The organism is Bacillus cereus (assembly GCF_002561295.1).
Lineage (GTDB): Bacteria > Bacillota > Bacilli > Bacillales > Bacillaceae_G > Bacillus_A > Bacillus_A cereus_S.
The window spans coordinates 1-57,671 of sequence record NZ_NTUG01000026.1 but is presented as its reverse complement, the minus strand read 5'-3'; the positions used below and the strand labels follow the sequence as shown (position 1 = coordinate 57,671).

Genomic DNA, 57,671 nt, shown 5'->3' with positions numbered 1-57,671 from the left:
ATACCAGGGACGTAAAATACACTTTTCCAATCATCAGCGAATAAATACATTCCCAATGTAATAAGAGCTGGCATAAGTGCTCCGCCGACGTTATGAGCAGTATTCCAAATAGACATTTTTGTACCACGTTCGCTAATAGAGAACCAGTGAACCATCGTACGACCACATGGAGGCCACCCCATACCTTGTACCCATCCGTTTAAGAATTGCAGAACAAACATGAGTAAAATACTTGTTGTAATAAAAGAAACCGAACCGAAAATAATATTAATGATACCGGATAAAAATAGTCCTGTTGCTAAGAAGTAACGAGGGTTACAACGGTCGGATACAATCCCCATTACAAACTTGCTTAAGCCATATGCAATGGATACGGCAGAAAGGATAATACCAAGTTCTCCTTTACTAAATCCTTGTTCAACAAGATATGGCATTGCCAGTGAAAAGTTTTTGCGAACAAAGTAGTAACCTGCATAACCAATGAAAATGCCTAAAAATACTTGCAAGCGCAATTTGCGGTATTCGCTGTCGACGCGATCAGCAGGTAAGCGCTCTGCATGTGGCGCAGGTTTAAACAATTGAGTTAAAAACATAACCTAAAAATCCTCCCCTATGATTAACAAACTCTTATGACATAGAGAATAAAAAAAAGACCATGAAATATAGAAAGGGTCCCCTTTCTATGCTCCATAGCCGTATACTCTCATTCTCCATGACTGTCAATATTAACTTCGTCAAAAATTATACAATTTTGTGTCAAAAATGTAAACGTTTTTATGAAATAAAATGATTGACGTTATTTATTTAGTCGTTTAATATTTAAATACGTTAAATATTTTGTTGTTTAAGTAAGGGGTGATAATATGCCAAATGATATGACTCATATTGATAAAATTCAAGCTCTAACATTTTCAATAGGAAAGAAAATGCAAACGGAATTGCTAGAACAAATGCAAAAGTCAGGACTTACACCACCGCAATTTTATATTTTAAAAATTTTAGATCATTACGGTGCAGCAAGAGCTACAGAGCTGGCGAAGAAAATGTATGTGAAACCAAGTGCGATTACAGTGATGATCGATCGTTTAATTGATCAAGAATTGGTGTTACGTTATCACGATAAAAATGATCGCCGTGTTGTTATCATTGAGTTAACGAATAAGGGGAAAGATGTATTAGAAGAGGCAATGACTGCTCGAAATGAGCATATTGCGAAATACTTCTCACAATTAGAATTACAAGAAAGAGAAGATTTACTGCGCTTATTTGAAAAATTGGAGACAATTATTTGCGGAGCATCTGAGAAAAAAGAGACAAACTAGAGGAATTGAGGAGATTACATGGAGCAACAAGCAAATCAGAATAGGAAGTTGTTGTTAATCGGGTTAGTAATCGCGATGTTATTTGCTGCATTAGACGGAACAATTGTCGGTACAGCAATGCCGCGTATTGTCGGCGACTTAGGCGGATTAAGTTTAATGACATGGCTAACAACAGCATATATGTTAACATCAACGACAGTTGTACCTATAGCAGGGAAGTTAGCAGATTTATTAGGTCGTCGTAATGTATATATTACAGGGTTAATCATTTTTATGGTTGGTTCAGCCCTTTGTGGTATGGCGAATGGTATGACGGAGTTAATTATTTTCCGTGGTATTCAAGGCCTTGGTGGCGGTATTATGATGCCAATGGCAATGATTATTATCGGAGATATGTTTTCAGGAAAAGAACGTGCGAAATGGCAAGGGATTTTCGGAGCACTTTACGGTCTTGCATCTGTAATTGGACCACAAGTGGGTGGCTGGATTGTTGATGCGGTTAACTGGAGATGGGTTTTCTATATTAACTTACCAGTTGGTATTTTGGCGACAATCTTTATTGCAATGGGATTAAAATCACATAAACAAACAGGACCAATTAAAATTGATCTTGCTGGTATTTTTACAATGATCCTTGGTGTTGTGAGTTTATTACTTGCGTTAACATTCGGCGGGAAAGACTATGCATGGGATTCTTGGCAAATCATTGGATTATTTGCGCTTGCTATTATTGGTATTGTGAGCTTTATCATTGTTGAAATAAAAGCAGAAGAACCAATTTTACCAATGCATTTCTTTAAAAACCGCACATTTACATTACTAAATGCAATTGGCTTCTTTATGAGCATTGGGATGTTTGGTGCAATTATGTTCGTACCATTCTTTATGCAAGGAATTGTCGGCGTAAGTGCTGCTGAATCAGGAACGATTATGACACCGATGATGATTACGATGATTGTGATGAGTATTATTGGCGGACAACTTGTATTAAAGGTTGGAGTAAAGCCACAAATCATTACTGGTATGCTCATTATGGCTGGTGGTTTCTCGTTATTAACAACAATGGATATGCATACGACTAAACTTGTTGCCACATCATATATGATGATTATCGGTTTAGGTATGGGTCTTGTAATGCCAACATTAACATTAGCACTTCAAGAAAGTTTCCCGAAAAAAGATCTTGGTGTTGTAACTTCATCAAGTCAATTCTTCCGTCAAATTGGAGGGACATTCGGGATTACGATTTTAGGTTCTATTATGAATAATACTTCAGGTACAACATTAACAAATAAACTAGAGCCTGTATTAAATACATTCCCAGCAGAAGCGGGGCAAATCGTAACGAAATTTAAAGATATGATTCATACGGATCCACAAGGTTTATACTCAATGCTATTTAGTCCAGAAGCATTAAAACAAATGCCAGAAGCAATTTCAAATACGATTGTACCTATTTTAAAAACATCTTTAGTAGATTCACTTCACAGTGTATTCTTAACAGGGTTGGTATTTATTGTAGTGGGTGCTGTGTTTACGATTTTCTTACAAAAGATTAAACTTTCTGATCGTAAAAAGAGTGCAGAAGAGCCTGCTGTAACAGAAGAAAAAGATAAAAATGTATCATATTCATAATAAAAAGCATCGCCTTATGGTGATGCTTTTTTAGTTAGAAATGATTGACGTATTTTTAGAAATGAGTTATATTATTTTCTGTAAACGGTTACATGGAATGGAGAGGGAAGAAAATGAGTACAATAAAAGACGTTGCAAAATTAGCGGGAGTATCTGTTGCGACCGTTTCCAGAGTATTAAATAAAAATGGATATGTTCATGAAGATACATTAAAAAAGGTAGAGCGAGCAATTGAAATGCTGGATTATAAACCGAGCACAGTAGCGCGTTCTCTATATAATAAAAAGTCTCGTTTAATTGGTTTAGTCGTTCCGAACATTGTGAATCCATTCTTTCCAGAAGTTGCACGTGCCGTAGAGGATGTAGCGCATAAACAAGGATATACAGTTGTACTTTGTAATTCCGATGAAAGTTTAGAAAAAGAGAAACAATATATTGATGTATTGAAACAAAATAACGTAGATGGATTTATCGTAGCGACAAATCCACAAAATAGTATGAATTACATGAATCTATCAGTACCAGTTGTGGCAATTGATCGCGTGTTCAATGAACGGATTCCAACTGTATATGCAGATAACTATGCGGGGATTCAAGAGGCGACCAAATTGCTATTAGAAAAAGGATGTAAACATATTGCACATATCCGTGGTCCCCGTGACGTAAGTACAGCAAATGAGCGTTTTGAAGGATTTGTAGATATTATTACACAATATAGACTTTCTTACATGATTGCAGAAAGTACATTTGATCCAGCAGATAGTGAACGTGTAGCAACGGAACTGTTAGAAGAGTATCCGCATATTGACGGTATTGTAGCTGGAAATGATTTAATTGCAATTGGTGCAGTCAAAGCAGCATTGCAAAAGGGAATTTCCATTCCGGATGATTTGCAAATTATCGGATTTGATGGTATCTCATTAACAGAAATGATGTATCCATCTATTACAACAGTAGCTCAACCTATTTATGAGATGGGCCGGATTGCAACAGAACTATTATTAGAGCAAATGAATGGAAAAACATTAGAAACAGAACATTATCGTTTACCGATTAAAATTATAGAGCGAAAGACGACAAAGTAAGGAGATGATACATATGCCAAATATTGCAGTAGTAGGCAGTATTTCAATGGACTTAGTTGCTGTTTCACAAAAGCGACCAAAAGCGGGAGAAACAGTAATTGGAGAAGCATTTCATACAGTACCTGGGGGAAAGGGAGCAAATCAAGCAGTTGCCGCAGCGAGATTAGGTGCGAATGTAGCAATGGTTGGAGCTGTAGGAAGTGATAATTACGGCAAAGTAGTTAGAACCAATTTAGAGAATGAACACATATTTATCGATTATGTGGTACCGGTTACAGGTGAAACGACAGGAATTGCACATATTGTTTTAGCGGAGGAAGATAACAGTATTGTTGTTGTACAAGGAGCTAACCGCCTTGTGAATGAAAAAATTGTAGATCGTGCAAAAGATTTGCTTGTAAAAGCAGATATGGTTGTTCTTCAACTGGAAATTCCACTTGAAACAGTAGAATACGTTTTGGATATTTGCGAGCAACATAAAATTCCAGTTATGTTAAACCCAGCTCCAGCGCAAGCTTTGTCAGCGGATATTTTAGAAAAGGCAGCATATATTACACCAAATGAGCATGAGTGCCGCGTCGTATTAGATGATTTTACGTCACCAATTGAAGAGTTACTTGAGAAATATCCAAATAAGTTACTGATGACAGAAGGTAGTAAAGGCGTTCGTTTCCATAATGGTACAGAAATTGTTCATGTTCCAGGTATTTCTGTAGAAGTAGTAGATACGACCGGAGCTGGTGATACATTTAACGGTGCATTAGCAGTCGCACTTTCTGAAGGTGAGCTATTGGAAAAAGCAATTCGATTTGCAAATATTGCTGGTGGCCTTTCTGTAACAAAGTTAGGAGCACAAGGTGGTATGCCAACAAGAGAGAGACTTAGAGAAGTGCAGGTGATTGTTAGATGAAGAAGCATGGTGTATTAAATAGTGAAATTGCCGCGATATTGGCATCACTTGGGCATACAGATACGGTTGTGATTGCGGATTGTGGTCTACCGATTCCAGATGGCGTGAAACGAATTGATTTAGCTGTAGAGCTTGGAAAACCATCTTTTCTAGAGGTATTACAAGTTGTGATAGATGACATGGCTGTTGAAAAAGTAACTTTGGCGGAAGAAGTTACGATACATAATGCGGTGGTAAATCAAGAAGTAGAAGAGCGTTTAAATGGAGCTGCTTTTGAATATGTGTCACATGAAGAATTTAAAGAACACACAAAACAGGCGAAGGCGATTATTCGTACCGGAGAAGCAACGCCATATGCGAACATTATTTTACATGCAGGCGTGATTTTTTAACAAAGGGATGTGATGAGAATGCGTATTGAAATGAAGAATATTTCAAAAGCGTTCAATGGGAACCCTGTTTTGAAACATGCACAGTTTAGCATTGAAACAGGAGAAGTCCATGCACTGATGGGGGAAAACGGAGCGGGTAAATCAACGCTCATGAAGATTTTAACTGGGGTATATACAAAAGATGGTGGCCAGATTACGATTGACGGGCAAGAACGAACTTTTAAAAGTGCAAAAGAAGCAGAAGAATATGGAATTGCCTTCATCCATCAAGAGCTGAACATACTGCCAAATTTAACAGTTGCCGAAAATATGTTTCTTGGAAAAGAGCTTATGTACGGAAAAACAGGTATTTTGCGTACCCGTCAAATGAATGATATTGCTCAGAAACAATTAGCAAGTTTAGGGTTACATGTAAAAGGTGCTATGCTTGCTGGAGAATTATCGGTTGGGCAACAGCAAATTATAGAAATTGGTAAGGCGTTAATGACAAATGCGAGTGTTATTATTATGGACGAGCCTACCGCGGCATTAACGGATCGCGAAATTGAAACGCTCTTTACAGTTATTAATAAATTACGCAAAGAAGGCGTTTCATTCGTTTATATTTCACATCGTATGGAAGAAATCTTTTCAATTTGTGATGCTATTACCATTTTACGTGATGGAGAATATGTGGGAACACGGTTAATTCCAGAAACATCATTTGATGAAGTGGTAAGCATGATGGTTGGACGTAGTATTGGCGAGCGTTATCCGGAGCGAGATGCTAAGATTGGCGAAGTTATTTTTGAAATGCGACATGGAACGAAAAAGGGAAAGTTTGAAAATATTTCGTTTCAAGTGAGAAAAGGGGAAATTCTCGGTGTCGCTGGATTAATGGGAGCTGGCCGCACAGATATTATGAAAGCGATTTTTGGCTATGAACCATTAGATGCAGGGCAAATATTAATCAATGGACGAGAAGTGAAAATTGACAGTCCAATTGATGCGATAAGGCAACGGATTGCTTTTATTACTGAAGATAGAAAATCAGAAGGGCTCGTATTAGACTTTTCTATTCGTGAAAATTTAGCATTGCCAAACTTAGAAAGCCTTTCAAAAGGTAGTGTGATGGATAAAGGAATAGAAGGACAATTTACAGAGGACATGATGAAGCTTCTGAATATAAAAGCTGCCAATGGGGAACAAGCTGTCAAATCACTTTCAGGCGGGAATCAGCAAAAAGTTGTAATCGCAAAATGGTTAGGAATTCATCCGCAATTATTAATTTTGGATGAACCAACAAGGGGTGTTGATGTTGGGGCAAAAAAAGAAATTTACTCGATTATGAACAAGCTTACACATCAAGGAGATGCCGTTATTATGGTTTCATCTGAACTGCCGGAAGTATTAGGAATGAGCGATCGTGTCCTCGTTATACATGAAGGGAAAGTCGGCGGTATTTTAGAGAAAAGTGAAGCAACACAAGAGTCCATTATGGCATTAGCTACAGGGGGAGAATAAGTTATGGCTAAAAAGGGGAATGTTCTGCAACAACTCGGTTCTTTAATTGGATTAGCACTTATTATCGTAGTTATTACGGCATTAAATCCAGCGTTTATTGAAATTCCAAACTTATTTAATATTTTAAGGCAAGTATCGATAAATGCACTCATTGCATTTGGAATGACCTTCGTTATTTTAACTGGGGGTATTGACTTATCGGTAGGTTCTATTTTAGCATTATCAAGTGCACTTGTTGCTGGAATGATGGCAAGTGGCATGGATCCGTTCCTGGCAATGGCAGTTGGCTTATTAGCAGGTCTTGTAATGGGGATTGTAAACGGTATCATCATTACGAAAGGAAAAGTGGCACCATTTATTGCGACTTTAGCAACAATGACTATTTTTCGGGGGCTCACACTTGTCTACATGGACGGACGTCCGATCACAGGCCTTGGCGATCATTTAATGTTCCAAATGTTTGGTCGTGGCTATTTCTTTGGTATTCCGGTGCCAGCTGTAACGATGATGATTGCTTTCGCAGTTCTGTACTTTATTTTAAAGAAAACGACATTTGGTCGCCGTACTTTTGCAATTGGTGGGAATGAAGAAGCAGCGGCATTATCAGGTATTAATGTAACGAGAATAAAAGTAATGATTTATGGTCTTTCCGGAGTTTTGGCAGCGCTTGCGGGTATTGTATTAACATCACGTTTAGATTCTGCACAGCCAACTGCTGGTACTTCTTATGAATTAGACGCAATTGCTGCAGTTGTATTAGGCGGAACAAGTCTTTCAGGCGGAAGAGGTTGGATTGTCGGCACATTCATTGGTGTACTGATTATCGGTGTATTAAATAACGGTCTAAATTTATTAGGCGTATCTTCTTTCTTCCAACAAGTTGTCAAAGGACTTGTTATCTTACTTGCTGTATTAATTGATCGTCGAAAAGAAGCGTAATGGAGGGACAATTTATGAAAAAATGGTTACTGATGCTCGTTGCACTTATTATGGTAATCACTGCTGGTTGTTCAATGGAACCACCAGAATGGGCAAAGGATTCTAGCGATAAAAGTCGAAATAAAACTATTAAAGTTGGATTTTCTGTTTCCACTTTAAATAATCCATTTTTCGTTACGTTGAAAAAAGGTGCAGAAAAGAAAGCGAAAGATAGTGGCATTGAGCTCATTGCTGTTGATGCACAAAATGATGCAGCGAAGCAAACGAACGATGTCGAGGATTTAATTCAAAAAGGCGTTGATGTCGTTGTCATTAACCCAACAGACTCAGATGCGGTTGCTTCAGCTGTAAGTGCAGCGAATGCGGCAAACATCCCTGTTATTACAGTGGATCGCGTTGCAAACTCAGGAAAAGTTGTTTCACACATTGCATCAAATAATGTAGAAGGTGGCCAAATGGCAGGTGACTACATTCATGAACTTGTTGGTGAAGGAGCAAATGTCGCTGAGCTAGAAGGAATTCCTGGATCTTCTGCTGCACGTGAGCGTGGGAAAGGATTCCATAACGTAGCTGATAAGGGATTAAAAGTCGTTGCAAAACAAGCTGCGGATTTTGATCGTGCCAAAGGATTATCAGTTATGGAAAATATTTTGCAAGCAAATAGTGATATAAAAGCAGTATTTGCGCATAATGATGAAATGGCACTAGGTGCACTTGAAGCATTAAAGTCTGCGGGTAAAACAGATGTCGTTGTGGTTGGATTTGATGCAACTGACGATGCTGTGAAAGCGGTTAATGATGGACGCATGGCAGCAACTGTTGCGCAAAAACCAGAGTTAATCGGAGAGAAGGCGATGGAAACAGCAAAACAAGTGAGCCAAGGTAAAAAAGTGGAAAAATTCATTCCGATTGAATTAGAGCTTATTAAGAAAAAATAAAATATAAACTTACATTTAGGAAGGAAGAATAACAAATGAAATTTTTTATTGATACAGCAAACATTGATGAAATTAAAGAAGCAAATGATTTAGGAGTATTAGCAGGTGTAACAACAAACCCATCACTTGTAGCAAAAGAAGGCGTAGATTTCCATGAACGTATTCGTGAAATTTGCAGCGTTGTAGAAGGACCTGTAAGCGCAGAAGTAATCAGCTTAGAAGCAGATAAAATGATTGAAGAAGGAAAAGAATTAGCAAAAATCGCTCCAAACGTTGTTGTTAAAGTTCCGATGACAAAAGAAGGATTAAAAGCGGTAAAAGCATTCTCTGATTTAGGAATCCGTACAAACGTTACGTTAGTGTTCTCAGCAGTACAAGCATTGCTTGCAGCGCGCGCTGGTGCAACATACGTATCTCCATTCTTAGGTCGCTTAGATGATATCGGTCATAACGGTATGGATCTAATTCGTCAAATTGCTGAGATCTTCGCAATTCACGGTATTGAAACAGAAATTATTGCAGCATCTGTACGTCATAGCGTTCACGTAACTGAAGCAGCATTAAATGGTGCACATATCGCAACAATCCCAGCGAACGTAATCGGACCATTAGTAAAACACCCATTAACAGATCAAGGAATCGAGAAGTTCTTAGCTGATTGGGAGAAAACACAAGGGAAATAAATAATAAAAAAACACAACTCNNGAGTTGTGTTTTTTTATTATAGAGAAGATTATGGAGAGATAAAGCGATTAAAGATGATTCATCTTTTCTCTCACTTTTTTTCGAAGTTTAAAACTTAAGCGATTACTATGTTCTTCATTTTCTACTAAAAGTTTATATGATTCTAATATTGCAGCGATGCGAATGAAAATGTAGATACCAATAGCAATTAATGCCACACAAATCGGATAATAGGGAACTAAAACTCCTGAAGTTATATTTTTTCGCTCTAACAAAAATGGTATTCCACCTGCTGCTATTAAACAAATTCCAACTACTATTACTGGAGTGTATCTCTTTTTAATATTTGTATATTTTGCTGCTAACTCTTTAAGAAAGTTTTGATCAAACATTAAAGTCTCTTTTTTAAGGGCTTTATATTTAGTATCTTCTATAGATATGGCTGTCACAATCGTTCCGATACCGAGGACAGCAATTATAATGATAAGAAATGTATAAATTGCTGGATCCTGTTTAAAAAGTAAATATGGTACGGTAGATAAAATAAGTAGGCTAAACCCTAAAGCGATATATTTAGAAATTTTTTGTTCATATAATAAATACCCTTCTGCCATTTCTCTACTTACATAATATCCTGGTTCGTTTTCATTGCTTTGCTTGGCAGTATCTTTTAATAAATAATCAACAGATACCTCGAAAATATTTCCAATCATTAAAAGTTTTTCAGTTTCAGGAAATCCTTGACCATTTTCCCACTTACTAATCGCTTGCCTTGAGGTGTTTAATTTTTCAGCTAAAGCCTCTTGAGAAAGGCCTTTTTCTTTTCTTAACTTAAAAAGTTTCTCACCAAAAGCCATATGTATAACCCCCTTTGTTTTGATAACTAAATTGTATATAAACATTGCTGTCTGTTCTATCCTATGAGAAATGCACTTTGTCAACTTATGGTTGCAATTATGTTATTATGATGAATTTTTCATATGATTTAACTGTATAACCAATATTTAGGTTTTTCAAGCATTGAAATTGCCGAATGCTATGTTATAACGATTTCAAAAACAAAAGCTTATCAAATACTGTAGGGAAAAGAAATATTTCCAAGGAAATTGTCGAGAAAAATGCAGGGATTATCCAAACTCTATTGGAAATGTTTAAAGAACGGGTACGTATGTATATAAGGTCAGTTATATAAAAAAGAGAAGAGCGTTTCAAAAAGGAGTGGAGGCAACATGTATGAAAGAGAACCGGCAGGATTTTGGAGGAGGTTTGTAGCGGGGATTGTAGATGGATTACTGTTTAGCCCAATTTATGCTATATTTTTAATTTTAAAAGTATCAGAATCTAATATTGAGACAATAACAAATAGCTTGCAATTTTTATATTTCCTCATTGTACCTGTTATATGGAGTGGATTTACTGTAGGTAAAAAGGTGTTAGGAGCACAAATTATTCGTATAGACGGAAAGAAGGTTACACTTTGGACGACATTTAAACGTCATGTGTTAGCTGGGATTGTTTATGTACTCACATTAGGTATAGGTTTTATAGTAAGTGCATTTATGGTCGGGTTACGTGAGGATAAAAGATCGATTCATGATTTTATTGCTGGAACACAAGTGGTAGAAGTAGAGGAATAGAATATGAAAAGGGAAATGTTATATTAGTTGGGTGGAGGGATGAAACTCTCTACTAATTAAAGTTTCTCTTTATATAATAAAAAGACAATGACGGAATTTAACCCATCATTGTCTTTTTCACTTTTCCTCTTACATAAATCATAGAAGCAAATGTAAGTAAAAATGCTGTTCCAATTACAAAGCTTACGCTCGGTGATGCACCGATTGCTCCAACTGTAAAGGATCCTGCGACAACGCCTAATGAGAAGAATGCGTAAAATAATCCGAACGCCTTCCCGCGTTTGTCTTCAGTTGTATTTTCAACGAGTAAAGCATTAATAGATGGGAAGAGGATAGCGAATCCAATTCCGTAAATCATCATCACAATAAAGAGCATACCTTTTGATGCAAATATGCCAAGTAATGATAGGGCAAGTGCCATAACAGCAATGCCAATTAGCATCATTTTTGAACGGTCAAAGCGATCAAAGATACGATTTGTTGGCAGCAAGAAAAAGAGAATAGCTGTAATTCCAAACACACTTAGCATCATGCCTGTGGTAGATGCTTGAAGTGCTAATGCTTCTACTTTTACGGGTAACATATATGTGACAATCCCTTGTGAGAACATTAATGTAAATGCACCGATATAGGCTTGTAATAAAGGCTCGGATTTTAATAATCCTATCATATCCTCTTTGTGCATCATTTGTGTTCGTGATGTATCTTTTCTACTTACATTATTCGGTAATAAGAAAAGAGATACAAGTGTACCAAGCACCATTAAGATAGAAATTGTAACAAAGACCCACTCAATACCTGCAGTTGCTTTCATAATTCCACTGAAGGCAGGACCGACGATAGCGGCCGTTCCGACAGCAGCGCCAGATAACGCCATTGCTTTTCCTTGTTTTGTAGATTTTGTTTGCTTAGATAGGAAAGTAAAAGCTGCAGGGATTAAGAAACCATCACTAAATCCGTGTAAAAAGCGAACGATAAGTAATTGTTCACTGTTTTGAACAACCGTATACAGTAATACTATGAAACTCGTAATTCCCATACTTATATAGAGCACTTTCTTTGCTCCAAATTTATCAACAGATGCACCTGCGATAATATTGCCAATCATATTGGCAAACGAGTACATCCCGACAACAAGACCGATAATAAGAGGAGTTCCTCCGAGGCTTTGCGCGTAAGTACTCATAATAGGTAATTGTGAAAATGTATCTAAAAACGCTACGATAACAATAAAATAAATGAAATATTTCAAGCGATGTTCACCTCTCCTCTGCTATTATGGCACAATGCGAATTTCACCTGCAATGAAATTGAATTAACAGATGTGGAAAAAAGTACAAAGTGACAAAAAAGTGAACTTTTTCTGTTAAAATTTAGTGAAATCTAGACTATATTTTTGAAATATATGGATAAAAGTACTATACTAGATTGGTAAACTTCACCAGGTTAAGTATATATACATAGAGAGGGATGCATAAAATGAAAGCATTACTTTGGCATAATCAACGTGATGTAAGAGTAGAAGAAGTTCCAGAACCAACTGTACGACCAGGAGCAGTGAAAATCGAAGTTAAATGGTGTGGTATTTGTGGAACAGATTTACATGAATATTTAGCAGGACCTATTTTTATTCCAACAGAAGAACATCCACTAACACATGTGAAAGCACCTGTTATTTTAGGTCATGAATTTAGTGGTGAAGTTGTTGAAATCGGTGAAGGTGTTACAACTCATAAAGTAGGGGACCGTGTTGTTGTAGAACCTATTTATTCTTGTGGTAAATGTGAAGCTTGTAAACATGGTCATTATAACGTTTGCGAACAACTTGTGTTCCACGGTCTTGGTGGCGATGGAGGTGGCTTCTCTGAATATACTGTAGTACCGGCAGATATGGTGCACCATATCCCAGATGAAATGACTTATGAACAAGGTGCACTTGTAGAACCAGCAGCAGTTGCAGTTCATGCAGTGCGTCAAAGTAAATTAAAAGAAGGTGAAGCTGTAGCGGTATTTGGCTGTGGCCCAATTGGACTACTTGTGATTCAAGCTGCTAAAGCAGCAGGTGCAACCCCTGTTATTGCAGTTGAACTTTCTAAAGAACGTCAAGAGTTAGCGAAATTAGCAGGCGCTGATTACGTATTAAATCCAGCAGAGCAAGATGTACTAGCAGAAATTCGTAACTTAACAAACGGTTTAGGCGTAAATGTTAGCTTCGAAGTAACAGGCGTTGAAGTTGTACTTCGTCAAGCGATTGAAAGTACAAGCTTTGAAGGACAAACCGTTATTGTTAGCGTATGGGAAAAAGATGCTAGCATCACTCCAAACAACTTAGTATTAAAAGAAAAAGAATTGATTGGTATTCTTGGATACCGCCACATCTTCCCATCTGTTATTAAATTAATTAGCTCTGGTCAAATTCAAGCAGAGAAATTAATTACGAAAAAAATTACAGTGGATCAAGTTGTTGAAGAAGGATTTGAAGCACTTGTAAAAGATAAAAATCAAGTGAAAATTCTTGTTTCACCTAAATAATATATAATATAGAAGAAAGTAGTCTTTTTCTAGAAATAGAAGAGGGCTACTTTTTTTATGCATAGAAAGGTGATAGACTTTCCTTTAATCATATAAATACAGATTGAAAGACTAACATAAAATCATTCCTTTTAGGTGGTAGAGAGAATCCACCGATGGATAGAAGCGGTCAGTTCTTTTTTAGCCCCATGCCATATGAAAACAGAAGGAGAAAATGAGTGGAAGCAATCAGGTACATATCCTGATTGCTTTATTTTTTACAATATTTTAGTTGTTTCTTTGCAGAAGATTAATATTTGTCCACTACAATGCAAATGAGTCATATCACAATGTACAGGATTAATAATGATATGAACATTTACATCATTTATCCCGCTATTTGCGGGCGGTAAGACCCCCACCTCAAGATTCAGAGAGAAACGAATGTCCAGCTCTAGCGGCTAAAATCTCCAGCCGTTTCGCTCCCTCGGACGAGGCAAAAAGCGCCTCTNNGGGGGATGAAGAAAATCCCCACTGATTAAAGTTTCACTTTATTTTCTCAATAGGAATTAATAGAAAGGTGGGGTATTCTAATCATAGGTTGACCATGTGATGTGAATTACATACTCAAAGTAAATGAATTATAGACGGAGGTTTTATATGAAAAAGAAAGTATTAGCCTTAGCAGCAGCTCTTACGTTAGTAGCGCCATTACAAAGTGTAGCATTTGCTCATGAAAATGAAGGTGGAAATAAGGTAAGAATCATTCAATATTGGTCTGCAGAAGATACACATGCAGAAGGTGTAAACTCGCATTTATGGATTGTGAATCGTGCAATTGATATTATGTCCCGTAATACAACGATTGTAAAACAAGAGCAAGTGGCACTATTAAATGAATGGCGTACAGAGTTAGAGAATGGGATTTATGCTGCTGATTATGAAAACCCTTACTATGATAATAGTACATTTGCTTCTCATTTCTATGACCCTGATACAGGAAAGACGTATATTCCTTTTGCTAAGCAGGCGAAAGAAACGGGGGCTAAATACTTTAAACTTGCTGGTGAATCATATCAAAAGCAAGATATGAAACAAGCATTCTTTTATTTAGGATTATCTCTTCATTACTTAGGGGATGTAAATCAACCAATGCATGCAGCAAACTTTACAAACCTTTCTTATCCACAAGGTTTCCATTCTAAATTTGAAAATTTTGTTGATACAGTAAAGGATAATTATAAAGTGACTGATGGAAACGGGTATTGGAATTGGAAAGGAATAAATCCTGAAGACTGGATTCATGGAGCGGCTGTGGCTGCTAAGCAAGATTATGCTGGTATTGTAAATAGCACTACAAAAGATTGGTTCGTAAGAGCGGCAATTTCACAAGAATATGCAGATAAATGGCGGGCGGAAGTTACACCAGCGACAGGTAAACGTTTAGTAGAAGCACAGCGCGTAACAGCTGGGTATATTCAGCTTTGGTTTGATACATATGGGAATCGCTAGAATTTCTTAGTTACAAACATACACACATGGTAGAGAGTAATTGCTTTAAAGTAGCGAAAAGGTTTCTTCGTAAAGAAGAAACTTTTTTTATTTTGATACAGGAGAATATTAGTTTTCTTCCAATATATATAAGACATATATAGAAGGGGAGAGAAAAGCGTGGAGCGTAACATATTTCAAAAAGTTCCCTTGCCATGTGCATTTCTTGATGAAGAAGCGTTAGAAAGAAACATTCAATCCATTGTTCAACTGTGTGGAAGAAAGAAAGTTCGGATAGCAAGTAAATCGCTACGATCTGTGTCCGTGATGAAAAAAATTTTAGATACAGATCGTTGTTTTCAAGGGATTATGTGCTTTTCACCAAGAGAGGCATTATTTTTAGTTAAACAAGGATTTGATGACTTATTATTAGGGTATCCTGCTTACGATCAACAAGCCCTTCAAGAAATTAGTTTACTTACAAAACAAGGGTTGACCATCACTTGTATGGTAGATTGTGTAGAACATATTGATTATTTAGAGAAAATAGCGATGGAAGTAGATGGATGCTTCCGAATTTGTATTGACATCGATATGAGTAGCCAGTTTTTTCAGTTGCATTTTGGGGTAAGACGTTCTCCGCTACGTACTGCGACTGAAGTTTTAAAGGTTATGGAAAAAGTAATTCAATCTCCTGTTTTAAAAATAGATGGTGTAATGGGCTATGAAGCTCAAATTGCAGGAGTTGGAGATGAGGTACCGAAACAAATTTTTAAAAATAAAATTGTGTCCTATTTAAAAAGAAAATCAGCAATGGAATTCGTGAAAAGAAGACAAGATATTGTAAAAGCGATACAAGGGGAAGGAATTACAATGCGCCTTGTAAACGGAGGGGGTACAGGAAGTATACAAACGACAATGCAAGATGAATCTGTCACAGAGATTACAATAGGCTCAGCTTTCTACTCTCCTAAGCTCTTTGATTATTATAAAGATATTTATTTTGAACCGGCTGTTGGTTTTGCTTTGCCAATTGTTAGACAACCGGAGCCTCATATATATACTTGCCTAGGCGGTGGATATATCGCTTCAGGAGCAGTTGGAAATGATAAAGAACCTATGATTTGGGAACCAAGCGGGGCAAAATTGTTAGCTTTAGAAGGAGCTGGTGAAGTGCAAACACCTGTTTATTATGATGGTTCAGAGCATGTAACAGTTGGAGGAGCTATGTTATTTCGACATAGTAAAGCAGGAGAACTATGCGAACGTTTTTCATCGTTACATCGTATTGCAAGTAACAAGATTATAGGAGAGTATTCCACATACCGGGGGGACGGACAATGCTTTCTATAGAAGGACAGAAATGGAGAAACTGGACGGGAAATGTAGAGGGAAATCCGCAATATATGATGTATCCCAAAAATATACAAGATGTAATTAAGGCTGTACATTTGGCGAAAGAAATGGGGAAGCGAATTCGTGTTGTTGGTTCAGGCCACTCGTTTACACCACTTGTTCAAACGGGAGAAATTCTTCTTTCGTTAGACGAGTTACAAGGAATTTTAGGCATAGATTCACAATCATCAATAGTAGAGGTGTGGGCTGGAACGAAGTTGTCATATCTAGGAAGAATGTTACAAGAAAAAGGGTATGCGCAAGAAAATTTAGGAGATATAGATTCACAATCTATTGCAGGGGCTATTAGTACAGGAACGCACGGAACTGGTATTACATTTGGGAGTTTGGCGACACAGGTTGTAGAAATTACCGCTGTCCTTGCCTCGGGAGAAACTATCATTTGTTCTGAGAAAGAGCATCCTGAATTTTGGAAAGCATTTCAGTTATCGCTCGGTATGCTTGGAGTTATTGTAAAAGTGAAATTAAAAGTTGTATCAGCTTATATGCTTATGTATAAAAGTAAAAAGGAATCATTTTCTACTGTTATGAACAGCTTGGAAGAATATAAAAAACATCGTCATTTTGAATTTTTTGTGTTTCCATATTCAGATGATGTGCAAGTGAAAATTACAGATGAAACGACAGGGAAAGGGATGGATGTAAAGTGGCATAAGTTCAAGACGGAACTACTTGAAAATATAGCTTTTTCACTATTGTCTAAAGGATGCAAGCTGATGCCATCTATAAGTAAAAGGGTTAGTAGGCTTTCTGCAAAGGCGGTACCGAATGGACAAATAATAGGGCCAAGTTATCAAATATTTGCAACATCCCGTAATGTTCGTTTTTATGAAATGGAGTATAGTATACCTGCCGAGCATATGAAAAAAGTAGTACAAGAGATTCATAATCTTATACAAGAAAAGAGGTTTCAAGTACACTTTCCGATTGAATGCCGCTATGTACGAGGAGACGATATATGGATAAGTCCTGCATATGAAAGAGACTCAGCTTATATCGCTGTGCATATGTATAAAGGTATGAAATATGCTGCGTATTTTACAGCGATAGAGCGTATTTTTCAAAAGTATGAAGGACGTCCGCATTGGGGAAAAATGCATGCAATGGGATATGAGCAATTGCAACGCGTTTATCCTAAGCTAAGCTCTTTTTTGGAAGTTAGAAAAGAGGTAGATCCAATAGGAATGTTTTTAAATCCGTATTTGTCAAAAATGTTTTCTATTCATGAAAAAAGCTGACAATTATTTGTCAGCTTTTTTGAGTGTAATTGCATTTCTTGTATGGCTTATATGCTCATAAAATAATAATTTATCTCGACTAAATACATGTAATAATACATGAAGAATGAAGAGACCATTAATTGAGAACATAAACAGTAATATAATGAGCATAATTAATGGGTGAGCTTGATTTAATATGGAACTACTAGAGAGAATATAGTTGATTCCGCCTAAAACAAAATAGAACAGGCCGTAACGAATGCATAATTCTTTAATGGTGATTCGTTCATTTTCTCCTTTTATATGAATACGAAGAAGTGCTTTCCCAATTGTTTTTCCGTTCGTCAAATACGGAATGACGATGAAGTAAATGAAGACGGCACATATGGTGAAAATAAGTTCATATAGATTCGTATAAGACTGGATACTAGAAATGAAAATAGAATTCCCTTTATTTTTTATAACTGGTACAACAACGGATAAGAAAATCCAATCAATTTGCAGTGCGATTAGGCGGCGAATAAATCCAACCGGTTTTGTAGTTAAATCGATATGAGCATCTAATTCATTTGATTTAGGAAGGAAGTACGTGAATATCGGTGCAATGAAATAACCAACTGCTCCTCCTAGTGTATTTAAAAATAGATCGTCAACATCGAATAAACGATACGCACAATTATATATACCGTACAATCCAGTTACTTGTGTTACTTCAAAAAATAGTGAGAGACAAAGTGAAAAGAAGATTGTTTTGAAGAAACCAAGACGGAAATAGTAACGTAAATATATGCCGAATGGAATCGTTAACAGTGCATTAAAAGCAACTTGTAAAAAGGCAGATTCCTTTAATAAGTAGAAATAGGTAGTAGGCTTTGCTAATACCGCTGCTGTATGGTTGCTAATTTCTTGAATGAAATAAAATGGAACAAGCTGAAAGTGCTGTGTGTTAGCTGGCTGCAGGCTACACGTATCATACGTTTGCGGCAGCGGTAAGATAACAAGAAAGTAAGCGTTTAGCAAGTAAAGAAGCAAAGAATATAAAATAAATGAACGCCATTTATTTAAATAGCCATATTTCCTGTAATTAAATATTAAAAATGGAATTAATAGAATCATTGCTAAAATGGGGAATAGAATAAATGCCGTTTTAATTGGAAATAAATAAGCTGTCAAAATGTGACTCCTTTCAAAAAAAATTCGGAATCAATTATATCTTGAATAAAATGTAAAATCAAATTTTATTTTTTAGAGACCGAATTGTTTCGATAAGAAAAGGGATGGAGAAAAGCCTTACTGCAATTTTGCATAAGGCTTTTTAATGCGGATATTTAACATGCGCAGCATTAGATTTTGATGAGAGAATATAGCCTTGGAATTGTTGTTCCCATGGCATAGTTGTAGTTTCTTGTTTTTGAGAAATCCACTCATGATAATCTGATTGTGTTTTCCATAACATACGAATCATATATTCGTTTCCATGCTCAGTACGTTTCATACGAGAGAATTCTAGATTAATAAACCCGTATGTACCAGAGTTTGGATAGTATTCTTGTAAAGAACGAATAATTTTCTCTTCATAACCGAATTTAATATGAATGAGTTTAGTAACAATAAACATGATTGCACCCCTTTTGTATGAGTAATGAGAAATTAGAGTGAATATCCTGTTTCAGTCATAACATGTGCAATCCCTCCTGTTAGTCTTACGAAGCTATGGCATATTTGAATAGCAATTTACCCCGTTCGTAATGAATTTTGTAATGTATGGTACATGTAATATTATACTATTCTGAAAATTCAAAGTAAACGAAAGGAAGACGACAAATTTTTTATCCAGCGTTACCAGACAGTAAGACCCCCACCTCAAAATTATGTAAAATAAAGAAGTTAGGTGGGAGATCAAGGAAACCCGACTGATTACAGTTTCAATTTATAAAAATAGAGCTATCCTCCGATAGGACAGCTCTTTCATTCTCATAGAAAAATGATAGTAAGTACACTCACAACGATAGAAAGAGAAGTATTTTAAATTCCCTTTAGCCATAATATTCATAAACCATTTCAATGAAATATACGTAGTGATAAATGTCGCAATAAAAGCAACGAGGTAAGGTACAAATAATGTATTTAAATTTGAATCTTTTGCAATGCCTGTAATACTTTGTAGCAAGTTGACACAAGCTGTCAAAAGAATGATTTTGAATCAGTAAGGTTCCTGCGGGATTTGACAATGTTTTTAATGTCGTGTAATCTGTTGTTTCTAATATACGAATCTATTTTTTTGTAAGATTTGTATGAAAAACAGTTATTAAAAGTTAAGTGTTTATTACATTTTATGGTTTGTTTCGCTTTTTTTGTCATGAAAAATAAAGTGTATTTAATGATTTTGTAAACAAACTGTAAAGTAAATCATGTATAACTGTATGAGAAGGGAGTCGGATTATGAACTATTTTAAGCGAATCAGTAGTCTAGTATTAGCAGGAATTATTGGTCTTTCTAGTACAGTCGCTGTAAAAGCTGAGTCAAACGACGAGAAACTGGACAACATGCAACAGCAATTGCAGCAGAATAACAATGATATTCAGCAAAAGGAACAAGAGAAGCAAGCTGTTAATAAAGAAATACAAGATATTGAAAGTGAACTACATAATTTAAATAATACAATTGCAAAAAACAAAGAGGAACAGGCTGATATTCAAGGGAAAATCGATGAAACACATAAGCAAATTGAGCAGAAAAAAGGAGAAATTATCGTTTTAGAAGATAAAGTACTTGCTCGTAAAGATATTATGAAAAAACGTATGGTTTCTGTTCAAAATAGCTCAAATACAAGTTTAGTAGTCGAAGTTGTAGTAGAATCAAAGAATTTTGCTGATTTCTTACAACGTATGAATGCAGTATCTACAATTTTAGATGCAGATAAAGAGATTTTACGTCTTCAAGAACAAGATCTTCGTCAAATTGAAGAAGATAAAAAAGTAATTGATGAAAAAGAGGCATCTTTAGAAATAGATAAACAAAAGTTAGCAAAAGCACAAGCAAACTTACAAGAGAACTTGAAAAAACGTCAAGAAAACTTACAAGCTGTGCAAACGAAATATAATCAAATTGCAGGCCAAATTAATTTAGCTGAACAAGAAAAAGCGAAAATTGAATCAGACATGAAGGCAGTCCAAGAAACAATTGCTCGTGAACAAGAAGCTGCAAGATTAGCAGCGGAAGCTCAAGCAAAAGCAGAAGCAGAAGCGAAGGCTGCGAGGGAAGAAGAAGAAAAAGCAAGAGCAGAAGTGGAAGCAGAAAAAGCACAAGCTAAGCAAGCTGAAGCTACACCAGCACCTACGCAAACTGAAACGACAAAACCAGCTCCAGAGCAAGATCCAGCACCGTCTAACGGTGGGCGTGAAATCTATGTAGAGGCTACTGCTTACACAGCTGATCCAGCTGAGAATGGTTATAAACCAGGTGATACTGTAAAAACTGCAATGGGTCATAACTTAACTGCAAACCCAGGAATGAAGTTAATTGCTGTAGATCCAAGTGTTATTCCATTAGGATCCACTGTATATGTTGAAGGTTATGGAAAAGCAATTGCAGGTGATACGGGTGGCGATATTAAAGGTCATAGAATCGATGTATTGATGCCGAATAAAGCTGCTTCTAGCGCATGGGGACGCAAAAAAGTTAAAGTTACAATTTTAAATTAAACTGAAATCCAACTTTACATGTAAAGTTGGATTTTTTTATACATTAAATGTTAAGTTGAGTTTACATTTTGTGAAGTTTAGCATACAATAACGGTAAGAGGTGGTAAAATTGTCCATTTGTAATAGAGTAAAGGAACTAAGAGCCCGCTTTAACTTCACACAAAGCATATTAGCTGAAAAAGTCGGCGTAACAAGGCAAACGATTGCTGCAATTGAAAAAGGGGATTACGTTCCATCGTTGTTATTAGCGCTGACGATTTGTGATGTATTTGATTTAAAGATGGAGGATGTGTTTGTTTTAAATAAGGAGGGAGAAAAAGGTGAATAGAATCATTTTGTCTTATATGGTGAATGTGTTATTTGTCGGGTTGGCTAGTTGGGCATTTGTTGAATTTTATTATGCTGTTATAGAGTTGGAAAATATTATTCAAAGTGAGAAAGTACCATTTGAGGTAACCATAAATATTACACCGTTTTTATTGCTATTGATTGTGGCGATTGTATCAAGTGTTTTTTATAAAGTGCAAAAGAAGAAACATAAAAAATTATCCTTTTGGATGTTTCCCCTTTTATTTCCGCAAGATGATGAGCGTGAGGAAGTCATTACCGCAAAAGCATGTCGTACAACTTTTAAGGCACTTTGGTTTGTGATACCGACTGGAGCTGCACTACTTGTTATGCATCCGATTGTTAGTCCGTATGTTCCAGCATATCCAATATATATTGTATTTCTCATCTCTTTTATACAAATGACCATATTCCATATTTCACTTTATCGAAATAAAATTGCTTAAAGACGTGCTGCGGCATGTCTTTTTTTATTAATCCCGCATTAACGGGCAGTAATACTCCCACCTTAAAATTAGGTGAAAGCAATGTCCAGCTCCAGCGGCTAGAATCTCCGGTCNNAAAAGCCCGATTGGTGAGGGCTTATAATCAGTGGGGGATGAAGAAAACCCCCACTGATTAAAGTTTCACTTTATAAATATCCCATTTTTTACAAAAAATTAATGTGTGTCGAAGTGAAGATTTACAAACGTTTTTTATGATGGAAATGTGACGTATTGAATAAAGGGAGTGGGGAAATGAAAAAAGCGTTGTTATATGGCGGGATGATTGCAAGCGTATTATGGACAGGGAACGTTGTACATGCAGAAACATTGGAAAAGCATACGCAGCAGGTTGTAAGTAAAATAGAGACGTTACCACAAGGAAGCATATCTAACCCTGCATACCGCGGGAAAGTGGAACAAATGGTAACGGATTTTATTGGTAAAAAACATAAGGATACAAAGATTAATCGGGTTGCTTCATTTAAAATGCCAAGTGGAAGGGCTGAAATTACAGCATCAACTCCGGATGGGAATACCCTCGTTGTTACAGAGGCAGATTTAGGACAAATTCAAATACTATCAATTGCAGATGTAGAGAATATAAAAGTATTAGGAAATGTAAGCTTTAAAGAAATGCATACAGAAGCAGAAGTAACGAGTGTAACGGTTACACCAGACGGAAAGTACGCATTAGCTGCTTTTCGGACAGGCGATAATCTTTATCATGCAAATAAAGGAAAAGTGGCAGTTGTAGAATTAGCATCACAGCAAGTTGTCAAAACGTATGAAGTAGGGGTAGGACCAGACTCGGTCGCGTTAACGGCGGACGGAAGAACATTGATTATTTGTAATGAAGATGAGGAAAACGATCCAAATGATGAAAATGAAGTGAATATGAAAAAAACAAAACGGCCAGGAAGTATTTCTATGATTACATTTCCTGATGGTGATGTTATGCACGGAGAACATGTAGAGCTTCCAATCGATATGAATAACGTTGAAAATGGAGCAATCTATAAGCATGATCCGCAGCCAGAGTATGTAGCGATTAGCCCAAAAGGAGATAAAGCCGCTGTTACATTACAAGAAAATAACGCGGTAGCAATTGTAAATATTACAGAAAAACGAATTGAAAATATATTTGGTCTTGGCATTACAACCCATAAAGCTGATTTGAAAAAGGATGGAACCGTATCTTTTCAAGATGAGATAACTGCACGCTTAGAACCAGATGGTGTGACGTGGGACCCGTCTGGGCGATTTCTCATTACTGCCAATGAAGGGGATCTTAGTAAAAACGAATTGAAGGATGGTGTGAAATCAGGGGGGAGAAATATTACTGTATGGAGTCAAGCTGGCTCTCTTGTGTATGATAGTATGAATCTGATTGATGAAAAGGTAGCATTGGCTGGTTTATATCCTGATACTAGAAGCGAAAATCGCGGAAGTGAAGTAGAAAATGTGGCAACTGGTATGATAAAAGGAAAACCTATTTTAGCAGTAGCTGCTGAAAGAGCAAATGCTGTATTATTTTTTGATATAACAATTCCGATGTTTCTGGTTTATATTGGACTTGTGCCATCAGCTGGGGCAGCACCGGAAGGGATTCATAAAGTAAACGGTCGAGATGTATTTGTGAGTGCAGATGAAGTAGATGGAGTATTAAGTTTTTATCATATAGATCAATAAGTTTTTTCTTTCGGTCTAACACTTGTACATAAAGCTATCTTACTTTATCATCTTATATAGAAGTAAGATTTTGTAAAGGGAAGGAATTATGTATGAATAAGAGGAGAATATATAGTATACTAGCAGTTCTTTTATTTGTTGTAGGTGGCATTTTAATTGGTAAGCCATTTTATGATGGATATATGGCAGAGAAGAAGCAAAAAGAAAATGTACAAGCTGTTCAGAAGATGGAATATGAAAAACAGGACACACAATTTGTAGATGCATCTAAAATTGACCAACCTGATTTATCAGAGGTAGCAAATGCATCATTAGATAAAACACAAGTAATTGGTCGTATTGAGATTCCGAGTATTTCATTGAAACTCCCAATTTTAAAAGCTTCTACTGAGAAAAATTTATTATCAGGAGCAGCAACTGTAAAAGAGAATCAGGAAATGGGAAAAGAAAATTATGCATTAGCAGGGCATAATATGTCAAAAAAAGGTGTTCTATTTAGTGATGTAGCATCATTAAAAAAGGACGATAAAATTTATCTGTATGATAATGAAAATGAATATGAGTACGTTGTGACGAATGTGACAGAAGTAACACCTGATAAATGGGAAGTAGTAGAAGATCACGAGAAGAAAGAAGTTACACTTATTACATGTGTGTCTGTATCGGATAACTCGAAGCGTTTTGTTGTTACAGGTGATTTTGTTCAGACTAAGAAAATAAAAAGCTGAGGGAGCAATCCCTCAGCTTTTTTAGTCCATCCATTTTACTAGTTTTTTAGAAAGTAATAATAAAACACATCCTAAAACAATAGCGACAGCTCCTATAACAGTGAATACTTCTGAATATCCAAGTGCAGTTGTAAAACTAGCGAGTTGGCCCCCTAAAATGTTAGCGATCCCTGAACTAGCTAACCAAACCCCCATTAGTAATGAAGCGAGTTTGACTGGAGCAAGAGAACTTACCATTGATAATCCAACAGGTGATAAGAATAATTCACCTAATGTGTGGAAAAGATACGTGAAAACAATAAATAATAGGTTTGCTTTCTCAGTAATGTTGTGTTCGTCACTACCTGTTTTTAATGTAGCAATAACGAGAACGATATAACCGATTCCAAGTAAAATCATACCGAGTCCCATTTTCGTTGGGATTTTTAGGTCTCCACGTTTTGTTGTAGCAAGCTTAGCCCATAGTGCTGAAATAGCAGGGGCAAGCAAAATGATAAACAGTGGATTAACTGATTGGAACCAAGATGTTGGGATTTCCCATCCAAATACAGAACGATCAACAAAATTGTTTGTATATAATGTTAACGAGCTACCGGCTTGTTCAAAACCAGCCCAGAAGAAGACAACGAAGCAAGTTAGAATAACGATAACTGCTGTATGTTGTTTTTCTTTTTTTGTAAGTGGTGTATTACCAGTTGTTTGTGTACCCGATGCTGTTTGTAAATCTCTTGTTGGTTTTTTACCGATATCGCCAAGGTAGCGATTAGACAATGTTGTAAATAAAATTTGACCGATAATCATACCAATTGAAGCGGCTAAGAATCCGTAACGGAAGCCGTAATGAACAACGCCATCTACAGTTGTTTTGAATAAATTTTCTGATAAAAATCCGCAAACGAGTGGAGCTAAAAATGAACCGACATTGATACCCATGTAGAAAATGGTAAATGCACTATCACGTTTTGGATCATTTTCTTCATATAATTCTCCGACAAGTGTAGAAATATTTGGTTTGAAGAAACCATTACCAATAATAATAAGCGCTAGCCCAAGATATAGGCCAATTTGATTTTGTAGAGCAAATAGCGCAAGGTTACCGATTGCCATTGTCACGCCGCCTATCGTGATAGCTAAGCGTTTTCCAAGAAATCGGTCAGTTAAGTATCCGCCAATCATTGGAGTGAAGTAACATGCTCCAGTGTAAAATCCGTAGATAGAAAGTGCCCAAGCAGGACTAAATCCAAGGCCACCGCTTACTAAAGCTGTTGTTAAGTATAGTGTTAATAATCCTCGTAATCCATAGTAACTAAATCGTTCCCACATTTCTGTGAAGAAGAGTAGATATAAACCTGGAGGATGTTTTTTGTTTCTTTGTTGTTTTTTCTCAAGTTGCATCGCTGATTCCATATAAGTTTCCTCCTGACACAAACGAAAACAAAGTTAATAGTTTTATATGTTTAATAGTTTACTTTATTAACTATTAAATGTCAATAAAGGTCGATTTTTCAGAAGAAATTGGAAACCTTCAAAGATATAGAATGGGGATTTCTTTTGTGATAGACTATGGACTATGTTTGTTCTAGTGGGGAAATAAAAAAACATATAAAACCTTTCTTTTTTAGATGGAAGAGAGGATCCAGCTATGGATAGAAGCGGTCAGTGCCTTTTTTAGCCCCTTGCGATGGAAAACAAAAGTAGAAAATGAGTGGAGGTCTTCTTTTGTTTGCATAGCTGTAATTTATATGTAGAACCAGATTATAAGTAGTTGGAAAATTGATATCCCTCTTTCTTTTTAGATGGAAGAGAGGATCCGGTCATGGATAGAATCGGTCAGGGCTTTATTTAGCGCCGTGCGATGGAAAACAAAAGTAGAAAATGAGTGGAAGTCTTCTTTTGTTTGCATAGCTGAAATTTATATGTTGAAAAACGATATGTATAGGATGAGAAGGATTTCATCTTATTTAAAAATAAAGAAGGAGAAAGAAATGAAATCATTACAGAAAAAAGAAATTTTACTTATGAGCCTTATGCTATTCTCGATGTTTTTCGGGGCTGGAAATCTTATTTTCCCACCTTTTCTTGGATATGAAGCAGGAGAACATGTGTGGATTGCGTTACTTGGATTTATTATATCAGCAACAGGGCTTCCCATATTAGGTGTAATCGCAATTGCGAAAGCAGGAAGTTTCCAAGGATTAGCTAATCGTGTACATGCTTCTTTTGCAATTATTTTTCCTTGTCTTATTTATTTGTTTATTGGTCCAGGATTAGGTATACCACGTGCAGGGAGTTTAGCTTTTGAAATGGGACCCGGTCAGTTTTTCCCAGAGGCGGGTAATGTATTACTATGTGTTTATACTGTTATCTTTTTTAGCATTGTCTATTGGTTAAGTTTATCACCATCAAAATTGATGGGGTTATTTGGGAAGTTGTTAACACCGTTATTATTATGTATGATTGCTATTATTTTTATCAAAAGTATGATGACGCCAATAGGAAATGTTCAAGAACCGATAGGGAACTATAGAGGGTCTGCGGTATTTCAAGGATTTTTAGATGGATATTTAACGATGGACGCTTTAGCGGCGTTAATTTTTGGGATTGTTATAGCCAATGCTTTGCGTGCAAAAGGAGTACACGACGAAAAAGGCTTAGCAACATATATGAGCATGGCTGGTATCGGCGCAGGTCTTTTATTATCTCTTATTTACGTTATTCTCGGATATATTGGATCGATAAGTGGCTCGCTTGGAAAGTTTGATAATGGTGCACAAGTGCTAGCTCACGTGATGACTGCATTATTTGGCCAAAGTGGTACAGTATTATTAGGAATTATTTTTACTGTTGCTTGTTTATGTGTGTCAATTGGACTTGTTACATCATGTAGTCAATTTTTTGCGGAAGTATTTCCTAAAATTTCTTATAAAGTGTGGGCTTTTATTTTAAGTGCTACTAGTATGATCCTTGCGAACTTAGGATTAACACAAATTTTAAAAGTATCCGTTCCGATTCTTGGATTTATTTATCCAATTGCTTTAACGCTTATTATTTTGGGGTTATGCCATAAATATATTGAGCAGTATACGTATATATATCCAGTTACCATTGGAATAGTAGCGCTGTTTAGTGGGATAGATATTTTAAATCGTAACGTGTTCCTTTCAAAGTGGACACCTATACTAGAACATATTCCGTTGTATACAGAAGGAGTAGGCTGGATTATTCCAGCGATTGTAGGCGGCTGTTTAGGAATGGTTGTAAGTGCTTGTATGAATAAAAAGGATTAGAAAAAGGTGTTTTCCTTATTGGGAAACACTTTTTTTGTTTACTCTAATTCGCCTATAAACCACATCTCTTTATCGTTGGAATGAGGATCAGTGAAAATTTCTGTGTACCCCTTTACTTGTAATTCTTTAGGGATATGTAAACCGAGTTCTTTTTTTATATCGCGTTCTTGTGATAAGGAAATCCACTGTGGCCCGTCCGTAGATTTGTCTAAAAAGCCTTCAAAAAATCGTTCTATGCCTTGTTTATTACATACAATTAAGATATTAGAAGTTTGTAAGCTAGGAAATGAGGCACAAAAATAAATACGATATTCTTTTCCAGCTATAGTTTTTAAATGGATGAAATGTTCTACTCGGTTAATGATTGTTTGTAAATAAAATCGTTTCACTGATTTTGATCTGATGTGAGAAGGAGGAAACGGAAGATGAATAGACCAACAGCCTAAAGAGGATAGCTCAGTTGTGCTGGGCAAGGAACTTGTATGCGCGGTGGTATATTTTAAAAAATTTCGGCATACTCTCCTTAAACCACGAATTTTCTTTTTTGAACAACAATTCCAAACGGACTGTTTCATAGAAGCACCTCATTTTTACGAAAAAAGATTTCCATTTACTACTATAATAGCAAAAATTGGGGTTAATAGGAGTAAATATCTTAAAAAATAGATAGTTAAAGAGTATGATATAAATAACTGGTAATTTATCCAATTGCTATGATGTGATTTACTATTTCATCGGCATGATTAGAGGGGGGAGAAAATGAAAAAGGATTTGAGTAAAAAAATAGAGGCGCTAGAAACAACGATTGATACGTTGCAGGAGACACTTTATGAGTTGAAAGCGCAGCAAAGAGTAATGGAAGAAGAAAAAGTTCAACAAGTCAGGGAACCGATTAAAGAGGAAATAGAAATTGTCATTTCGAAACCAAATGTACAAAAAGAAGAAATTGTCGTTACTGAAGAAAGAGTGAAAGAACCAGAAGTAAAGCAAGTAGACATTTCTGCATTTAAGCCTGAACCGTTTGATATAATAAAATTTTGTCAAACATGGCTGCCACGAATTTTCGTTGCCATTATGTTGCTGGGGGTCATTTGGCTATTTAAGGCAGGGGTAGATGCAGGATTACTTACGCCAGTTATTCGTATTGTATTTGGGGTAGCGTTATCAGTTGGATTGTATTATATAGGGGATATGCAAATTAAGCAGGAACGTCAAGCGCTTGGTCTCGTGCTAGCTGGAGGTAGTGTGACAAGTATTGTTTTAACAACATTTGCTGCACATTATTTGTATAACTTTTTTCCGGCCAGCGTTGCATTCATCTTAAATATTATTTGGATTATACTCGGTATTTATCTCGCTAAGCGATATCAATCAGAGTATCTTGCTATATTTGTATCGGTAGGAGCATTTTTTGTACCATTTTTATTAAATAGTGCAGCCCCTAATTCCTACATTTTCTTTGGATATGAAACGTTATTAACAATGAGTTTATTATGGTATGCATATAAAAACCGTTATCAATATTTATATATGGTGTCTTATGCTGTTTCTGTACTTGTAACGTTTATCTTCTTTGTAGTTATGACAGTATTGTTAGGAAATCTACACATACAATTAACAGTTGTTTATGGACTGATTCATCTTACACTATTTTGGCATATGTTCATTGATCGAACTTTTATGTATCAACCGAGAATGGCAGTATTCAGTGCTAATGCAATCTTCTTTATCATGTCAATTGCGAAGATTCCTGAATTTACAACATGGGGATTATTGATAAGTGCGGTTGTACACGCTGTAATGTTTGGAGCAGAATATACAAAAAATAACAAGTCATTATTTACGGATGTTTTATTTGGTTTTGCGATGGGGTCGTTTAGTTTAGCGATTTTATATGAATTTAGCTTAGTGAATGGATCCATTGTCTTAATGTTACAAGGATTTTTAGGTATTGTTACTTCTACTAAATTGAAGCAAGAAATTAAGTTTTATATAAGTGCTGTCATTTATGCGATTGGTATGCTTCAGACACTTGTTAGTCCGTTTGAGACATTTATGTCAGCTGCTTTCGTAGCTCATCTCATCTTAGTTGGAACATATTATTATGTCATGGTGAAAGTGAAACCAATGTTGCAACAATTTGGGAAGTATGCGTATTCCATTATGATGTATGGATTTATGGTGCTTATATTTGTCACGATTACTAGAATAGGAGAGGTTCTTTCAACAGACGGAAGTATTATCAGTGTATATGTGTCACTTTTATGGATGATATATGCTTTAGTATCAGTTTGGTTTGGTCGTAATAGAAGAATGAATGAAATATTATATGCTGGACTTGTTGTATTAGTTGTAACAGTCGGTAAGCTGTTTTTCTTAGATTTACCAGAAGTATCAATGATGATCCGCGCAGTGTTATTCTTACTTGTTGGTGGATTAGGAATTGTTATTTCAAGAATGTTTTTCTCGAAAGAAAAATAATTAGGTAAAAACGCGCTTCTTTCATTTGAAAGAAGCGCGTTTTTTTTAACCAACTTTTGAAGAAGAGGTAGGTGAATCTGTTTTATGAAAACCTTTCATAAAGTACACGATGACAAGTGCAATTAACCAAATTGGGCCAACAATTAATGCGATTCTTGTATCCTCTGAATAAGCCATAATTCCTAACACCAATACAAGGAAACCGAGTGAGAAATAAGAGCTTAAAGGATGTAATGGCATCTTGTACGTTAGTTTTTGTACAGATTGTGCTGATAAGCCTTTGCGGAAACGGATTTGTGCGACTAATATAATGCCCCATGTCCAAATTGCCCCGAATGTTGAAATACTTGTAAGCCATGTAAATACTTTTGCTGGAACGAGGTAATTTAAAATAACGCCAACAAGTAAAACGAAGGAAGTTGCCAAAATTCCTTTACTTGGAATGCCGTTTTTATTTAAATGACCGAATTTTTCAGGTGCCTTTTTTTGTTGTGCTAATGTAAATAGCATGCGTCCTGTACTAAATAAACCACCGTTACAAGAAGAAAGAGCAGCTGTTAAGACAACAAAGTTAATAATACCCGCTGCTTTTGCTATGCCAATTTGTTGGAATGTTAATACGAACGGACTTCCTTTATCGCCAAGTTCATTCCATGGATAAATTGCCATCATCACAAATAAAGCTCCAACGTAGAAGAGTAAAATACGCCAAAATACGTTATCAATTGCTTTCGCGAGTGTTTTCTTCGGGTTTTGTGCTTCACCAGCTGTAACTCCGATAAGTTCGACTCCTAAATAAGCAAATAACACCATTTGTAAGGAAAGAAGTAACCCAGAAAAACCATTTGGGAACCAGCCACCATGTGACCAAAGGTTCGAAATTCCAGTAGCAATTCCATCATTTCCAAATCCAAATAGAATGATGCCTGTCCCAATTACAATCATACAGATAATTGTGACAATTTTAATTAAAGCAAACCAAAATTCAAGTTCTCCAAATACTTTTACTGATAAAAAGTTGAATGCACTCATTAGTACAAGAGCCATTAACGCCCAAATCCAGCGCGGGATATCTGGGAACCAAAACTCCATATATATACCAGCGGCAGTAATTTCCGCCATGCAAGTAATAACCCATAAAAACCAATAGTTCCAACCGGTGATATATCCTGCTAAAGGTCCTAAATAATCATATGCATATTTACTAAAAGAACCAGCAACTGGTTGTTCAATTGCCATTTCCCCAAGAGCACGCATAATGAAGAAGATAACGAGCCCAGCAATCATATAGGCTAATAGAATAGAAGGTCCAGCTAATTTTATAGCGGAAGCAGATCCTAAAAATAGTCCTACACCAATAGCGGATCCAAGGGACATCAATGTGATGTGTCTTTCTTTTAGACCGCGGTTTAAAGTTCCTGATTTGTTTGTTTGCTGCATAAAAAGCCTCCTTATAGGATGAAAAAATTTGAATGCGCTTTCTTAAAGTGCGACTATTTTAAATTATAAAACATTTCTCTCTGTTATGCTACAAAAATAATTTTTGTGTTCTGTACTATATAAAATCATTCGGATTTTGTAATATATAATTGAGGATAACTTGTCGTTGTGCTTTCCTTTTGTTTAAAATGTGGCATGGGGCTAAAATAGGACCTGACCGCTTTTATGCATGGCTGGACGCTCTTTCCCAGCTAAAAAGGGAAGTGTGAAAATGCATTTAGATTTTCTAACATATAAATCACGGCTATGTAAACAAAAGGAGACCTCCAGTCGTTTTCTCCTTTTGTTTAAAATGTGGCATGGGGCTAAAATAGGCCCTGACCGCTTCTATGCATGGCGGATGCTCTTTTCCAGCTAAAAGTAAAAGAAAGGTTTTTCTTTCCTTGTCAGACCTAAACTTAAAATTCGAACTATTAGCGAATATATTGACTCTTCTTTTTATTGGTTGGTAAGATTAAGTATTACATTTTCTCGCATAATATAAGAAAAGACTGTGTGATAATAATTCATTGTGTAGGAAGGGTACCTAAGCATGTTCCAATTACAAAAGTATAACACTTCTGTGAAGCAAGAGATTTTAGCTGGCATCACAACATTTTTTACATTTGCGTACATTCTTGTCATCAATCCGAAAATATTAGCTGATGCAGGTGTACCATTTGATCAAGCATTTATGGCAACTATTATTGCAACAGTTGTCGGAACGTTATGTATGGCGTTTTTAGCAAATTATCCGATTGTTATTGCTCCAGCGATGGGGATGAATGCATACTTTGCTTATTCTGTTGTACAAAAGGCAGAAGGAATTACATATGTCATTGCATTTTCAGCGGTATTTGTCACAGGTATTATTTTTCTTCTATTATCTTTCACCTCGTTTCGGCAGAAACTTATTGTCGCAATTCCAGACAGTTTAAAACAGGCAATTGCAGGTGGAATTGGGTTATTTATTGCTTTCATTGGTCTTCGTTTATCTGGGATTATCGTGGATCATCCAACTAACTTAGTTACAATTGGAGATTTTCATTCACCAGCTGTTATTTTAACACTAGTTGGTTTAGCATTAGCAGCAGTGTTAATGGCATTGCGTGTGAGTGGTGCATTGTTCATTAGTATGATTGTGACTGGGATTATTGCCTTTTTTACAGGTCAGCTGAAGTTTACGGATAAAATTACAGCTATTCCTCATTTACCACAGGGAATCATTGTTTCAAATCCGATGACTGCATTTTCTGATGTAATTGAATATGGATTGTACGGCGTTGTTTTTTCATTTTTACTTGTATTATTATTTGATACAACAGGAGCTTTGCTTGGTCTCATTAAACAAGCGGGTTTAAATACAGATAATGCTGAAAAACGTTTCGGTAAAGCATTTATTGCTGATGCAATCGGTGGTACAACGGGAGCTATGTTTGGAACAAGCCCAACAGCAGCAACGATTGAATCATCAGCGGGAATTGCAGCAGGTGGTAAAACAGGGTTAACAGGTATGGTGGTCATTTGCTTAACAATTATTACGGCATTTTTCAGTCCGGTAATTGCTTCTTTATCGAGTGTAGCAGCAATTACTGCGCCATCATTAATTATTGTAGGGAGTTTAATGGCACAAAGTATTCGTGATATTAATTGGAGTGAATTTGAAGATGCATTACCGGCATTTTTAATTTTTGTAGGGATTCCATTAACATCTAGTATCGCGAACGGAATTGCACTTGGATTTTTAATCTATCCAATTTTAAAAATTGTGAAGGGGAAAGGAAGAGAAGTTCATCCGCTTCTGTATTTCTTTGCAATTTTATTTGGGTGTCATTTATTCTTATAATCATATAGGAAAGGGTACTTCTCTTAGGAAGTACCCTTTTTTCGTGTATAATAAAGTGAAAGTTTAATTTGTAGGAATTTAATATAAAGCATGAAACATGAAAAAGAAATTTAATTAACATGTAACTTATAAATTGATTAACGGAATGTATATATTGCAATTAATAGTAGAGGAGGGACCTGAATTGGCTGTAAGTAAAATAAAAGTCGCTCGTGTTCAGTTAGATTTAACACAACAGCAATTAGCAGAAAAAGTAGGAGTTACAAGGCAAACGATTAGTTTAATTGAAAAAGGGAAGTACAATCCTTCTTTAGAGTTATGTTTGAATATTTGTTATGCGCTAAACCAAACATTAAATGATTTATTTTGGGAAGAAGGCCCTAATTGATTAAAGATTTACTGTATTTCTTTATACATCAGTCTATGTGGTCCGATCGGATCGATATCAAATACTTTACCATGTTCTAGGAATCCTAATCGTTTGTAGTAATCTGCCACGTTAATACGAGCGTTGCACCATAGTACCGTTGTGTGACGTTCTTTTAGAATGGTTTCGGCGTGTGTAATTAATGAGCTTCCAGCATGTTGTTTCCGAAAGACAGGCACTGTAGCCATACCTCGTAAGCGATAATGATGATTACCTTGTAAGGATGGATGTATTTCATGAGAAAATGTAGCAATACTTACAAGCTCATCGTCTAAGAAAGCACCGAGATGAAAAGAATTTGTTGCATAGTCAGCTGGATATTTACAATCCTCCAAATTTTGATTTGGTCGTAAAATCTGTTGCCTAATTGCATATGTTTCAGAGGCATCGATATGCTTGATTTTCATCCTATCATTCCTTTCTTAAGATGTTTTTTCGATAAGTTGGAGAAAGAAATACGCGGGTGCCACGCAGAGTCCTAATACGCTACAAGTGCCAAGCAGGAGGGAAAGAACGAGACAAAAGTATTTCGTGCCATTTGATTTTTTCCATCCATAGCTGCAAATTTCAATGCTAATACCGATTAAAATAATAGCAACGAGTACTTCTGCTAATAACAAAAGAGCTAACGTTGAAATAGACATAGTGTGATTCATCCCCATAATATGTGATGGTAATATTTTACCATTAAAAAGAGGGAATCTTAAGAAAAAAATTGTGAGTGTTATATAAAAAACATCCCCTTCTCAAAAAACTGAGAAGGGGATGTTTTGCTATTCTAGTATGTTTTTCAGTGTATCAATGTGCTCTTTTGAACCTGTTACAAGGAGCGTATCACCATTTTGTAATTTTGTATCACCATGTGGTACGAGTGCTTGATTACCACGGTAAATTTGAATGATGAGCACGTCACCTAAGAAGGGCAGACGACGAAGCGGTAAACCGTTATATTTATTACTACGTAATTCAACTTCACGAACTGTTTCATTTGCTGTTGTAATTAAACGGACGAGACTCGGTTTATCGATGAGTGCACGTAATAAAATGCGTGTAGAGTTGATGGTTGAAAATACGACAATATGTTCTTGCGTCGCTTTTTCTTGTAGAAGAGGATCTTCTACACTTGCAATAACGTGTTCAACACCTAATTCTTTTGCGTGTTCTGCTAATAATAAGTTTTGTTCATCATCACTTGTTGCAACGACAACTCGATCAGCATCAAATGCATTTTGTTCGTCTAATTTTTCTATCGTAATGGTATCTAATTTTACGATAGGGAAGTCATGAGATGTCGCTTCCTCTGCATTTACTTTATTTTGACGCATCATGTATAGTGTCACATCATAATCTTCGCGTTTTAAATCAAGTGATAATGGAAGGGTGATTCGACTTGCACCAATAATAGAAACTTTTGGTTTTGGTGTTTCCACCTTCGGAAACATCTTTTTAAATAGTACAGGAGCAAAAATACATGTAATAACTGCACTCAAAATAAGTGAAGCGGATAGACTCGGACTAATAATATTTAGTTTTTCACCAATTTGTGCGGCAGCGATAACTAATGAAAGTGTAGAGGTTAATAAAATTGCACTTCCTAATACAACGTTACGCGGGTACCATTTTCTTAATACAAGTGATGGTAATAATTTTGAGATAAAGAGTCCAACAATTAAAACTGGAATCATGAGCATACTAGAAGGCTCTTTAAAAATAGACCATACTTCTAAATTAACACCAACCATAACAAAGAAAATTGGGATGAAGAAACCATATCCAATGGAATCAAGTTTTTCAACCATATCTTCATTTGGTGATAATAAGGACACGAGTACACCTGCTAAAAAGGCCCCTAAAATATTTTCTGCACCAACAGATTCAGATAATCCGACTAAGATTAAAATGAGTGCAAATACAGCGCGTGTGTCAATTTGGACACTACCAGCCTTTAAATTTTCTAGGTATGGAATATTTTTAAAGCGTCTTGCCACAAAGTAAATTACAATACCTGCACCAAATAGAACGAGAAGAAGCCACATGCTTTGGCCGCTTTCCGAGTTCAATCCGACGAATACAGCGAGTAGGATCATCGTAACTAAATCGGCAATAACAGCAACTAATAAAATAATTTGGCCAATTGCTGTTTTTCCTAAGTTATTTTCTTTTAATGTTGGTACAACAACACCTAAAGAAATTGTTGAGATAATTAGTGTCATAAACATTGCATTATCTACAAATCCAAGCCACACGAATATAAGTGATATAGCGTAGGATAAGATGAAAATGAATAAAAAGATAATGCTTGCTACTTGGAACGTGTTTGGTTCGTTCGCCGTATTCTTTTTCCCTTTTTGTTTAAAGATAGAAAAATCGATTTCTAAACCGCTTAAGAACATTAAGAAGATAAATCCTAGTGTTGATAAGACTTGAAGCCACATGTCAGGCTCGATGACGTTAAATCCACTTTTTCCTACAAAAATTCCTGCGATGATTTCTGCGACTACGACAGGAAGTGCTTTTAATTTAAAGCGTTGTAACAAAAGGGGAATGAAAAACGCGATTGCAACAACAATCATAAGTGACCCGACTGAAGAATGGTGGTCCATTGCGTTATCTCCCTTCAAAATAATATAGTACTTATTGTAGCCATATTATAGGAAGAAAAGCAATGCATGTGAACTCGATTTCATAAAGAAAGAGTTTTCTTAACATTTGTCATAATAAGTATGGTTTACATGATAATGTTGTAATTTCCGTAATATGGATAGAAGGGAAGATGCGGGATAAATAAAAAAGACTGCTGAGATTATCTCAGCAGTCTTTTTCTATTTATTACATAGAGAAGAAAATCCATACAGTAAGACCAACTGTTGCAATTGCAACGAAGAAACTGTATATCATTGTAAGGATTTGAATTGTACCTTCTCCTTCTCTTAAGTGCATGAACATAATTAATTGTAATAAACCTTGCGCAAGTGCCATTACGATAATAGCTGTTAATATCGTTGAAAGTGGCAAGTCTGTGTAAAGCGCAACGTATAAAGCAAGAAACGTTAGTCCAAGCGATAAGATGAACCCGAAAACGTGTGACCATGGAAACCCGCTATGCGCGTGTCCATTTGCTTGTGTATTGTTTTGTCCCATTATTACGCCACCATCCCGTTCAAGTAAACTAGTGTGTAAATAAAGATCCAAACAAGGTCAAGGAAATGCCAGTATAAGCTGATAATAAATACTTTACGAGCTGTAACTGGTGTTAATCCGCGTTTTAAAATTTGGATGATAACACAAGTTGCCCAGATGATACCACCCGTTACGTGGGCACCGTGTGTTCCAAGAAGAACGAAGAATCCAGATAAGAATGCGCTTGTTTGAAGCGTAGCGCCTTCTCCAACATACATGATGAACTCTTCAATTTCAAAGAATAAGAAGCCTGCACCTAAAAGTAATGTGAAAAGGAACCATCCTAACATAGCTTTTTGGTTGTTCTTACGCATTTCATGAATTACGATACCGCATGTAAAACTACTTGTTAAAAGTAGTAATGTTTGAATTAAAAGTGTTTTAACTTCAAACAAGTCTGCTGGTGTTGGGCCATCTGCCGTACGACCAGCAAGGACTAAATAAGAGGCGAAAAGTGTTGCGAACAGCATAATTTCAGCCCCTAGGAAAATCCAGAACCCTAGAATATTCAATCTGCTTTGTTCAGATTGATATTCTAAAGGTAAGCTTTTATCTAAAGCCGCCATTTCGTTTCACCTCTCATGCTACATGTTCTGTTTTTTTAATTTCATCAACGCTTACGTAGTAACCATCGTCATAATCGAATGAACGATAGATCATACAAGCTAACATACCGATACCGCCAATAATTGCTAACCCGAACCAGCTAAATACTAACGCAAAACCAGCAAGACCGATAAAGCTAGACATAATAATTGGCACACCAGAGTTACTTGGCATGTGAATTGGTTTTAATTCATCTGCTTTTGGTGTAATTGTTTCCCCGCGTTGCTTCATGAACCAGTAAGCATCAGCTTCTTTAATTTCAGGAAGTTTAGCGAAGTTGTAATGTTGTACAGGAGATTGAGTTGCCCATTCAAGTGTACGACCATTCCATGGATCTCCAGTAGTATCACGCTCACCGTGACGTGCGCTCCAAACTACGTTGTAACATAGTAATAGGAAACCAATACCCATCATTACTGCGCCGACAGATGCGATTTGGTTTAACCAACCCCATCCAAGGCTTTCTGAATAAGTGTACATACGACGAGTCATACCATCTAAACCTAAGAAGTACATTGGGAAGAAACAGATGTTAAATCCACTCATAAAGATCCAGAATGTCCATTTACCAATGCGCTCGTTCAGCATATGACCAGTCATTTTTGGATACCAGAACGTAAATCCAGCAAGCATAGCGAATACTGTACCTGCGATTAATACGTAGTGGAAGTGGGCGATTAGGAAGTAGCTGTTATGGTATTGATAATCAGCTGCTGCCATTCCAAGCATAACCCCTGTAACCCCACCGATTACGAAGTTTGGAATAAATGCCAATGACCAAAGCATTGGAACTGTAAAACGAATACGTCCTTTATACAGTGTAAACAACCAGTTAAAGATTTTAACCCCGGTTGGAATCGAAATCGCCATTGTCGAAATCGAGAAGAATGAGTTAACGGCTGGACCAGATCCCATTGTAAAGAAGTGGTGAAGCCATACAACGAAACTTAGTAAAGAAATTGCAATCATTGAGTACACCATTGCACTGTATCCGAATAGACGTTTACGTGAGAATGTACTAATGATTTCAGAGAAAATACCGAATGCCGGTAAGATAACAATATATACTTCAGGGTGACCCCATACCCAGAATAGGTTGGCCCATAACATTGGCATACCGCCGCTCGCCATCGTAAAGAAGTGAGCATCGAATAGACGGTCAAATGTCATTAATGCAAGAGCAACTGTTAATACTGGGAAAGCGAAAATAATGATAATTGTTGTAATTAAAATTGACCAAGTAAACATTGGCATTTTCATTAATGTCATACCAGGTGTACGCATTTTTAAAATCGTAACCAGGAAGTTAATACCGGTCATTAATGTACCAAGACCGGAAATCTGCAGTGCAATTGCGTAGAAGTTATTTCCTACGCCAGGAGTAAATTCAGTACCAGCCATTGGGAAGTATGATGTCCACCCAGCGTCTGGAGAACCTCCGATAACGAAAGCGATGTTGAATAACATTGCTCCGATAAAGAATAACCAGAAACTTAAAGCATTTAAGAACGGATATGCAACGTCACGAGCACCAATTTGTAGTGGTACAACAACGTTCATTAATCCCATAACGAATGGCATTGCCATGAAAAGAATCATAACTGTACCATGCGTTGTAAAGATTCCGTTATAGTGTTCAGCGTTTAAATATGTTGTATCCGGGAAAGTTAATTGAGCACGGATCATCAAACCGTCCATCCCACCACGGAATAACATTAAAACTGCCGATATAATATACATTATACCGATTTTTTTATGGTCAACAGTCGTTAACCATTCATCCCAAAGCCATTTCCATTTTTTGTACTTTGTCAGTACGAAAATGATTGCTAATGTCACAAGAACGATAGATGCGTCAGCTCCGTAAATAATCGGATCGCCTGTGACAAAAAATTCATCAAGCTTCACTGTGTTCACTCCAATCTGTTGGAATAGTATCTATTACTTTTTATTTTTGTAGTAGTTGTAATCACAATACTCAAGTGATTTTGGATCTACATACTTTAAGTGGTGACTAGAGAATGTCATACGCCCTACTACACCAGGTTTAATGATTTCATTATATTTTTCTTCTGTCAGTGGTTTAGCAGTTTCTTGAACTTCTTTTACCCACTTGTCATAATCTTCTTGTTTCTTTGCTTCAAGCTCAAATTCCATGTGAGTAAATCCTTCACCAGAGAAGTTCGAGCTACGACCAAGGTAAGAACCTGGCTTATCAGCTTGTAAATATAAATCCATAATCATGCCGTCCATTGTGTATTTCATACCGCCTAGTTCTGGAACCCAGAAGGCGTTCATTGGACCAACAGATGTTAGTTTGAATTGAATTGGTACACCAGCTGGTACGTTTAAATAGTTAACGGTTTCAATATTTTCCTCTGGATAACTGAATAACCATTTCCAGTTAGCTGATGTAACGTAAATTTCAACTGGTTTAAGATGTTTGGACTCTTTTGGAATCTCTTCTGATGCGTAAGTCGCCTTTACCGTTGGAATAGATAATGCGATAACGATAAGAACTGGGAAGAGTGTCCAAATAATTTCTAATAATGTGTTACCGTGTTGATCAGGTGGCTCATAGTCCATGTTTTCTGGTTTTTCACGATAACGAATCAAAATGACTGTAAACAAGATGAATACAATTGCAATAATCAACAACATAAGTACGAATGACCAAACGATCAAGTCATACTGTGCTTTTGCAACAGGCCCCTGTGGGTTTAATACTGCAAGTTTTTTCTCACAGCCACCGAGGAACAAGAGTAGTGATAAAGGAAGAAGTGAAGCCAACTTCCAAAACGATTTCTTTAGTTGCACGATTGAAAATCTCCTTTCTCCTTGGATTGAAACTATGCCAATAAAACAATATAAACCTATTAATTTATAGAAGGCAATAGTTTTTGCTAGATTGTTAAAAAATAGACACAAATGCACACTTTTTAAGGTGAATATCATTTGTAACTTGATTACATTGTAAACCATTTTTCGGACGAAAACATGATTGTAAAAATTTTAAGATAAATAAAGTTATACCAACATACCCAAGAAATAGAAAAATTGATTTTACCACGGTAATTAGTTGGAAAGTTTATATATTCAGTTTATTTCTGTGTGACATTTCTTTGCTTTTCAAATGTGACAATTTCTTTATATTTTATTTGGTACAAAGTATGGTAAATCCAATAATAGTCGCTTGTTCCATATATTCTTGTTCCTGTATTTTTCTCTTGTTTGTTTTTTTAATGAACATTCATCAGCGAGAGTGGAAGAAACATACGAATCGTAGTTTGCTTTATATCACTATAGAAATTAACTTAGTTGATGAGCTAAGTGTAAGAATGATAAGAAAGGCGACTATGATTAGATTCTCCGGATTTTATGTTTCATGGATAGAAAACATAAAAATATTTAAATATATTGGGACGCTTCGAAAATGTATAATTATTTTTAATTTACAATAGAATGAATTAGAATTTTGAAATAATTTAACTAAATCACGATTCAAATAATCTTTCTAGTAAACTAGGTAGAAGAAAGGTAGAATAAAAAGGGTGGTATTTAATGAAAATAACGATGTAATGGAGTTTTGAACATGTTAAAGAAATTGAAATATATATGTATAATAGGAATCGTACTACTTGTAATTCTTTTTGTAGGGAAAAATAAAATTCTTCAAAAAGTACAGGAGCTACGAGTGGACTTTCTTTTTGATATGAAAGAAACGGCTATGATTGAAAATGTTCCATTTATAAAACAACTTCCGGAACTGCAGCGAGGTTGTGAGGTGACAAGTTTAGCGATGTTATTGCAGTATAAAGGTGTCCAAGTAGATAAGATGCAACTTGCAAGTGAAATCAATAAAGTCCCATTTAAAGAGAATGAACTTCGTGGAAATCCTTATGAAGGATTTGTAGGGAATATTTATACGAAATCTGAACCTGGTTATGGTGTATATCATGGGCCTATTTTTAAACTTGCCGAAAAGTATATGCCTGAAAAAACCATTGATTTAACAGGAAAAGATATTCAGGATATTTATAAGGTCATTAGCTCAGGTTCACCGGTATGGGTAATTGCGAATACAACGTTTCAACCGCTAGCTGAAGGTAGCTTTGAGACATGGAATACAAATGACGGTGATATAAAAATTACATATTACGAGCATAGCGTAGTAGTTGTTGGATATGATCAAAACTACGTATATATGAATGATCCATTAGCTAATAATCCGAATAAAAAAGTGTCACGTTCCGAATTTGAAAGAGCGTGGGAACAAATGGGAAAACAAGCAATTACTATTTTATAAAAATGAAAGCTATCTAATATTAGAGATAGCTTTCATTTTTTGAATTAATAATAATCAGAAAATTCTTCGTTTTATGATTATTTCGAGCTATAATAACATTTAATTTAGTGAAGAAGGGAAGTGGATCAATGGATAAAGTAAAAGATGGTGTTCTTTCTAAAGAACAATTAATAGCGTGGAGAAGATATTTTCACATGTATCCGGAGCTATCTTTTCAAGAAGAAAAAACATCTCAGTTTGTATACGATATTCTTCAGAAAATTCCTCACCTAGAAGTTTCACGACCAACAAAGTATAGCGTCATGGCAAGATTAATGGGGGAACAGCCTGGGAAAGTGATTGCAATCCGTGCTGATATGGACGCACTCCCAATTCAAGAGGAAAATCAGTTTGAATTTGTTTCTACATATCCAGGGGTGATGCATGCATGTGGGCATGATGGTCATATTGCGATGCTCCTTGGCACTGTATACGCGTTAGTAGAGAAAAGAGAAAAAATTAAAGGGGAAATTCGTTTTTTGTTTCAACATGCTGAGGAGAATTTTCCGGGCGGTGCTGAGGAGATGGTTGCTGCAGGTGTAATGGGAAATGTTGATTATATTATTGGTGCGCATCTTTGGGCCTCTTTAGAAGTAGGGAAGGTGGGTGTTATTTATGGTCCAGCGATGGCAGCGCCTGATGTGTTTAACATTACAATAGAAGGAAAAGGTGGACATGCAGGTATTCCTCATGAAACAGTTGATAGCATTGCTATTGGTACGCAAGTAGTATCTCAACTTCAACAAATTGTATCGCGCCTCACGAATCCCTTAGATTCTCTCGTTGTATCTGTCACACAGTTTCATGCGGGAACAACGCATAATGTTATTCCGGAGCAGGCCACAATTGAGGGTACGGTAAGGAGTTTAAAGCATGAATTACGAGAACAAACAGCACAGCGGATTGAAAGTATTGTGAAGCATATTACAGAAACGTATGGTGCAACGTATCATTTTTCTTATGAATATGGGTATCGTCCTGTTGTGAATGATGAATGGGTTACACAAATTGTAGAAAATGCAGCGTTAGAGCTTTATGGTAGAGGGCAGGTACTTCGGTTACAACCTACGATGGCGGGTGAGGATTTTTCAGCCTTTTTACAAAAGGCGCCAGGTACGTTTTTCTTTATTGGCGCTGGGAACAAAGAAAAGGGAATTATATATCCACATCATCATCCTCGTTTCACAATTGATGAAGATGCCTTACCGATTGGTGTAGAAGTTTTTGTCACATCTGTTTTGAACCTTATTAGAAAAGGAGAGTGAGATAAAGTGAAGCTTTAATCAGTGGGGTTTTTTGGCGTTAGTATAATAACTAGAAATATTGAAGTGAAATACAATTCTACGGCGTTAGAGAAATAGGAATAGTATGCAATGAAGAAAGCTANNTAGCTTTCTTCATTGCATACATTTTCCCAAGGTGGAGAAATATAACGGTAATATCTTGAGAGGAAAGTTAGGTGAGGAAGATGACGAGCTTAGAGGCAGACTTATCTGCAATTACAAAATCTATTCGAGACACGTTGCAGTCTCCTAACGATTTAACAGTACGAGAGTTTGCGCTTTCTTGTTCATCTACTCGGTGTGCGGTTATTTTTCTATGTGGGCTTGCAGATAAAGACTTAATTTATCGGTTTGTCATCTGGCCATTACAGCATGAAGAGATTCCAAATAAAGCCCCAATCATGCAAACCTTATTAGACAGATTTATTTCTATAGGAGAAGTAAATACAGTAAAGACATTGTCAGATGTTATTAATTCTGTTCTAGTAGGAGATACCATTGTTTTAATCGATGGAATACCTCATGCATTAGTGATTAATAGTAGAGCATGGGAAAGACGGAGTTTAGAGCCACCGATCACAGAAAATATCATTCGAGGTCCTAAGGTAGGGCTCACGGAGGATATTGCAACGAATAAAATGTTAATCAGACGTAATTTACGTGATCCGAAGCTTCGATTTCAATCTTACATTATGGGAAAACGATCTCAAAAAGAAGTTACGTTAATTTATATTGAAGACATCATTAATCCATATATTGTAGCCGAATTAAATCGACGATTGCAGTCAATCGAAACAGATACGATATTAGATTCCGGAAAGATTGAGCACCTGCTTGAGGATAATAACTTGTCTCCCTTTCCGCAATTTTTAAATACAGAAAGGCCAGATAGAGCGATAGCTGCTGTAGCGAAAGGAAAAGCGGTCATTTTAGTAGATGGATCACCGTTTGCGGTTATTGCACCTATGGTTATTGTTGATATTTTTCAATCGCCAGAAGATCATTTTGAAAGATGGATTATTGGTACCTTACTAAGGGGGCTTCGTATGATAGCTGGGCTTATGGCAATCTTACTTCCAGCGGTATATGTTGCGCTTGTTTCCTATCATCAAGGTCTCATTCCATCCAATCTTGCGTATTCGATTGCTGGAGCGAGAGAAGGGGTGCCATTTCCTGCCTATATTGAAACCATCATTATGACATTAACAATGGAATTAATTCGAGAGGCGGGGCTTCGTTTACCCAAGCAAATCGGACAAACCGTTGGGATTGTAGGAGGACTTGTTATTGGAGAGGCTGCAGTAAGCGCTGGGATTGTCAATCCTTTTATGGTTATTGTAATCGCCGTTACGGCTATTGCTACCTTTTCTTTGCCTGTGTATAGTATAACGATTACATTTCGTTTCTTGTTATTTGCGTTTATTTTAGCAGCTACTATGTTTGGACTATATGGGATTATTTTAGCGCTAATTGCATTAGCAATACATATGATGAATCTAAAAAGTGTTGGAATTCCATATTTTACGCCAATAGCTCCTGCTTTTTATAGAGATTGGAAAGAAGAAGTAGCATTGTTACCGGAGGCAACGTTAAAGACAAGACCTGAATATTTACAGACCAAAGATGAAACATTGCGTTTAAAGGAGAGAAAGTGAATTGAAACCGTTTGAATACGGAGATGAAGAAATTGGATCTCGCGAGCTAACATTTGCAGTGTCTTCAGTCATTATAGGTACAGGGGCACTTTCGATGCCCCGGATAATTGCGGAAAAGACGCTTTTTACAGACGGATGGATTATTTTGCTTCTTGGTGGATTGATTTGTGCATTTTTTGCTTGGCTTATTACGAAAATAGCCATTCTATTTCCGAAACAAACATTTTTTCAATATACAAGTATATACTTATCAAAACCCGTAGCCTTCATTGTTACAAGTATTATGGTGTTAACGTTCGTTGGCGTTACCGCGTATCAAGCGCGAGCAATTTCAATTATTTCACAAACATACTTATTTGGTAAAACGCCTATTGAACTTTTATCATTTTTTTACTTACTTGTTGTTATCTATGGAGTAAGTGGTTCTAGAGCGGCATTACTTCGCCTTAATTTGTTATTTTTGCCAATTGCAGCGAGCGCCATTTTGGCTTTATCTCTATTAAATATAAATTTAATGGATACTCATAATTTGCTCCCGCTGTTCCAAACAAAATGGAGCCAATACGCTCTTGGAATGAAAGAATCTATTTTTACATTTATTGGGTTTGAGGTCGTTTTATTTTATTCTTCAATCGTGAAGCAAAGAGAAAAAGCTCCTTTAGCTGCTGCAAAGGGGGTAATGATTACGAATTTACTATATATCCTCATTTATCTTACTTGTATTACAGTCTTTTCTTATTCTACGACGAAGAGTTTAACGTATCCTGTTATTGAGTTAGGAAAGGAGATTGAAATTGGCGGAGGATTTTTAGAACGTTTTGATGCCATTTTCTTTACGACTTGGATTCTTACAATTTTTAATACAACAGCTATGTATTATGATATCGCAATAATCGGTTTTTGTTCGATGTTTCCTTCTATTAAAAAGAAAACATTTATTTTTGTAAGCGCACCAATTATTTACCTGTTTAACATGCTTCCTGAAAATGTTACCACGTTAACTCAGTATGGTACCTACTTAGCTTGGGTTGATATGGCGTGCATTATCATTGTTCCCGTGCTTGTCTTCATTATTTATAAAATAAAAGGAGGCAAGAAGAGTGAATCGTCTTCATAAATGCATTTGTTGTATTGTTTTGTCTTTGTGTATAAGTGGTTGCTCGGAACGAAAAGAAATTGAAGAGAGGGGCTTTGTTGTAGGAGTAGCTTTTGATGCTGTGAAAGACGATGAAGGAGAAAGTGATTCAAAGAAGCCACCTCGTATGAAGGGAACATATCAACTTGTTTTACCGAGTTCGCTAGCACAACAGGGAGGGAAAAATGGGGGGGGAGATAATTATATTAATATTAATGCGACTGCTGATAGTGTTTTTGCACAAATTCGAGAGATATCCAAAAAAATCAGCCGCTCTCTATTTTTTCCGCATATTAAAGTCATTATTTTTTCAAAAGATTTATTAAAGCAACAAAACCTTTTAGAACAAACGTTAGATGTCTTTCTTCGCGATCATGAAATGAGGAGGAATATTCGGATTTTTGTTTCTAAGGGACGCGCAGAGAAGGTTTTGCAACAAAGTTCTAAACCGGAAAATTTACCAGCAAAATATATTGATTTATTAGCAGATCATGCAGAGGCTAATGCATTTATGTTAGAAGCAGTTCGTATTGGTGAGGTACAAGAAACGATAACTGCTAAAAGAAGTTTTGTACTTCCGATTTTACAATTAACGAAACAAGGTGTAAAAATGGAAGGGGCTGCTGTGTTTAAAGGAAAGGATAATAAATTGATTGGCCTTTTAACTGGAAAAAATACGCAAGGGTTAAATTATATAATTGGAAAGAAAGCGAGTGGTTTTGTGACCATTCGAAAAGAGAAAAAAGCGTTCACGTATGAAATTCACAAAATAAGACGAAAAATACATGCTTCTTTCACAGAACTACGTCATCCGAAGTTTACAGTTGATATTTATCCTGAAGGTGTACTAGCAGAGGCTTATTTAGGCGGGGATGGAAAGCCGTGGAGTGAAAAGAAAATGAAGACATACATTTCTAAAGAGATGGAAAGTATAGCGATGAGGACGATAAAAAAAATGCAAAAAGATTTTAAAACAGATGTTCTTGAGTTAGGGGATTACTATAAGCGGCATAAGTATAAAGAGTGGAAGAAGATAGAAAAAAATTGGGATAGAGGGGAGAACTATTTTTCTAAGAGTGAAATAGTTGTTCGTGTTCATCCGGTGGTAGAACATTCAGGTTCTTTAGTACCAAAAGGTGGTCAGTAATGTGGCATGGAGGCGTTTCTTATCAATATGTTTAATGTTTTTTATATTAAGGGGAGGTATGATATGAAAACACCTTCTACTCTTACAATTATAAATACTATCTTGATGGGAATTATCCCATACGCTGTTTATTTTTTGAATAAAAAAATTAAAAAATATGGTGCACAACCGTGGGGAAATCCAAATGAAGATGAAAAAGGAAACCCATAGCTCAGGTTTCCTTTTGTACATTATTATGGATTTTTGCAGAATCGAGTGAATGCTATTACGTAAGATTCGGATTGGTGAAGCCTCACTGATGGAAGTTTCACTTTATACAAGTCCTAACCAATGTACCAATTGCGTTGTGAGGAATGTAACCGCAATGGCGATAACAGTAGGGATTGCAAAGGATAAAAATGTCCATTTAGGACTCTTTGTTTCTTTATATATGTTTACTAATGTTGTTCCGCAAGGGAAATGAAGAAGAGAGAACAACATTGTATTTAACGCAGTTAACCACGTCCAGCCATGCTCTAAGAATAAGTTTTTAATTTGATTTAAATCATCAATTTCTGTTAAAGCACCAGTTGATAAATAAGACATTAATAAAATGGGAATGACAATTTCATTAGCTGGCAGTCCAAGAATAAATGCAGCTAGAATGAACCCATCAAGACCTAGTAATTGAGCGAATGGATCTAAGAAATTCACAAAATACATAAGTAGGCTTGTGTCACCTACATAAATGTTGGCTAATACCCAAGTTAATACAGCCGCAGGTGCAGCTACAATTACCGCGCGTTTTAAAACATATATTGACTTATCGAGTGTGGAACGTACAATTGTGTTCCAAATTTTCGGCTTACGGTATGGTGGTAATTCTAACGTATAGTGAGTTGGAACACCTTTTAAAGCGGTTTTTGATAATACCCAAGATACTGTTAAAGTAACAATAACCCCAATTACAACCATTCCGACAACAACACCAGCTGTAACAAGCGTCTGCATGCTACCGGTATAGCCTGCCGCCATAAAGAGTGATGCCATTAATATTAACGTAGGCCAACGTCCATTACATGGAACGAAGTTGTTTGTTAAAATCGCTAGCATACGCTCGCGCGGTGATTCGATAATACGTGTTGACATAATAGCAGCAGCGTTACAACCAAATCCCATTGCCATTGTTAATGATTGTTTTCCGTGAGCACCAGAACGTTTGAATAAGCGGTCCATGTTAAATGCAACACGTGGTAAATACCCGTAGTTTTCTAATAAAGCAAACATAGGAAAGAAAATAGCCATAGGTGGTAACATAACGCTAATTACAGCGCCAGTACCACGAAATAAGCCGAGAATTAAGATGCCGTGTAACCATTCTGGTGCATTCATCGCTTGAAACCAAGCGGTTAAATAACCTTCTGCCCATCCGAAAAACTCAGCAATCATACTAGATGGCACATTAGCTCCGGCAATTGTAAGGTAAAAAATAATAGATAAAATTCCGAGCATAATTGGAAATCCAAATATAGGAGAAGTGAAAATTTTATCTAGCTTTTCTGAACGATATAGCTTATCGGTATTTGTGTATTGAACAGCGTCCTTACATATGTTTGCGGAAGTTCGATAAATATCGCTTACAATATCATCTCGTATGTCCTCCTTTGTAAGTGTTTGCGCATGCTGAACAATATAATCTAATGGAAGAGCTTTACTGGCTGAGTGAGATTCCATTTATGATGACCTCCCTTACAAGCGGCTCCTTATGATGTTTTTGGAGTGCTGCTAGAAAATTTTTATCTCCATCTAATATACGAAGTGCTATCCAGCGCGCGGGATAAACATCTCCGAAAACTTTATAGATTTCTGGTTCTAATTCTTGAATCATGCTTTCAATTTGCTCATTGTAAGTAATTTGAACAGGCGTAGGGAGTAATTTTTTGTTTGCTACTTTACCGATTACACTTAGTAAATGGTTGATTCCAACTCGGTTTCGAGCAGAGATTTTAACTACAGGGACTCCGAGTGATTTTGCTAATTTTTTTTCATCGATAATAATTCCTTTTTTCTCAGCCTCATCGATTAGGTTAATACAAACTACAACGTCTTTTGTCATCTCCATAACTTGCAACGCTAAATTTAAATTTCTTTCCATAGCAGTTGCATCCACCACAACAACGGTTACGTCAGGTTTTTCAAAAATGATATAATCACGTGCCACTTCTTCATCTGTAGAGTTTGAATACAGAGAGTATGTTCCTGGTAAATCAATGAGAGTATATATACTTCCGTTATGTTCATACTCACCTTCAGCTTTTAATACTGTTTTTCCAGTCCAGTTTCCAGTATGTTGCTTTAACCCTGTTAATGTATTAAATAACGTACTTTTCCCGGTGTTAGGGTTTCCTGCTAGTGCAATGCGATGTTTTTTCATTTTGAATCATCTCCTATTATTCTCCCGAAAATAAGGGAACTTTCTTCACTACGCAGTGCAATGGTTGTATTGCTTACTTGATAAGCGATTGGATCTCCGAGCGGGCTTTTTTGCAATACTTTAATAGTAGCTCCAGGAATAAACCCTAAATCTAATAATCGACGTTTCATAGTTCCTTCTAATTGTATCTTCTCGATTTGTACAAACTGCCCTGTTTGGAAATGTGAAAGGGGTTTGATATTAGCCGATACCATAAAAGTTACCTCTTCTCTATATTTTTAGTGTTGGTTTAAAAAGTTTGCCGAGGGAAACTTTTTGTTACTAATATAGTAGACTACATTGGATGACGATGTCAATTAGTACTTTAAAAATATTCAATTATTTTTAGAATTGTTCCAATTTATTTTGCTGTGCAGAAAAATATTACTGAAATTATGTGGGATAAATGCGGAATAGCATTTATAAAGTTGGAAAAATGAGGGGATTTGTAAATGCACTTTTAATATTGATGGTGAAAAACAAGATTTTATTTACGATAAATTTACATTGTTAAAAGTAAATTTACAATCAGGGCTAATTTGTGTGGTTTCTTTTGGTTTTTTTAATAAAAAGAGGTGAAATATATAGGTTTCGCGGCGTGTTCGTTCTCTTTACTTAAAATTAAAAATTGCTTAACACTAACATAATATTATTGTCCTACAATGAATTTGTGTTCGAAAGAAGTAGATGAATGTGAAAAAGTGATAATCCAAATGGGGGTACAAGACATGGTTATGAAAAAAGGTATTAAATTTTCGTTAGCAGCATTAGTAGTTGCGGGTGCTTTAGTTGGGTGCGGAAAATCAGAAAGCACAGATAGTAAAGAAACTGCTAAAGGTGGTAACGATGCAAAACAAGAATTGTCGGGTACAATTGCGGCAGCAGGTTCTACAGCTCTTCAACCGCTTGCTGATGAAGCGGGTAAAAAATTCATGGAAAAGAATCCAAGCGTTTCTATTCAGGTTCAGGGTGGCGGTAGTGGAACGGGTATTAACCAAGTAGCTTCCGGTGCGGTTCAAATCGGTAACTCTGATGTTCCATCTGCAGATAAAATAAAAGACCCAGAAAAAGCGAAAGAATTAGTAGATAACAAAGTGGCAGGTATTGCATTTGCGCTTGTTGTAAATAAAGATGTGAAAGTTGATAACTTGACTGCGAAACAAGTACAAGATATCTTCTCTGGAAAAGTTACAAACTGGAAAGAGTTAGGCGGTAAAGATGAAAAAATTAATGTGATTAACCGTCCGGCATCATCAGGTACACGTGCTACATTTGAAAAAACAGTTATGAAAGATGAGAAAATTAACGATGGAACAGGTACAACACAAGATTCTAACGGTGCGGTAGAACAAGCGATTAACTCTACTCCTGGCTCTATTAGTTACCTTGCGATGTCTTATATGGTAGGCGATAAAAAAGATGCATTACAAACTGTGAAAATTGATGGTGTAGAGCCGAAAGTTGAAAACATTTCTGCAGGAAAATATCCATTCTGGTCTTATGAGTACATGGTAACAAAAGGGGAAGCAAAAGAAGCTACAAAAGCTTATATTGATTATGTAAAAGGTAAAGACTTCGAGAAACAAGTAGAAGATATGGGTTACATTCCAATGTCTAAACTGAATAAATAAATATTCAACGGGGCTGGCTGCGAGGCCAGTCTTGTTCATTTCAATCTATGAAGTGGGGTTATGTCCTGTGATGAAGGGGAAAAAACAAATTAATTATGTAAAAAGTGAATACATCGGAAGAACGCTTGTTACGTTTTGCGGTATATTGATTGTTCTTGTTACATTAGCAATTATTGCATTTATTTGCGGAAAAGGAATTCAATCCTTTACGCAAAGTGGTATTTCATTGTCTGAAGTACTGACATCAACGAAATGGAATCCGAATGCTGATCAAGGTTCATTTGGTGCTGTGATATTTATTGTGGGTTCGACTCTTGTTTCATTAGGCGCAGTCGTTATTAGTGCACCAATTGCGCTAGCTCTTGCGATATTTATGAATTTAATTTCACCAAAATTTGGTAACAAAGTATTAAAGCCTGTTTTGGAATTATTAGTTGGAATTCCTTCAGTAGTATACGGTTTGTTAGGGGTTACGATTTTAGTTCCGCTTTTACGTGATTCATTCGGTGGTGTTGGTTTTAGTTTAATTGCAGGTATTATTGTGCTAAGTATTATGATTTTGCCTACTATTGCTAGTATTGCTTCTGATGCAATACGTTCAGTTCCATTTGATTACTTGGAAGCCTCTTATGGTTTAGGTTCAACGAAATGGCAAGCGATTAGCCGTGTGATTGTTCCAGCTGCAAAAAAAGGTATTTTAACAGGGGTTGTTTTAGGTTTAGCGCGTGCTTTCGGTGAAGCGTTAGCGGTTCAAATGGTAATCGGGAATACTGTTAAATTACCTGAGGGGATATATAGCCCAACGGCAACATTGACAGGTATTTTAACAATGGACATGACGAATACCTTAAATGGAACGGCCTGGAATAATGCTTTATGGACATTGGCAATGATATTACTTGTTATTTCCTTCCTATTTATTTTAGTAATTCGAGCAATTGGCCAAAGAGGTGAACGATAACGATGAATGCAAGAAAAGTAAATAATATTTGGACGGGTATTTTATATGCAGTTGCAGCGTTTGTAGTAGCTTTACTTGTTTTCTTAGTATACGAAATTTTGCAAAAGGGCTGGGGATTTTGGGATCCAAGTTTCTTATTCGGAGAACCAAGTAATACAAGAGCAGGTGGTGGAATTGGTCCGCAGTTATTCAATTCTTTCTATATGCTTGTTATTACTTTAATTATTTCAATTCCACTTGGATTAGGAGCAGGGATTTATCTTGCAGAATATGCAAAACAAGGACGTTTTTTAGGTTTTGTTCGTTTGTGTATTGAAACGATGGCGTCATTACCTTCTATTGTTGTTGGGTTATTTGGTTTATTAGTATTTGTGACAATGACTGGATGGGGCTATACGGTCATGGGTGGAGCGCTTGCGTTAACAATTTTGAATTTACCAGGCTTAACGCGTGTTTGTGAAAATGCAATTTCAGAAGTTCCGTCTAATGTAAAAGAAGCGAGTCTTGGGCTTGGTGCAACAAAGTGGCAAACGATTGTACGAATTATTATTCCGACATCATTACCACAAATTATTACAGGAATTATTTTAGCGGCAGGTCGTATATTTGGTGAAGCAGCGGCATTAATTTATACAGCGGGATTAACATCGCCAATTTTAAATTCGGCAGCTGATCTTTCAAGTCCTGCACATCCATTGAATCCATTTCGCCCAGCTGAAACGTTAGCAGTTCATATTTGGAAATTAAACTCTGAAGGGATTATTCCAGATGCGAAGTTAATTGCGACAAAATCAGCAGCAGTCTTAATTATTATGGTATTACTTTTTAATATTATTGCCCGTTTTACGGCATCTGTACTTCATAAGCGCTTTACAGGAGCGAAGAGATCTCGTAAAGCAACAAAAGCAAAAGCAGCTTAAATGCTTGTACCCTAACTGGATAAGAAGCTCTCTGTTTATAAAAAACAGGGAGCTTTTTTGTATAAAGTGAATCCGATAATCTCGGCTATAGCAGGAGTATGAAGGGGGAATATTGTATATATACCTGTGTATGCAAATGTTGGAATGGAGATAGGGAGGGCGCTTTTCATGTTTTTTCTACAAATGTCAGGCTTTCCAGGTTCGGGAAAATCGACACTTTCTAGACATATAGGGAAAAATACAGGAGCGGTTATTATTGATCATGACATTGTAAAAACGGCTTTACTAGAGTCGTTGGAAACACGCCAGATTGAAACTGAGGCCGCTGGTGGAATTTCGTATGAAATCGAATGGACATTAATAGACTTTCATTTGTCCCAAGGGTATAGTGTAATATTGGATAGTCCGTGTCTTTATACAGAAATGGTGGAGAAGGGGAAGATGTTGTCTAAGAAATATCGTGTGAAATACAAATATGTCGAATGTTATCTTAATAATATAGAAGAAATTAATAATAGGTTAAAGACACGAGAACGAATGATAAGTCAAATTGAAAAAGTGGAATCGGAAGAAGCGTTTAAGAAATGGTTAGATGGTAGTAAACGCCCATCTGAGTGTACGTACCTTATTGTAGATTCTGGACAACCATTAGAAGACTATATAGATGAAGTGATGACTTATGTGAATGAGTAGTCAAAAAATTATAATTGCGTATTATAGTAGAAAAAAACGTTATCTCCAGAACGGAAGATAACGTTTTTATTGTTAAGCTTTTGGTGTATCTATAGAAGAATCTACTTTTCTACGTGAACTTCGTTTTTTACCGAACCGGTCTAACAGTTCATACATAACAGGGACAACAACTAGCGTAAGTACAGTTGACACTGCTAAACCACCAATTACAACAACGGCTAAGCTCTTAGAAACCATACTTCCTGCTTGTGATTGACCGAATAACAATGGTAACATTGCTACGATTGTTGTAATAGCGGTCATAATAATAGGACGTAATCGAGTAGATCCTGCTTCTAGTAAAGCTTCACGTGTTGTCATGCCGTGTTCGCGGTTTTGTTGAACACGTTCAAGTAATACAATAGCGTTCGTAACAACAATCCCGATTAGCATTAATGCGCCAATTAGAGAATTCAAATCAACAGGCGTCCCCGAAATAATTAATCCTAAAATACCACCGATAGCTGCTAATGGTAAAGAGAATAAAATTGCAAATGGAGCGCGTGCCTGCCCAAACGTGATAACCATAATTAAGTAGACAATCCCAATTGCAATACCCATGATTTTGAATAAATCGGTGAAGTTTTCTTGCATTGCTTCACCTGCACCGGCAACTTTAACTTTCGCGCCGCTTGGTAGGTCTAATTCTGAGATCGCTTTGTTCACTTCTACATTTACTTTACTTAAATCTTCAGATGTTGACTCAGCAGTTATTTGAATCGTTTCTTTCCCATCTTTATGGAAGATTTCCGTTTGTAACTGTTTTTCTGAAATAGTTGCAATGTCTCGTAAAGGAATTGGTCCCTTTACAGGAGATAGAATGCTTGTATTCAGAATATCTTCTTGTTTGTTTATATTTTCTTTCTTATTTTCTAACATCAAGGTTGTTTTCTCATCGTTAATTGTAATTTGTCCAACAGGTGATTTCTTCATAAGAAATGAAACTTGTTGTCCTGCTGTTTCTGGTGTTAATCCAACTTGCTCTGCTTTTGTTTGATCAATATGAATTTGCCATTCTTTTTTTGACTCTTCTAGATTTGTTTTTACCTTAGAGAGACTGTCGATACTTTTTAGTTTTGTTTCAACGAGATTGGCAGCTTTTTTTAAGTTTTCTTCATTATTTGCTGTTACGTTAAATTGTAAGCTGTTGCCTCCGCCAAAACTAGAAAAGCTTGTTTTAGTGTAATCAAATTCGGCTGGTTTAAAGTCTGCCTGCTCTTTTTTCAATGTTTTGATATATTGATCAATATCTGATCCTTTTTTAAAGGTGACAAAAATAGATGCAAGGTTACTTTTAGTTGTAAATCCAAACTGTGCATCTTCGGCACTAGAACCCATTCGTAACATAACATCTGTTATGTCGCTATTAGCAAGTAATTTTTTTTCAAAATCAAAGGCTTTTTGCTTTCTAGACTCAAGATCGTAATTTGTTGGGAATGTCATATTAATTGAAAGCAACGTGTCGTCTTCCGCTTTGATATTTGCTTTTGGTAGTAATATGTAAGCGGCGATAGACCCAGCAAATAATAAGAAAGAAGAGAATAAAATAATAAACTTATGCGAAAGTGCCCATTTTAAAGTAGCTACATACTTTCTTGAAGACTGTGGACTTCGTTGTTTTGTCTTTTTGAGTAATAAAAATGCCATAAGTGGAACAACTGTTAGTGCGACAACCAATGACGAAAGGATAGAGTATACAACTGCCAGTACCATAGGTAACATAAGTTCACCGATTGTACCTGATACAAGACCAATAGGTAAAAAGACAGCGACTGTTGTTAATGTCGAAGAGGTAATGGCGACTGCTACCTCTTTTGTTGCATCTAGAATAACGTCTTTTGAAAAGGTGTCCTTTTGTAAACGGCGGAAGATATTTTCGATGACAACAATACTATCGTCAACGAGACGTCCAACGGCAACGGCTAATCCCCCAAGAGTTAAAATATTTAATGTAATATTAGATTGATCTAGTAAAAATAGCGTTAATAAAATAGATAATGGAATACTAACAACAGCAATAAGCGTTGTTCGAATACTCCGTAAAAAGAATAAAATAATAAATGTTGCAGCGATTGCTCCTAAGATTACTTCTTTCCCCATGCTTATAACAGCGTTTTCGACTTGTTCGTGAGTAGAGGATAGTAACTTAATTGTGTAAGTATCTTTATATTCTTTATTTATATTTTTAATTTGTTTATCGATTTCTTTCCCGATTTCAACAGCGTTTTTGCTAGGTTCTTTCATAATAACTAATCCAGTTCCCTCTTCGCCGTTTACATGTGTAACAGTGTCATGATGTTGTTTCGCTTCTACTTGTGCTATATCTTTTAATTTCACTTGATTTTCAAGTGTTATGTTCTTCACTTCATCTACACTTTTTATATTTCCAATAATACGAAGATTGTGATCTTCCTTATTTACAGTGACCTGACCGGCTGGAGTGGATGTTTCTTTGCCTTGTAAAGCAGTTAATATTTGCTGAGGTGTCACGTTTTTCTGTTTCATTTGTTCTGGGTCTAATAGGATAGATAGCTCGGATGTTGATTTGCCATAATACATGACGTTAGCAACGCCATCGATATTTTCGAGTTGTGGAACGATTTCTTCTTCAATCTGCTTTTCATCAGCTTTTGTAAAACCGTTTTGTTTTTGAATCGTAATCTGTGCAAGTGGAATCATAGAGGTGTTAAGTTGACTGACGACAGGTTTTGTAATTTCTTTTGGGAAATTCATGTTGCCAGTAATTTTTTCAACTTCGCGTTCGGCGTCCTTCATGTTAGCATCAGACGTATACGCGATATCAATACGAGACAAACCTTCATGAGTAGACGAGGTAATCGTATCAACGTGTTTTAAATTCCGAAATTGTTTTTCGAGAGGTTCGGTTACTTCTTTTGTCATTGTTTCAGCATCTAACCCCTGAGACATTGTAGTGACAGTTACTGCTGGGTTATCGACACTAGGTAGAAACTCCATCGGTAATTTAGAGCCTGAATAAACGCCGAGCACTGAAATTAGAAAGACCATGATGATAATAGCGGCTCGGTTTTTTAATGAGAATTTTGTTAACCTATCCATAAAAGTAATTCCTCCGTTTAATTTTTTTGTCTACTTCGTTACTATATAACAAAATCTGGATATCTTTCATTAATTAAATGTAAAAAAATTCTAAATTTATTCTTAAGTAGTGAGGGAAGAGGATTGTAACGTTTTCGAAGTGAGGGAGAAGAAATTCTATTTAAATATGAAATAAATAGGTAGAATTATGAAGTGGAAAACTTTTTAATATTATTTTTAAAAAACACTTGTGATTTTAAAATGAGGGTGGTATATTAATAAACGTCGCTGATGCGAGAAACGCAGAAAGCGGAAAAAGAAATTTAAAAAACTTAGTTGACATCGAAAAATGAAGATGCTAACATAAGGAAGTCGCCAAGAGGCGATGGACAAGTTCTTTGAAAACTGA

Annotated in this window: 51 protein-coding genes and 3 pseudogenes (1 of these 54 running past the window's edge); 34 read left to right on the top strand and 20 right to left on the bottom strand. The window is 36.2% G+C overall.

What is annotated here, in order from left to right; all coding sequences use genetic code 11:
• Positions 1-593, bottom strand: the start of a protein-coding gene (gene glpT, locus CN373_RS15505) for a glycerol-3-phosphate transporter (RefSeq protein WP_000480197.1). Its footprint begins 757 nt before the window's first position; 593 of the gene's 1,350 nt are visible here — the first part of the coding sequence; its start codon is at positions 591-593; the stop codon falls past the left edge of the window.
• 270 nt (positions 594-863) lie between these two features.
• Between glpT and CN373_RS15500 the strand changes: the two genes are divergently transcribed.
• From CN373_RS15500 to fsa, 9 genes are all read left to right on the top strand, one after another.
• Positions 864-1,322 carry a MarR family winged helix-turn-helix transcriptional regulator gene (locus tag CN373_RS15500; protein WP_001132372.1) on the top strand — a complete coding sequence of 153 codons (459 nt, stop codon included), beginning with the start codon at positions 864-866 and terminating at the stop codon, positions 1,320-1,322.
• Positions 1,323-1,340: 18 nt separating this feature from the next.
• Positions 1,341-2,957, top strand: a complete 1,617-nt coding sequence (locus CN373_RS15495; protein ID WP_000437624.1) for an MDR family MFS transporter — start codon at positions 1,341-1,343, stop codon at positions 2,955-2,957.
• Between the two features lie 113 nt (positions 2,958-3,070).
• Positions 3,071-4,042: a LacI family DNA-binding transcriptional regulator gene (locus CN373_RS15490; protein WP_098359655.1), complete on the top strand. Its 972-nt coding sequence runs from the start codon at positions 3,071-3,073 to the stop codon at positions 4,040-4,042.
• Between the two features lie 13 nt (positions 4,043-4,055).
• Positions 4,056-4,952 carry a ribokinase gene (rbsK, locus tag CN373_RS15485; protein ID WP_001132881.1) on the top strand — a complete coding sequence of 299 codons (897 nt, stop codon included), beginning with the start codon at positions 4,056-4,058 and terminating at the stop codon, positions 4,950-4,952.
• Positions 4,949-5,344: a D-ribose pyranase gene (gene rbsD, locus CN373_RS15480; RefSeq protein WP_098359654.1), complete on the top strand. Its 396-nt coding sequence runs from the start codon at positions 4,949-4,951 to the stop codon at positions 5,342-5,344. Before rbsK ends, rbsD begins: the two co-directional genes overlap by 4 nt.
• Positions 5,345-5,362: 18 nt before the next feature.
• A complete protein-coding gene (locus CN373_RS15475; RefSeq protein WP_001217675.1) occupies positions 5,363-6,847 on the top strand; it encodes a sugar ABC transporter ATP-binding protein in 1,485 nt (494 codons plus the stop codon).
• Positions 6,848-6,850: 3 nt separating this feature from the next.
• Entirely contained in the window at positions 6,851-7,786 is a 936-nt protein-coding gene (locus tag CN373_RS15470; RefSeq protein WP_098359653.1) for an ABC transporter permease subunit, read from the top strand.
• 14 nt (positions 7,787-7,800) lie between these two features.
• Positions 7,801-8,724 (top strand): ribose ABC transporter substrate-binding protein RbsB, encoded by a 924-nt coding sequence (gene rbsB, locus CN373_RS15465; RefSeq protein WP_000759044.1) that lies wholly within the window; start codon positions 7,801-7,803, stop codon positions 8,722-8,724.
• 35 nt (positions 8,725-8,759) lie between these two features.
• Positions 8,760-9,407 carry a fructose-6-phosphate aldolase gene (fsa, locus tag CN373_RS15460; RefSeq protein WP_000667660.1) on the top strand — a complete coding sequence of 216 codons (648 nt, stop codon included), beginning with the start codon at positions 8,760-8,762 and terminating at the stop codon, positions 9,405-9,407.
• A 69-nt stretch (positions 9,408-9,476) separates the two neighbouring features.
• Here the strand turns inward: fsa and CN373_RS15455 are convergent, their stop codons facing one another.
• Positions 9,477-10,265, bottom strand: coding sequence for a helix-turn-helix domain-containing protein (locus tag CN373_RS15455; RefSeq protein ID WP_000863868.1), 789 nt, complete (start codon positions 10,263-10,265; stop codon positions 9,477-9,479).
• A gap of 372 nt (positions 10,266-10,637) precedes the next feature.
• On the opposite strand from CN373_RS15455, the gene CN373_RS15450 reads away from it, so the two are divergent.
• Entirely contained in the window at positions 10,638-11,045 is a 408-nt protein-coding gene (locus CN373_RS15450) for an RDD family protein (RefSeq protein ID WP_098359651.1), read from the top strand.
• 97 nt (positions 11,046-11,142) lie between these two features.
• On the opposite strand, the gene CN373_RS15445 is transcribed toward CN373_RS15450, so the two are convergent.
• Entirely contained in the window at positions 11,143-12,297 is a 1,155-nt protein-coding gene (locus CN373_RS15445) for an MFS transporter (protein ID WP_000873280.1), read from the bottom strand.
• Positions 12,298-12,524: 227 nt separating this feature from the next.
• Between CN373_RS15445 and bdhA the strand changes: the two genes are divergently transcribed.
• The 4 genes from bdhA (at position 12,525) to CN373_RS15425 (ending at position 17,701) form a co-directional block, all read left to right on the top strand.
• Positions 12,525-13,577, top strand: a complete 1,053-nt coding sequence (bdhA, locus tag CN373_RS15440; protein WP_098359650.1) for a (R,R)-butanediol dehydrogenase — start codon at positions 12,525-12,527, stop codon at positions 13,575-13,577.
• 639 nt (positions 13,578-14,216) lie between these two features.
• Positions 14,217-15,068, top strand: coding sequence for a phospholipase CerA (gene cerA / locus CN373_RS15435; protein WP_000731015.1), 852 nt, complete (start codon positions 14,217-14,219; stop codon positions 15,066-15,068).
• Positions 15,069-15,227: 159 nt separating this feature from the next.
• Positions 15,228-16,400: an amino acid deaminase/aldolase gene (locus tag CN373_RS15430; RefSeq protein WP_098359649.1), complete on the top strand. Its 1,173-nt coding sequence runs from the start codon at positions 15,228-15,230 to the stop codon at positions 16,398-16,400.
• The gene (locus tag CN373_RS15425) at positions 16,388-17,701 is read left to right on the top strand and encodes a D-arabinono-1,4-lactone oxidase (protein ID WP_098359648.1); all 1,314 of its coding nucleotides are present in this window, start codon (positions 16,388-16,390) and stop codon (positions 17,699-17,701) included. Before CN373_RS15430 ends, CN373_RS15425 begins: the two co-directional genes overlap by 13 nt.
• A 3-nt stretch (positions 17,702-17,704) precedes the next feature.
• Here CN373_RS15425 and CN373_RS15420 read toward each other — a convergent pair whose 3' ends face one another.
• The 3 genes and pseudogenes from CN373_RS15420 to CN373_RS15410 form a co-directional block, all read right to left on the bottom strand.
• Complete coding sequence (locus CN373_RS15420) at positions 17,705-18,856, bottom strand: VanZ family protein (RefSeq protein WP_098359647.1); 1,152 nt, start codon at positions 18,854-18,856, stop codon at positions 17,705-17,707.
• Positions 18,857-18,998: 142 nt separating this feature from the next.
• Entirely contained in the window at positions 18,999-19,301 is a 303-nt protein-coding gene (locus CN373_RS15415) for a hypothetical protein (RefSeq protein WP_098359646.1), read from the bottom strand.
• 356 nt (positions 19,302-19,657) lie between these two features.
• A pseudogene (locus tag CN373_RS15410) lies at positions 19,658-19,853 on the bottom strand (undecaprenyl-diphosphate phosphatase); the annotation flags it as partial.
• A gap of 272 nt (positions 19,854-20,125) precedes the next feature.
• Here CN373_RS15410 and CN373_RS15405 point away from each other — a divergent pair.
• The 6 genes and pseudogenes from CN373_RS15405 to CN373_RS15385 form a co-directional block, all read left to right on the top strand.
• Positions 20,126-20,996: pseudogene (locus CN373_RS15405) on the top strand (coiled-coil domain-containing protein); the annotation flags it as partial.
• A 71-nt stretch (positions 20,997-21,067) separates the two neighbouring features.
• Positions 21,068-21,388 (top strand): annotated as a pseudogene (locus CN373_RS26190) (3D domain-containing protein); the annotation flags it as partial.
• A gap of 100 nt (positions 21,389-21,488) precedes the next feature.
• The gene (locus CN373_RS15400; protein ID WP_098359645.1) at positions 21,489-21,716 is read left to right on the top strand and encodes a helix-turn-helix transcriptional regulator; all 228 of its coding nucleotides are present in this window, start codon (positions 21,489-21,491) and stop codon (positions 21,714-21,716) included.
• Positions 21,709-22,182: a DUF2178 domain-containing protein gene (locus CN373_RS15395; protein ID WP_113708501.1), complete on the top strand. Its 474-nt coding sequence runs from the start codon at positions 21,709-21,711 to the stop codon at positions 22,180-22,182. The genes CN373_RS15400 and CN373_RS15395 overlap by 8 nt, the downstream gene beginning before the upstream one ends.
• 291 nt (positions 22,183-22,473) lie before the next feature.
• Entirely contained in the window at positions 22,474-23,910 is a 1,437-nt protein-coding gene (locus CN373_RS15390; RefSeq protein ID WP_098359644.1) for a choice-of-anchor I domain-containing protein, read from the top strand.
• A gap of 92 nt (positions 23,911-24,002) precedes the next feature.
• Positions 24,003-24,638: a class A sortase gene (locus tag CN373_RS15385; RefSeq protein ID WP_001042654.1), complete on the top strand. Its 636-nt coding sequence runs from the start codon at positions 24,003-24,005 to the stop codon at positions 24,636-24,638.
• Positions 24,639-24,659: 21 nt separating this feature from the next.
• Here CN373_RS15385 and CN373_RS15380 read toward each other — a convergent pair whose 3' ends face one another.
• On the bottom strand, positions 24,660-26,045 hold the full coding sequence (locus CN373_RS15380; RefSeq protein ID WP_098359643.1) for a peptide MFS transporter: 1,386 nt from the start codon (positions 26,043-26,045) through the stop codon (positions 24,660-24,662).
• Positions 26,046-26,656: 611 nt separating this feature from the next.
• On the opposite strand from CN373_RS15380, the gene brnQ1 reads away from it, so the two are divergent.
• Complete coding sequence (brnQ1, locus tag CN373_RS15375) at positions 26,657-27,925, top strand: branched-chain amino acid transport system II carrier protein BrnQ1 (RefSeq protein ID WP_430794190.1); 1,269 nt, start codon at positions 26,657-26,659, stop codon at positions 27,923-27,925.
• A 38-nt stretch (positions 27,926-27,963) separates the two neighbouring features.
• Here brnQ1 and CN373_RS15370 read toward each other — a convergent pair whose 3' ends face one another.
• Positions 27,964-28,500: a DUF3916 domain-containing protein gene (locus tag CN373_RS15370; protein WP_002055785.1), complete on the bottom strand. Its 537-nt coding sequence runs from the start codon at positions 28,498-28,500 to the stop codon at positions 27,964-27,966.
• A 184-nt stretch (positions 28,501-28,684) separates the two neighbouring features.
• On the opposite strand from CN373_RS15370, the gene CN373_RS15365 reads away from it, so the two are divergent.
• Positions 28,685-30,406 carry a DUF2339 domain-containing protein gene (locus CN373_RS15365; protein WP_098359641.1) on the top strand — a complete coding sequence of 574 codons (1,722 nt, stop codon included), beginning with the start codon at positions 28,685-28,687 and terminating at the stop codon, positions 30,404-30,406.
• A 45-nt stretch (positions 30,407-30,451) separates the two neighbouring features.
• Here the strand turns inward: CN373_RS15365 and CN373_RS15360 are convergent, their stop codons facing one another.
• The gene (locus tag CN373_RS15360; protein WP_098359640.1) at positions 30,452-31,846 is read right to left on the bottom strand and encodes an amino acid permease; all 1,395 of its coding nucleotides are present in this window, start codon (positions 31,844-31,846) and stop codon (positions 30,452-30,454) included.
• A 592-nt stretch (positions 31,847-32,438) separates the two neighbouring features.
• Between CN373_RS15360 and CN373_RS15355 the strand changes: the two genes are divergently transcribed.
• Together CN373_RS15355 and CN373_RS15350 are read left to right on the top strand one after the other, a co-directional pair.
• Positions 32,439-33,731, top strand: a complete 1,293-nt coding sequence (locus tag CN373_RS15355; protein ID WP_098359639.1) for an NCS2 family permease — start codon at positions 32,439-32,441, stop codon at positions 33,729-33,731.
• Positions 33,732-33,915: 184 nt separating this feature from the next.
• Positions 33,916-34,119: a helix-turn-helix transcriptional regulator gene (locus CN373_RS15350; RefSeq protein WP_000301188.1), complete on the top strand. Its 204-nt coding sequence runs from the start codon at positions 33,916-33,918 to the stop codon at positions 34,117-34,119.
• Positions 34,120-34,127: 8 nt separating this feature from the next.
• On the opposite strand, the gene CN373_RS15345 is transcribed toward CN373_RS15350, so the two are convergent.
• The 7 genes from CN373_RS15345 to qoxA form a co-directional block, all read right to left on the bottom strand.
• On the bottom strand, positions 34,128-34,565 hold the full coding sequence (locus CN373_RS15345; RefSeq protein ID WP_098359638.1) for a GNAT family N-acetyltransferase: 438 nt from the start codon (positions 34,563-34,565) through the stop codon (positions 34,128-34,130).
• Positions 34,566-34,580: 15 nt separating this feature from the next.
• Complete coding sequence (locus CN373_RS15340; RefSeq protein WP_111901857.1) at positions 34,581-34,814, bottom strand: DUF4022 family protein; 234 nt, start codon at positions 34,812-34,814, stop codon at positions 34,581-34,583.
• A 117-nt stretch (positions 34,815-34,931) separates the two neighbouring features.
• The gene (locus CN373_RS15335; RefSeq protein ID WP_098359637.1) at positions 34,932-36,761 is read right to left on the bottom strand and encodes a monovalent cation:proton antiporter family protein; all 1,830 of its coding nucleotides are present in this window, start codon (positions 36,759-36,761) and stop codon (positions 34,932-34,934) included.
• Between the two features lie 226 nt (positions 36,762-36,987).
• A complete protein-coding gene (gene qoxD / locus CN373_RS15330) occupies positions 36,988-37,299 on the bottom strand; it encodes a cytochrome aa3 quinol oxidase subunit IV (protein WP_000531390.1) in 312 nt (103 codons plus the stop codon).
• A gap of 2 nt (positions 37,300-37,301) precedes the next feature.
• Positions 37,302-37,904, bottom strand: coding sequence for a cytochrome aa3 quinol oxidase subunit III (gene qoxC / locus CN373_RS15325; RefSeq protein ID WP_000729309.1), 603 nt, complete (start codon positions 37,902-37,904; stop codon positions 37,302-37,304).
• Between the two features lie 13 nt (positions 37,905-37,917).
• The gene (gene qoxB / locus CN373_RS15320) at positions 37,918-39,852 is read right to left on the bottom strand and encodes a cytochrome aa3 quinol oxidase subunit I (protein ID WP_000762385.1); all 1,935 of its coding nucleotides are present in this window, start codon (positions 39,850-39,852) and stop codon (positions 37,918-37,920) included.
• 33 nt (positions 39,853-39,885) lie between these two features.
• Entirely contained in the window at positions 39,886-40,761 is an 876-nt protein-coding gene (gene qoxA, locus CN373_RS15315) for a cytochrome aa3 quinol oxidase subunit II (RefSeq protein WP_001176177.1), read from the bottom strand.
• A 775-nt stretch (positions 40,762-41,536) separates the two neighbouring features.
• Between qoxA and CN373_RS15310 the strand changes: the two genes are divergently transcribed.
• From CN373_RS15310 to CN373_RS25585, 6 genes are all read left to right on the top strand, one after another.
• The gene (locus CN373_RS15310) at positions 41,537-42,250 is read left to right on the top strand and encodes a C39 family peptidase (RefSeq protein ID WP_098359636.1); all 714 of its coding nucleotides are present in this window, start codon (positions 41,537-41,539) and stop codon (positions 42,248-42,250) included.
• A gap of 128 nt (positions 42,251-42,378) precedes the next feature.
• Entirely contained in the window at positions 42,379-43,554 is a 1,176-nt protein-coding gene (locus tag CN373_RS15305) for a M20 family metallopeptidase (protein ID WP_098359635.1), read from the top strand.
• Between the two features lie 203 nt (positions 43,555-43,757).
• Positions 43,758-45,227: a spore germination protein gene (locus tag CN373_RS15300; RefSeq protein ID WP_098359634.1), complete on the top strand. Its 1,470-nt coding sequence runs from the start codon at positions 43,758-43,760 to the stop codon at positions 45,225-45,227.
• A 1-nt stretch (position 45,228) separates the two neighbouring features.
• On the top strand, positions 45,229-46,344 hold the full coding sequence (locus tag CN373_RS15295) for a GerAB/ArcD/ProY family transporter (RefSeq protein ID WP_098359633.1): 1,116 nt from the start codon (positions 45,229-45,231) through the stop codon (positions 46,342-46,344).
• A complete protein-coding gene (locus CN373_RS15290) occupies positions 46,328-47,509 on the top strand; it encodes a Ger(x)C family spore germination protein (RefSeq protein ID WP_098359632.1) in 1,182 nt (393 codons plus the stop codon). Before CN373_RS15295 ends, CN373_RS15290 begins: the two co-directional genes overlap by 17 nt.
• A gap of 63 nt (positions 47,510-47,572) precedes the next feature.
• Positions 47,573-47,719, top strand: a complete 147-nt coding sequence (locus CN373_RS25585) for a hypothetical protein (RefSeq protein WP_098359631.1) — start codon at positions 47,573-47,575, stop codon at positions 47,717-47,719.
• A 102-nt stretch (positions 47,720-47,821) separates the two neighbouring features.
• Here CN373_RS25585 and CN373_RS15280 read toward each other — a convergent pair whose 3' ends face one another.
• From CN373_RS15280 to CN373_RS15270, 3 genes are read right to left on the bottom strand one after another with little or no spacing between them, the layout of a single operon-like run.
• Entirely contained in the window at positions 47,822-49,222 is a 1,401-nt protein-coding gene (locus CN373_RS15280; RefSeq protein WP_000443623.1) for a nucleoside recognition domain-containing protein, read from the bottom strand.
• Complete coding sequence (locus CN373_RS15275; protein ID WP_098359630.1) at positions 49,200-49,922, bottom strand: FeoB small GTPase domain-containing protein; 723 nt, start codon at positions 49,920-49,922, stop codon at positions 49,200-49,202. The genes CN373_RS15280 and CN373_RS15275 overlap by 23 nt, the downstream gene beginning before the upstream one ends.
• Entirely contained in the window at positions 49,919-50,176 is a 258-nt protein-coding gene (locus CN373_RS15270) for a FeoA family protein (RefSeq protein WP_000252985.1), read from the bottom strand. Before CN373_RS15270 ends, CN373_RS15275 begins: the two co-directional genes overlap by 4 nt.
• A 513-nt stretch (positions 50,177-50,689) precedes the next feature.
• On the opposite strand from CN373_RS15270, the gene CN373_RS15265 reads away from it, so the two are divergent.
• The 4 genes from CN373_RS15265 to CN373_RS15250 all read left to right on the top strand — a co-directional run bounded on the left by CN373_RS15265 (position 50,690) and on the right by CN373_RS15250 (position 54,166).
• Entirely contained in the window at positions 50,690-51,592 is a 903-nt protein-coding gene (locus tag CN373_RS15265) for a phosphate ABC transporter substrate-binding protein PstS family protein (protein ID WP_113708502.1), read from the top strand.
• Positions 51,593-51,662: 70 nt separating this feature from the next.
• Positions 51,663-52,553: a phosphate ABC transporter permease subunit PstC gene (gene pstC, locus CN373_RS15260; RefSeq protein ID WP_033664626.1), complete on the top strand. Its 891-nt coding sequence runs from the start codon at positions 51,663-51,665 to the stop codon at positions 52,551-52,553.
• A 2-nt stretch (positions 52,554-52,555) separates the two neighbouring features.
• A complete protein-coding gene (pstA, locus tag CN373_RS15255; RefSeq protein ID WP_000994015.1) occupies positions 52,556-53,473 on the top strand; it encodes a phosphate ABC transporter permease PstA in 918 nt (305 codons plus the stop codon).
• Between the two features lie 168 nt (positions 53,474-53,641).
• Positions 53,642-54,166, top strand: a complete 525-nt coding sequence (locus tag CN373_RS15250; RefSeq protein WP_000465753.1) for an AAA family ATPase — start codon at positions 53,642-53,644, stop codon at positions 54,164-54,166.
• A 72-nt stretch (positions 54,167-54,238) separates the two neighbouring features.
• On the opposite strand, the gene CN373_RS15245 is transcribed toward CN373_RS15250, so the two are convergent.
• Positions 54,239-57,283, bottom strand: a complete 3,045-nt coding sequence (locus CN373_RS15245) for an efflux RND transporter permease subunit (RefSeq protein WP_000375566.1) — start codon at positions 57,281-57,283, stop codon at positions 54,239-54,241.
• Positions 57,284-57,671 lie beyond the last annotated feature (388 nt).

Bases quoted from the DNA above. Each gene is read 5' to 3' on its own strand.
- CN373_RS15250 (WP_000465753.1), top strand. From the start codon at position 53,642: ATGTTTTTTCTACAAATGTCAGGCTTTCCAGGTTCGGGAAAATCGACA.
- pstA (WP_000994015.1), top strand. From the start codon at position 52,556: ATGAATGCAAGAAAAGTAAATAATATTTGGACGGGTATTTTATATGCA.
- CN373_RS15425 (WP_098359648.1), top strand. From the start codon at position 16,388: ATGCTTTCTATAGAAGGACAGAAATGGAGAAACTGGACGGGAAATGTA.
- CN373_RS15300 (WP_098359634.1), top strand. From the start codon at position 43,758: ATGACGAGCTTAGAGGCAGACTTATCTGCAATTACAAAATCTATTCGA.
- fsa (WP_000667660.1), top strand. From the start codon at position 8,760: ATGAAATTTTTTATTGATACAGCAAACATTGATGAAATTAAAGAAGCA.
- CN373_RS15380 (WP_098359643.1), bottom strand. From the start codon at position 26,045: ATGGAATCAGCGATGCAACTTGAGAAAAAACAACAAAGAAACAAAAAA.
- CN373_RS15345 (WP_098359638.1), bottom strand. From the start codon at position 34,565: ATGAAAATCAAGCATATCGATGCCTCTGAAACATATGCAATTAGGCAA.
- bdhA (WP_098359650.1), top strand. From the start codon at position 12,525: ATGAAAGCATTACTTTGGCATAATCAACGTGATGTAAGAGTAGAAGAA.
- CN373_RS15245 (WP_000375566.1), bottom strand. From the start codon at position 57,283: ATGGATAGGTTAACAAAATTCTCATTAAAAAACCGAGCCGCTATTATC.
- CN373_RS15390 (WP_098359644.1), top strand. From the start codon at position 22,474: ATGAAAAAAGCGTTGTTATATGGCGGGATGATTGCAAGCGTATTATGG.
- brnQ1 (WP_430794190.1), top strand. From the start codon at position 26,657: ATGAGCCTTATGCTATTCTCGATGTTTTTCGGGGCTGGAAATCTTATT.
- CN373_RS15365 (WP_098359641.1), top strand. From the start codon at position 28,685: ATGAAAAAGGATTTGAGTAAAAAAATAGAGGCGCTAGAAACAACGATT.
- CN373_RS15275 (WP_098359630.1), bottom strand. From the start codon at position 49,922: ATGAAAAAACATCGCATTGCACTAGCAGGAAACCCTAACACCGGGAAA.
- rbsD (WP_098359654.1), top strand. From the start codon at position 4,949: ATGAAGAAGCATGGTGTATTAAATAGTGAAATTGCCGCGATATTGGCA.
- CN373_RS15415 (WP_098359646.1), bottom strand. From the start codon at position 19,301: ATGTTTATTGTTACTAAACTCATTCATATTAAATTCGGTTATGAAGAG.
- CN373_RS15495 (WP_000437624.1), top strand. From the start codon at position 1,341: ATGGAGCAACAAGCAAATCAGAATAGGAAGTTGTTGTTAATCGGGTTA.
- qoxD (WP_000531390.1), bottom strand. From the start codon at position 37,299: ATGGGACAAAACAATACACAAGCAAATGGACACGCGCATAGCGGGTTT.
- CN373_RS15360 (WP_098359640.1), bottom strand. From the start codon at position 31,846: ATGCAGCAAACAAACAAATCAGGAACTTTAAACCGCGGTCTAAAAGAA.
- CN373_RS15500 (WP_001132372.1), top strand. From the start codon at position 864: ATGCCAAATGATATGACTCATATTGATAAAATTCAAGCTCTAACATTT.
- CN373_RS15310 (WP_098359636.1), top strand. From the start codon at position 41,537: ATGTTAAAGAAATTGAAATATATATGTATAATAGGAATCGTACTACTT.
- CN373_RS15475 (WP_001217675.1), top strand. From the start codon at position 5,363: ATGCGTATTGAAATGAAGAATATTTCAAAAGCGTTCAATGGGAACCCT.
- CN373_RS15265 (WP_113708502.1), top strand. From the start codon at position 50,690: ATGGTTATGAAAAAAGGTATTAAATTTTCGTTAGCAGCATTAGTAGTT.
- cerA (WP_000731015.1), top strand. From the start codon at position 14,217: ATGAAAAAGAAAGTATTAGCCTTAGCAGCAGCTCTTACGTTAGTAGCG.
- CN373_RS15355 (WP_098359639.1), top strand. From the start codon at position 32,439: ATGTTCCAATTACAAAAGTATAACACTTCTGTGAAGCAAGAGATTTTA.
- rbsB (WP_000759044.1), top strand. From the start codon at position 7,801: ATGAAAAAATGGTTACTGATGCTCGTTGCACTTATTATGGTAATCACT.
- CN373_RS15385 (WP_001042654.1), top strand. From the start codon at position 24,003: ATGAATAAGAGGAGAATATATAGTATACTAGCAGTTCTTTTATTTGTT.
- pstC (WP_033664626.1), top strand. From the start codon at position 51,663: ATGAAGGGGAAAAAACAAATTAATTATGTAAAAAGTGAATACATCGGA.
- rbsK (WP_001132881.1), top strand. From the start codon at position 4,056: ATGCCAAATATTGCAGTAGTAGGCAGTATTTCAATGGACTTAGTTGCT.
- CN373_RS15340 (WP_111901857.1), bottom strand. From the start codon at position 34,814: ATGAATCACACTATGTCTATTTCAACGTTAGCTCTTTTGTTATTAGCA.
- CN373_RS15335 (WP_098359637.1), bottom strand. From the start codon at position 36,761: ATGGACCACCATTCTTCAGTCGGGTCACTTATGATTGTTGTTGCAATC.
- CN373_RS15305 (WP_098359635.1), top strand. From the start codon at position 42,379: ATGGATAAAGTAAAAGATGGTGTTCTTTCTAAAGAACAATTAATAGCG.
- CN373_RS15470 (WP_098359653.1), top strand. From the start codon at position 6,851: ATGGCTAAAAAGGGGAATGTTCTGCAACAACTCGGTTCTTTAATTGGA.
- CN373_RS15280 (WP_000443623.1), bottom strand. From the start codon at position 49,222: ATGGAATCTCACTCAGCCAGTAAAGCTCTTCCATTAGATTATATTGTT.
- CN373_RS15490 (WP_098359655.1), top strand. From the start codon at position 3,071: ATGAGTACAATAAAAGACGTTGCAAAATTAGCGGGAGTATCTGTTGCG.
- CN373_RS25585 (WP_098359631.1), top strand. From the start codon at position 47,573: ATGAAAACACCTTCTACTCTTACAATTATAAATACTATCTTGATGGGA.
- qoxC (WP_000729309.1), bottom strand. From the start codon at position 37,904: ATGGCGGCTTTAGATAAAAGCTTACCTTTAGAATATCAATCTGAACAA.
- CN373_RS15455 (WP_000863868.1), bottom strand. From the start codon at position 10,265: ATGGCTTTTGGTGAGAAACTTTTTAAGTTAAGAAAAGAAAAAGGCCTT.
- CN373_RS15450 (WP_098359651.1), top strand. From the start codon at position 10,638: ATGTATGAAAGAGAACCGGCAGGATTTTGGAGGAGGTTTGTAGCGGGG.
- CN373_RS15370 (WP_002055785.1), bottom strand. From the start codon at position 28,500: ATGAAACAGTCCGTTTGGAATTGTTGTTCAAAAAAGAAAATTCGTGGT.
- CN373_RS15270 (WP_000252985.1), bottom strand. From the start codon at position 50,176: ATGGTATCGGCTAATATCAAACCCCTTTCACATTTCCAAACAGGGCAG.